The 57,671-nt window shown below is 43.5% G+C and carries 60 protein-coding genes, 1 tRNA gene and 1 other RNA gene (2 of these 62 running past the window's edge); 34 read left to right on the top strand and 28 right to left on the bottom strand.

What is annotated here, in order from left to right:
* Both ICN28_RS07090 and dacB read left to right on the top strand, forming a co-directional pair.
* On the top strand, positions 1–54 hold the final stretch of the coding sequence (locus ICN28_RS07090; RefSeq protein WP_216287377.1) for an ATP-binding protein. 1,530 nt of this gene lie to the left of the window's left edge; the window shows 54 of its 1,584 coding nt (coding positions 1,531–1,584); the start codon falls outside the window, past its left edge; the stop codon is at positions 52–54.
* A gap of 52 nt (positions 55–106) precedes the next feature.
* Positions 107–1,690 (top strand): D-alanyl-D-alanine carboxypeptidase/D-alanyl-D-alanine-endopeptidase, encoded by a 1,584-nt coding sequence (gene dacB / locus ICN28_RS07085; RefSeq protein WP_216287375.1) that lies wholly within the window; start codon positions 107–109, stop codon positions 1,688–1,690.
* A gap of 14 nt (positions 1,691–1,704) precedes the next feature.
* Here the strand turns inward: dacB and ICN28_RS07080 are convergent, their stop codons facing one another.
* From ICN28_RS07080 to ICN28_RS07040, 9 genes are all read right to left on the bottom strand, one after another.
* Positions 1,705–2,775, bottom strand: a complete 1,071-nt coding sequence (locus ICN28_RS07080) for an L-threonylcarbamoyladenylate synthase (RefSeq protein WP_216287373.1) — start codon at positions 2,773–2,775, stop codon at positions 1,705–1,707.
* Between the two features lie 8 nt (positions 2,776–2,783).
* Positions 2,784–3,962, bottom strand: coding sequence for a 5-(carboxyamino)imidazole ribonucleotide synthase (locus tag ICN28_RS07075; protein WP_216287371.1), 1,179 nt, complete (start codon positions 3,960–3,962; stop codon positions 2,784–2,786).
* A 3-nt stretch (positions 3,963–3,965) separates the two neighbouring features.
* On the bottom strand, positions 3,966–4,463 hold the full coding sequence (purE, locus tag ICN28_RS07070; protein WP_216287370.1) for a 5-(carboxyamino)imidazole ribonucleotide mutase: 498 nt from the start codon (positions 4,461–4,463) through the stop codon (positions 3,966–3,968).
* A 42-nt stretch (positions 4,464–4,505) separates the two neighbouring features.
* Entirely contained in the window at positions 4,506–5,399 is an 894-nt protein-coding gene (locus ICN28_RS07065; RefSeq protein WP_216287369.1) for a phosphoribosylaminoimidazolesuccinocarboxamide synthase, read from the bottom strand.
* Positions 5,400–5,406: 7 nt separating this feature from the next.
* Complete coding sequence (fba, locus tag ICN28_RS07060; RefSeq protein ID WP_216287368.1) at positions 5,407–6,471, bottom strand: class II fructose-bisphosphate aldolase; 1,065 nt, start codon at positions 6,469–6,471, stop codon at positions 5,407–5,409.
* 22 nt (positions 6,472–6,493) lie between these two features.
* Entirely contained in the window at positions 6,494–7,927 is a 1,434-nt protein-coding gene (gene pyk, locus ICN28_RS07055; protein ID WP_216288179.1) for a pyruvate kinase, read from the bottom strand.
* Positions 7,924–9,138: a phosphoglycerate kinase gene (locus tag ICN28_RS07050; protein ID WP_216287367.1), complete on the bottom strand. Its 1,215-nt coding sequence runs from the start codon at positions 9,136–9,138 to the stop codon at positions 7,924–7,926. Before ICN28_RS07050 ends, pyk begins: the two co-directional genes overlap by 4 nt.
* 76 nt (positions 9,139–9,214) lie before the next feature.
* Positions 9,215–9,544 (bottom strand): AzlD domain-containing protein, encoded by a 330-nt coding sequence (locus ICN28_RS07045; protein ID WP_216287366.1) that lies wholly within the window; start codon positions 9,542–9,544, stop codon positions 9,215–9,217.
* A complete protein-coding gene (locus ICN28_RS07040) occupies positions 9,541–10,260 on the bottom strand; it encodes an AzlC family ABC transporter permease (protein ID WP_216287365.1) in 720 nt (239 codons plus the stop codon). Before ICN28_RS07040 ends, ICN28_RS07045 begins: the two co-directional genes overlap by 4 nt.
* A gap of 132 nt (positions 10,261–10,392) precedes the next feature.
* On the opposite strand from ICN28_RS07040, the gene ICN28_RS07035 reads away from it, so the two are divergent.
* From ICN28_RS07035 to ICN28_RS07020, 4 genes are read left to right on the top strand one after another with little or no spacing between them, the layout of a single operon-like run.
* Complete coding sequence (locus ICN28_RS07035; protein WP_216287364.1) at positions 10,393–11,313, top strand: branched-chain amino acid transaminase; 921 nt, start codon at positions 10,393–10,395, stop codon at positions 11,311–11,313.
* Positions 11,314–11,331: 18 nt separating this feature from the next.
* Positions 11,332–11,523: a zinc-finger domain-containing protein gene (locus tag ICN28_RS07030; protein WP_216287362.1), complete on the top strand. Its 192-nt coding sequence runs from the start codon at positions 11,332–11,334 to the stop codon at positions 11,521–11,523.
* A gap of 1 nt (position 11,524) precedes the next feature.
* Entirely contained in the window at positions 11,525–12,541 is a 1,017-nt protein-coding gene (gene waaF, locus ICN28_RS07025) for a lipopolysaccharide heptosyltransferase II (RefSeq protein ID WP_216287360.1), read from the top strand.
* 6 nt (positions 12,542–12,547) lie between these two features.
* A complete protein-coding gene (locus tag ICN28_RS07020; RefSeq protein WP_216287358.1) occupies positions 12,548–12,982 on the top strand; it encodes a nuclear transport factor 2 family protein in 435 nt (144 codons plus the stop codon).
* Positions 12,983–13,009: 27 nt separating this feature from the next.
* Here ICN28_RS07020 and ICN28_RS07015 read toward each other — a convergent pair whose 3' ends face one another.
* Positions 13,010–14,587, bottom strand: a complete 1,578-nt coding sequence (locus tag ICN28_RS07015; RefSeq protein WP_216287356.1) for a M48 family metalloprotease — start codon at positions 14,585–14,587, stop codon at positions 13,010–13,012.
* Between the two features lie 98 nt (positions 14,588–14,685).
* Here ICN28_RS07015 and moaC point away from each other — a divergent pair, with 98 nt between their 5' ends.
* On the top strand, positions 14,686–15,162 hold the full coding sequence (gene moaC / locus ICN28_RS07010; protein WP_216287354.1) for a cyclic pyranopterin monophosphate synthase MoaC: 477 nt from the start codon (positions 14,686–14,688) through the stop codon (positions 15,160–15,162).
* A 15-nt stretch (positions 15,163–15,177) separates the two neighbouring features.
* On the opposite strand, the gene ICN28_RS07005 is transcribed toward moaC, so the two are convergent.
* The 7 genes from ICN28_RS07005 to recA all read right to left on the bottom strand — a co-directional run bounded on the left by ICN28_RS07005 (position 15,178) and on the right by recA (position 21,423).
* Complete coding sequence (locus ICN28_RS07005; RefSeq protein WP_216287353.1) at positions 15,178–16,008, bottom strand: hypothetical protein; 831 nt, start codon at positions 16,006–16,008, stop codon at positions 15,178–15,180.
* Between the two features lie 177 nt (positions 16,009–16,185).
* Positions 16,186–16,659 (bottom strand): pilin, encoded by a 474-nt coding sequence (locus ICN28_RS07000; protein WP_216287352.1) that lies wholly within the window; start codon positions 16,657–16,659, stop codon positions 16,186–16,188.
* A gap of 134 nt (positions 16,660–16,793) precedes the next feature.
* Positions 16,794–17,495: a TerC family protein gene (locus ICN28_RS06995; RefSeq protein ID WP_216287351.1), complete on the bottom strand. Its 702-nt coding sequence runs from the start codon at positions 17,493–17,495 to the stop codon at positions 16,794–16,796.
* 77 nt (positions 17,496–17,572) lie between these two features.
* Positions 17,573–18,466 carry a succinate--CoA ligase subunit alpha gene (sucD, locus tag ICN28_RS06990; RefSeq protein ID WP_216287350.1) on the bottom strand — a complete coding sequence of 298 codons (894 nt, stop codon included), beginning with the start codon at positions 18,464–18,466 and terminating at the stop codon, positions 17,573–17,575.
* A gap of 25 nt (positions 18,467–18,491) precedes the next feature.
* Positions 18,492–19,652, bottom strand: a complete 1,161-nt coding sequence (gene sucC / locus ICN28_RS06985; protein WP_216287349.1) for an ADP-forming succinate--CoA ligase subunit beta — start codon at positions 19,650–19,652, stop codon at positions 18,492–18,494.
* A 231-nt stretch (positions 19,653–19,883) separates the two neighbouring features.
* Entirely contained in the window at positions 19,884–20,348 is a 465-nt protein-coding gene (gene recX, locus ICN28_RS06980) for a recombination regulator RecX (RefSeq protein ID WP_216287348.1), read from the bottom strand.
* On the bottom strand, positions 20,341–21,423 hold the full coding sequence (gene recA / locus ICN28_RS06975; protein WP_216287346.1) for a recombinase RecA: 1,083 nt from the start codon (positions 21,421–21,423) through the stop codon (positions 20,341–20,343). The genes recX and recA overlap by 8 nt, the downstream gene beginning before the upstream one ends.
* Before the next feature lie 191 nt (positions 21,424–21,614).
* Between recA and ICN28_RS06970 the strand changes: the two genes are divergently transcribed.
* From ICN28_RS06970 to ICN28_RS06900, 15 genes are all read left to right on the top strand, one after another.
* Positions 21,615–22,328 (top strand): response regulator transcription factor, encoded by a 714-nt coding sequence (locus ICN28_RS06970; RefSeq protein ID WP_216287344.1) that lies wholly within the window; start codon positions 21,615–21,617, stop codon positions 22,326–22,328.
* An 8-nt stretch (positions 22,329–22,336) separates the two neighbouring features.
* Positions 22,337–23,827: a sensor histidine kinase gene (locus tag ICN28_RS06965; RefSeq protein WP_216287342.1), complete on the top strand. Its 1,491-nt coding sequence runs from the start codon at positions 22,337–22,339 to the stop codon at positions 23,825–23,827.
* On the top strand, positions 23,824–24,063 hold the full coding sequence (locus tag ICN28_RS06960) for a sodium/substrate symporter small subunit (protein WP_216287340.1): 240 nt from the start codon (positions 23,824–23,826) through the stop codon (positions 24,061–24,063). The genes ICN28_RS06965 and ICN28_RS06960 overlap by 4 nt, the downstream gene beginning before the upstream one ends.
* 98 nt (positions 24,064–24,161) lie before the next feature.
* Entirely contained in the window at positions 24,162–25,829 is a 1,668-nt protein-coding gene (locus ICN28_RS06955) for an MFS transporter (RefSeq protein ID WP_255536176.1), read from the top strand.
* Positions 25,830–26,189: 360 nt separating this feature from the next.
* Positions 26,190–27,206 carry a DUF6352 family protein gene (locus ICN28_RS06950; protein WP_216287338.1) on the top strand — a complete coding sequence of 339 codons (1,017 nt, stop codon included), beginning with the start codon at positions 26,190–26,192 and terminating at the stop codon, positions 27,204–27,206.
* A gap of 80 nt (positions 27,207–27,286) precedes the next feature.
* A tRNA-Met gene (locus ICN28_RS06945) sits at positions 27,287–27,363 on the top strand.
* Between the two features lie 96 nt (positions 27,364–27,459).
* The gene (locus tag ICN28_RS06940; RefSeq protein ID WP_216287337.1) at positions 27,460–27,885 is read left to right on the top strand and encodes a DsrE family protein; all 426 of its coding nucleotides are present in this window, start codon (positions 27,460–27,462) and stop codon (positions 27,883–27,885) included.
* A 77-nt stretch (positions 27,886–27,962) separates the two neighbouring features.
* The gene (gene miaB, locus ICN28_RS06935) at positions 27,963–29,300 is read left to right on the top strand and encodes a tRNA (N6-isopentenyl adenosine(37)-C2)-methylthiotransferase MiaB (RefSeq protein WP_216287336.1); all 1,338 of its coding nucleotides are present in this window, start codon (positions 27,963–27,965) and stop codon (positions 29,298–29,300) included.
* A complete protein-coding gene (gene ybeY, locus ICN28_RS06930; protein WP_216287335.1) occupies positions 29,297–29,764 on the top strand; it encodes an rRNA maturation RNase YbeY in 468 nt (155 codons plus the stop codon). The genes miaB and ybeY overlap by 4 nt, the downstream gene beginning before the upstream one ends.
* 30 nt (positions 29,765–29,794) lie before the next feature.
* Positions 29,795–30,646 carry an HlyC/CorC family transporter gene (locus ICN28_RS06925; RefSeq protein ID WP_216287334.1) on the top strand — a complete coding sequence of 284 codons (852 nt, stop codon included), beginning with the start codon at positions 29,795–29,797 and terminating at the stop codon, positions 30,644–30,646.
* Positions 30,647–32,116, top strand: a complete 1,470-nt coding sequence (lnt, locus tag ICN28_RS06920; RefSeq protein WP_216287333.1) for an apolipoprotein N-acyltransferase — start codon at positions 30,647–30,649, stop codon at positions 32,114–32,116.
* 36 nt (positions 32,117–32,152) lie between these two features.
* Positions 32,153–33,040: a glycine--tRNA ligase subunit alpha gene (glyQ, locus tag ICN28_RS06915; protein WP_216287332.1), complete on the top strand. Its 888-nt coding sequence runs from the start codon at positions 32,153–32,155 to the stop codon at positions 33,038–33,040.
* Positions 33,037–35,172, top strand: a complete 2,136-nt coding sequence (gene glyS, locus ICN28_RS06910; RefSeq protein WP_216287330.1) for a glycine--tRNA ligase subunit beta — start codon at positions 33,037–33,039, stop codon at positions 35,170–35,172. Before glyQ ends, glyS begins: the two co-directional genes overlap by 4 nt.
* Before the next feature lie 3 nt (positions 35,173–35,175).
* Positions 35,176–35,736: a D-glycero-beta-D-manno-heptose 1,7-bisphosphate 7-phosphatase gene (gmhB, locus tag ICN28_RS06905; protein WP_216287328.1), complete on the top strand. Its 561-nt coding sequence runs from the start codon at positions 35,176–35,178 to the stop codon at positions 35,734–35,736.
* Positions 35,733–36,473 carry a 1-acyl-sn-glycerol-3-phosphate acyltransferase gene (locus ICN28_RS06900; RefSeq protein ID WP_216287326.1) on the top strand — a complete coding sequence of 247 codons (741 nt, stop codon included), beginning with the start codon at positions 35,733–35,735 and terminating at the stop codon, positions 36,471–36,473. Before gmhB ends, ICN28_RS06900 begins: the two co-directional genes overlap by 4 nt.
* Here the strand turns inward: ICN28_RS06900 and rsmA are convergent.
* From rsmA to ICN28_RS06880, 4 genes are read right to left on the bottom strand one after another with little or no spacing between them, the layout of a single operon-like run.
* Complete coding sequence (rsmA, locus tag ICN28_RS06895; protein WP_370626480.1) at positions 36,442–37,248, bottom strand: 16S rRNA (adenine(1518)-N(6)/adenine(1519)-N(6))-dimethyltransferase RsmA; 807 nt, start codon at positions 37,246–37,248, stop codon at positions 36,442–36,444. The two genes, ICN28_RS06900 and rsmA, sit on opposite strands and share 32 nt — an antisense overlap.
* Entirely contained in the window at positions 37,223–38,194 is a 972-nt protein-coding gene (pdxA, locus tag ICN28_RS06890; protein ID WP_216287325.1) for a 4-hydroxythreonine-4-phosphate dehydrogenase PdxA, read from the bottom strand. The genes rsmA and pdxA overlap by 26 nt, the downstream gene beginning before the upstream one ends.
* A complete protein-coding gene (locus ICN28_RS06885; RefSeq protein WP_216287323.1) occupies positions 38,194–39,516 on the bottom strand; it encodes a peptidylprolyl isomerase in 1,323 nt (440 codons plus the stop codon). Before ICN28_RS06885 ends, pdxA begins: the two co-directional genes overlap by 1 nt.
* A complete protein-coding gene (locus tag ICN28_RS06880) occupies positions 39,513–41,861 on the bottom strand; it encodes an LPS-assembly protein LptD (RefSeq protein ID WP_216287321.1) in 2,349 nt (782 codons plus the stop codon). The genes ICN28_RS06885 and ICN28_RS06880 overlap by 4 nt, the downstream gene beginning before the upstream one ends.
* A 30-nt stretch (positions 41,862–41,891) precedes the next feature.
* Here ICN28_RS06880 and ICN28_RS06875 point away from each other — a divergent pair, with 30 nt between their 5' ends.
* From ICN28_RS06875 to ruvB, 10 genes are all read left to right on the top strand, one after another.
* A complete protein-coding gene (locus ICN28_RS06875) occupies positions 41,892–42,917 on the top strand; it encodes an aminoglycoside phosphotransferase family protein (protein ID WP_216287319.1) in 1,026 nt (341 codons plus the stop codon).
* 2 nt (positions 42,918–42,919) lie between these two features.
* Entirely contained in the window at positions 42,920–43,624 is a 705-nt protein-coding gene (gene murU, locus ICN28_RS06870) for an N-acetylmuramate alpha-1-phosphate uridylyltransferase MurU (RefSeq protein ID WP_216287317.1), read from the top strand.
* Positions 43,625–43,626: 2 nt separating this feature from the next.
* Positions 43,627–44,994 carry an aminopeptidase P N-terminal domain-containing protein gene (locus tag ICN28_RS06865; protein ID WP_216287315.1) on the top strand — a complete coding sequence of 456 codons (1,368 nt, stop codon included), beginning with the start codon at positions 43,627–43,629 and terminating at the stop codon, positions 44,992–44,994.
* Positions 44,991–46,118 (top strand): FAD-dependent monooxygenase, encoded by a 1,128-nt coding sequence (locus ICN28_RS06860; RefSeq protein ID WP_216287313.1) that lies wholly within the window; start codon positions 44,991–44,993, stop codon positions 46,116–46,118. Before ICN28_RS06865 ends, ICN28_RS06860 begins: the two co-directional genes overlap by 4 nt.
* Before the next feature lie 72 nt (positions 46,119–46,190).
* Positions 46,191–47,207, top strand: a complete 1,017-nt coding sequence (gene dusB, locus ICN28_RS06855) for a tRNA dihydrouridine synthase DusB (protein ID WP_216287311.1) — start codon at positions 46,191–46,193, stop codon at positions 47,205–47,207.
* A 1-nt stretch (position 47,208) separates the two neighbouring features.
* The gene (locus ICN28_RS06850; protein ID WP_216287309.1) at positions 47,209–47,451 is read left to right on the top strand and encodes a helix-turn-helix domain-containing protein; all 243 of its coding nucleotides are present in this window, start codon (positions 47,209–47,211) and stop codon (positions 47,449–47,451) included.
* A 64-nt stretch (positions 47,452–47,515) separates the two neighbouring features.
* Positions 47,516–49,099 carry a bifunctional phosphoribosylaminoimidazolecarboxamide formyltransferase/IMP cyclohydrolase gene (purH, locus tag ICN28_RS06845; protein ID WP_216287307.1) on the top strand — a complete coding sequence of 528 codons (1,584 nt, stop codon included), beginning with the start codon at positions 47,516–47,518 and terminating at the stop codon, positions 49,097–49,099.
* Positions 49,100–49,102: 3 nt separating this feature from the next.
* Positions 49,103–49,600 carry a crossover junction endodeoxyribonuclease RuvC gene (gene ruvC, locus ICN28_RS06840; RefSeq protein WP_216287305.1) on the top strand — a complete coding sequence of 166 codons (498 nt, stop codon included), beginning with the start codon at positions 49,103–49,105 and terminating at the stop codon, positions 49,598–49,600.
* Between the two features lie 18 nt (positions 49,601–49,618).
* Entirely contained in the window at positions 49,619–50,197 is a 579-nt protein-coding gene (ruvA, locus tag ICN28_RS06835) for a Holliday junction branch migration protein RuvA (protein WP_216287303.1), read from the top strand.
* 30 nt (positions 50,198–50,227) lie between these two features.
* Entirely contained in the window at positions 50,228–51,277 is a 1,050-nt protein-coding gene (gene ruvB / locus ICN28_RS06830) for a Holliday junction branch migration DNA helicase RuvB (protein ID WP_216287301.1), read from the top strand.
* Here ruvB and ICN28_RS06825 read toward each other — a convergent pair.
* Together ICN28_RS06825 and tyrS are read right to left on the bottom strand one after the other, a co-directional pair.
* Positions 51,235–51,900, bottom strand: coding sequence for a histidine phosphatase family protein (locus tag ICN28_RS06825; protein ID WP_216287299.1), 666 nt, complete (start codon positions 51,898–51,900; stop codon positions 51,235–51,237). The genes ruvB and ICN28_RS06825 overlap by 43 nt on opposite strands.
* 17 nt (positions 51,901–51,917) lie before the next feature.
* Positions 51,918–53,165, bottom strand: coding sequence for a tyrosine--tRNA ligase (gene tyrS / locus ICN28_RS06820; protein ID WP_216287297.1), 1,248 nt, complete (start codon positions 53,163–53,165; stop codon positions 51,918–51,920).
* 61 nt (positions 53,166–53,226) lie between these two features.
* Between tyrS and ICN28_RS06815 the strand changes: the two genes are divergently transcribed.
* Positions 53,227–54,366 carry an anhydro-N-acetylmuramic acid kinase gene (locus tag ICN28_RS06815; protein ID WP_216287295.1) on the top strand — a complete coding sequence of 380 codons (1,140 nt, stop codon included), beginning with the start codon at positions 53,227–53,229 and terminating at the stop codon, positions 54,364–54,366.
* Here the strand turns inward: ICN28_RS06815 and erpA are convergent, their stop codons facing one another.
* From erpA to rplM, 4 genes are all read right to left on the bottom strand, one after another.
* Positions 54,367–54,741 carry an iron-sulfur cluster insertion protein ErpA gene (gene erpA / locus ICN28_RS06810; protein ID WP_216287294.1) on the bottom strand — a complete coding sequence of 125 codons (375 nt, stop codon included), beginning with the start codon at positions 54,739–54,741 and terminating at the stop codon, positions 54,367–54,369. It lies immediately after the preceding gene.
* A 65-nt stretch (positions 54,742–54,806) separates the two neighbouring features.
* Complete coding sequence (gene argC / locus ICN28_RS06805; RefSeq protein WP_216287293.1) at positions 54,807–55,865, bottom strand: N-acetyl-gamma-glutamyl-phosphate reductase; 1,059 nt, start codon at positions 55,863–55,865, stop codon at positions 54,807–54,809.
* A gap of 79 nt (positions 55,866–55,944) precedes the next feature.
* A complete protein-coding gene (gene rpsI, locus ICN28_RS06800) occupies positions 55,945–56,337 on the bottom strand; it encodes a 30S ribosomal protein S9 (RefSeq protein ID WP_216287292.1) in 393 nt (130 codons plus the stop codon).
* A 9-nt stretch (positions 56,338–56,346) separates the two neighbouring features.
* Positions 56,347–56,775: a 50S ribosomal protein L13 gene (gene rplM, locus ICN28_RS06795; protein ID WP_216287291.1), complete on the bottom strand. Its 429-nt coding sequence runs from the start codon at positions 56,773–56,775 to the stop codon at positions 56,347–56,349.
* Positions 56,776–57,147: 372 nt separating this feature from the next.
* Between rplM and ICN28_RS06790 the strand changes: the two genes are divergently transcribed.
* On the top strand, positions 57,148–57,570 hold the full coding sequence (locus ICN28_RS06790; protein ID WP_216287290.1) for an OsmC family protein: 423 nt from the start codon (positions 57,148–57,150) through the stop codon (positions 57,568–57,570).
* A 2-nt stretch (positions 57,571–57,572) separates the two neighbouring features.
* Here the strand turns inward: ICN28_RS06790 and rnpB are convergent.
* Positions 57,573–57,671: RNase P RNA component class A (gene rnpB / locus ICN28_RS06785), an RNA gene on the bottom strand; it runs 208 nt beyond the window's last position.

The following is a 57,671-nucleotide window of genomic DNA, read 5'->3' as shown; positions in this document are numbered from 1 at the left end:
TGCATTGCTCTTACAAAGTCAAACAACATACTCCAAGACCTACTTGATAGTTAGAAGGGGCAAACACCTCTTGGCTAATACACAGTTTTAGCTATAGTATTTAGTTATGAAATTAAATGCAGTTAATACATTTTTAGCTTTATCCCTAATGTCTTGGAGTACAGCATCCTGCTGGGCTAATGCGCCATTCAATCAAGCTAACCAGCTTCCAGAGTCAGTTGCTAAAGCCATTAAAAAAAGTGGTATTCCAGGACAATCCATCTCCATCTCTGTTGACAAAATCTCTTATCAAAATCAACAAGGCCCCTTATTTACAACTCAAAAATTAATTCATTGGCAGGAAAACTCACCGATGAATCCGGCCTCTACCATGAAGTTGGTGACAAGCTTGGCTGCAATGGAAGTACTAGGGCCACAGTATCGCTGGAAAACAGACTTACTAACGAATGGAAAAATTCAGAATGGCTTACTCAAAGGTGACCTTCTTATAAGAGGCAGCGGCGATCCAAAACTGATTCCAGAAGAAATTAACAAGATGCTTCTAAATCTTCAAAGTATGGGCGTCAAAAAAATTGATGGCAACTTGAGCTTAGACCGCAGCGCTTATGAAAGCTCAGTTAAAGAAACCTCCTTTTCTGATGGAGAACCAACCAGAGCCTACAACGTTGCCCCAGATGCCCTGCTCTTTGCATTTAATAGTTTTAGCTTTCAGTTTTATCCCAATACTCAAAATGATGTCGTGGTCATCAAGCAGACACCCCGAATGGCTAATTTTAAAATTGACAACAATTTAAAAATTGTCGAAGGACCATGTTTAGATTGGCGTAAAGATATCAACATGTCTTTAACTCAATCTACAAATGGTTCTTGGGTAGCTTTGTTTGACGGAGCCTATCCCAGCGGTTGTCAAAATGCTACCTGGAATGTTGTTGCCAGTGATAGTGATAGTTTCTTCATTCAGAGTTTCATAGCAGCGTGGGAAGATATTGGTGGCACATGGGTTAAAAAGCCAATTTTAAAAACCCATGACCCTAAGAGTGAGTTCAAACCGATTGTTGCGCATCTTGGTGTTCCGCTTTATGAATCAGTCAAGGACATTAATAAATTTTCTAATAATGTAATGGCCAGACAAGTAATGTTAACCATGGCTCTTGAGAAAACAGGCAAACCCAGCAACACCAATAATTCGATGAAAATCATCAAGGAATGGTTGATAAGTCGCCAATTAAATATGCCAGAGCTAGTCATTGAAAATGGCTCTGGATTGTCTCGCATTGAAAGAATTAGTAGTCAACATTTAAACCAAATTCTACTTCTTGGCCTTAATTCTCGAAGTAAAGATTACTTTTTAGAGTCATTACCAATTGCTGGCTTTGATGGCACGATGAGACATCGTCTTTTAGATAAATTCAGAAAGTATGTGCCCAATAAAAAAGAAGTCACAGCCTTACAAAGCAATACGGCCAACTTTCCCAATAGCCTGAAGAAATACGGTGCTTTTATCAAAACCGGATCATTGGTTGATGTGCGATGCATCTCAGGCTACGTCGTTAGTCGTTCAGGCCATGTGTATGCCGTCACATCATTCATCAACGACCCTAATGCCAGAAATGGCAGGGGCATACATGATGAGGTATTAAGCTGGTTACTGGATGATGGGCCTATTCATCAAAATAATAAAGCGCATTAGGCTTGGGGTTTGATTTAGGAGCCCGAACCTACAACAGCTCTAGCCAATCTATCTCTGACGGCATCCCATTCACCATCAGCAGGAAGACTCTGGAATGCGATCAAATCATATTTAGATTGATCTAACTCGCGCAATAAGGAATAAAGTTGTCGCGCTAAATCTTGAGGATTACTTGGGATTGTTATTTCGGTTACTTTCGCATTTTGAAGGTTCGGTAAGTCATTTGAGCGATCAGCAAAATGCACCCATGCAAGCTGAAGATCAGAACCTGTTTCGTGATTAACCAGCTTTAACTTTTGCTCAAGTTCACCGAACTCGTACAACATCATCTTTGTTCTTGGTGCGTAATGCGCACTCAAGCTACCCGATACTCTTGGTGCTTTTTCATTTTGTGATAACTCAGCAGTTTTGGGCAGTTCAATATCTTGACTGAATAAGACTTTAAGAATCATGCTCTGAGTTATAGCCCCTGGTCTTAAGACCACTGGGCCATGCGTATCCCAACGACTTAAATCCACAATGGTTGACTCGATACCAACTTCGCATGGACCACCATTCAGAATAAGTAGTGACTCGCTTGAAAATTCATCGCGAACATGTTGCGCCGTTGTTGGAGAAATTTTCCCAAAACGATTCGCTGAGGGCGCAGCCAAACCTCCACCAAAAGTTTGTAGCAAGGCCTGTGCAATGGCATGATCAGGGCATCTAAGACCTACGGTATCTTGACCGCCCGTAATTTCAGAAAGTACATTTTTAGATTTTGGCAAAATCATTGTTAATGGGCCAGGCCAAAATGCTTTTGCTAACGCCAGAGTTGCTGGTGATATATCTCTCACCCAAGGCAAAAGGATCTCTTGCCAAGCATCATCTAATTTTTTATGGTGATGATTCTCAAATGCTGGGGCAGGCTTGGCAATATGAACAATTAAAGGATGCCCTGCTGGGCGACCTTTGGTTGCGAATATCTTATTAACGGCACTGACGTTGCTGGCATCTGCAGCAAGACCATAAACAGTCTCAGTCGGTATAGCCACGAGCTGCCCATTTCGTAATGCCTTGACTGCTCCCTCAATGAGATCTGGCATAGAGTCAGTTAACGCTTGATGCGTAAAATCTTGATAGCCTGATCACAAGCATGGGTCACATCTCCAGCAGTTAAGCCCACAAAATTGATATGGCCCATTTTTCGAGCAACACGCGGCTCCGCTTTGCCATAAAGGTGAAGCTTGGCGCAGGGATTGGCTAAAACCTCATTCCAACTTGGCTCCACTTGAGAGCCAGTGCTTAACCATTCATCACCTAAGATATTGAGCATGATGCTTGGCTGCACCAGCGCCGTACTTCCTAGTGGCAAACGCGCCATAGCACGGACTTGCTGTTCAAACTGACTCGTGACACAGGCATTTTGAGTGTAATGGCCGGAGTTGTGCGGTCTTGGAGCAATTTCATTAGCCACAATATCACCACTCTTTAATACAAAAAACTCAACACAAAGCACACCCACATAATCTAAGCGACGGATAATGGCTTTAGCTGCCTCAATGATTTTTGTTTCTTGATCAGGCTTTAAAGATGGTGCAGGCACCGTCGTTGTATGCAGAATGCCATTCTTATGAATATTTTGAGCAACTGGATAGGCCAGTACTTCATCATCATGACCACGCGCTACCAATGCAGAAACTTCAAAATCTAAATCCATACGCTTTTCTAAAACACATGGAACCTTGCCGAATGTATGCCAAGCGTTTTCTAACTCAGCATGCGTATGAACAGTCACTTGACCTTTACCGTCATAGCCCATGCGAGCTGTTTTTAGAATGCCTGGCAATAAAGCATCCGTTACTTGCGCCAGATCTGCATCTCGCTCGATCACCAAATGAGTTGCAGGGCCAATTCCAGCCTCTGCTTGCCATGTTGCTAAAAACTTCTTTTCTGTAATCCGATTCTGCGCAACGGATACACCGCTGCTTTTAGGTGCCACATAAACACCCAAGGCCTCTAATTGATCAAGTGCTTGAGCAGGTACATTCTCAAACTCGGTACTAGCTGCAGCACATAGCTGAGCCATTTCCTTAAGTGCTGCTTGATCGATGTAATCAGCCTGAATATGCTTCTCAGCAACTGCGCCAGCAGGGCTATTGGCGTCTGGGTCTAATACACAAACCTTGTAGCCCATTGCTTGCGCTGCATGCGTAAACATACGGCCCAATTGACCGCCACCTAGGATACCCAAATAAGAACCCGGCAAAATTGGATCTAAACGGTCCGCCATAGATTAAGAATGTCCCGGTAGATTCATTGCACGAGCCTTCTCAGTTTGTTGAGCTCTAAATGCTGTTAATTTTTGAGCGAGACCTTGATCATTCACTGCCAAATTAGCAATCACATGCAATGCAGCATTGGCCGCACCCGCTTCACCAATTGCAAAAGTTGCAACAGGAACACCTTTAGGCATTTGCACGATGGAGTAAAGAGAATCTTCACCACGTAAATACTTGGAAGCAACAGGCACACCAAAAATAGGAATGATCGTTTTAGATGCCAACATGCCTGGCAAGTGCGCCGCACCACCTGCGCCAGCAACAATTGCTTTTAATCCGCGCTCAGAGGCTGTTTCAGCGTAAGCAAACATATCATCAGGCATACGATGAGCAGAAACCACTTTAGCCTCATAAGGAACGCCAAACTCTTGAAAAATTTGGGCAGCCTGTTGCATGGTCTCCCAATCTGAATTGGATCCCATCACAATACCTACTAATGGCTTTTGGCTCATATCAATCCTTTAATACTTTTTGTAATTTTTACAATTCAGCTGTTAGGCCGTTAAAGTTTCTAATGCTTCACGGTACTTCGCAGCTGTTTTTTCAATGACATCACTTGGCAATTGAGGTGCAGGAGCTGTTTTATCCCATAGCTTACCGTTCACCAACGCAGCCTCTAACCAATCGCGCACGAACTGCTTGTCAAAAGAGGGTGGGTTAGATCCTACTTGATAAGAGCTAGCAGGCCAAAAACGTGATGAATCAGCAGTTAAAACCTCATCCATCAAAACCAAATTACCTGCCCCATCTAAGCCAAACTCAAACTTAGTATCGGCAATGATGATGCCTTTTGTAGCGGCATAGTTAGATGCCTCTTGGTACAAACGAATACTCACATCTCTAATTTTGGCTGCTAACTCGTGACCAATACGCGCCTCTACTTCAGCATACGAAATATTTTCATCATGCTCACCAACATCTGCCTTAGCAGCTGGCGTAAAAATTGGTTCTGGTAATTTTTGAGCATTTTGTAGACCAGCTGGCAACTCAATACCGCAAACCGAACCCGTTGATTGATAGTCTTTCCAACCGCTTCCAGACAAATATCCCCTTACAACGGCTTCAACCATAATTGGCTTCAAGCGTTGCGTCACAATAGCTCGACCTTTAACCTGATCCACTTCATCAGCAGATACGACCGTCTCTGGAGCAATGCCAGTTAAATGATTCGGAATCACATGAGATAACTTGTCAAACCAAAAGTTAGCCATTTGATTGAGCACGATGCCTTTACCTGGAATAGGTTCGCCCATTACCACATCAAAAGCTGACAAACGATCTGTTGTAATCATTAATAACTGATCATCACCAATGGCGTAGATATCACGAACCTTACCTTTTGAAATTAAAGGTAAGGACTTAATAGACGATTCATAAAGAGCTTGCATGGATACCTTACTTAACTAGTTGAGCCAACTGACCAGATTTGTAGCGTTCAGCCATCTTTTCCAATGGAATAGATTTAATTTTTCCGGCTTGACCTTCACAACCAAATGCAAGGTAACGAGCTTTACAAATTTCTTTGGCCGCCTCACGAGCAGGCTTCAAATAATCTCTTGGGTCAAATTTACTTGGGTTTTCAAATAAATATTTACGAATAGCAGCTGTCATTGCCAAACGAATATCCGTATCAATATTGATTTTTCTCACGCCATGTTTAATGCCCTGCTGAATCTCTTCAACAGGAACACCATAAGTCTCTTTCATGTCACCACCAAATTCGCGAATCATCGCTAATAACTCTTGTGGAACACTAGAGGATCCGTGCATAACCAAATGCGTATTCGGAATACGTTGATTGATTTCTTTGATGCGATCAATTGCCAGAATGTCGCCTGTTGGCTTTTTCGTAAACTTGTACGCGCCATGGCTGGTGCCAATCGCAATAGCTAACGCATCACACTGCGTTCTCTTAACAAAGTCTGCAGCCTGTTCAACATCCGTTAATAACTGCTCACGAGTCATCGCACCTTCTGCACCATGACCGTCTTCCTTGTCACCCATCATCGTTTCCAAAGAACCCAAAACACCAAGCTCAGCTTCTACAGTCACGCCAATTGAATGGGCAAATTTCACAACCTCTTGGGAGACAGCCACGTTGTATTCATAAGAAGCAACCGATTTGCCATCATCCATCAAGGAGCCGTCCATCATCACCGATGTAAATCCAGAACGAATAGCCGCCATACAAACAGCAGGACTTTGCCCATGATCTTGATGCATCACAACAGGAATATGCGGATAAGCCTCTACTGCTGCATCGATTAAATGGCGTAAAAATGCTTCGCCTGCATATTTTCTGGCGCCCGCTGAGGCTTGCATGATGACTGGTGCATTAAGTTCATCAGCTGCTGCCATGATCGCTTGAACTTGCTCAAGATTATTCACATTAAACGCAGGTAAGCCATACGTGTTTTCTGCTGCATGGTCTAACAATTGGCGTAAAGATACGAGTGCCATAACTATTTCCTCAAATTAAAATTTATTTCACATCTACAATTTTTAGCGTATTAGTTCCGCCAACTTGTCCCATTGGCTCGCCAACAGTCAAAACAATCTTGTCACCAGACTCAACAACGCCTAGCTTTTTAATACGTGTTTCTGCTTGTTCCAAAGCTGTATCTCGATCATTACTCGTATCCAGATGCAATGGATGAACATTCCGGTACAAGGCCATTGTTCTTTGGCTAGCCAACTTCGTTGTCATAGCAAAGATAGGCACCTGAATTTTATGACGGCTCATCCATAATGCAGTTGATCCTGAGTCAGTTAATGCTGCAATTGCTTTAACCCCCAAGTGGTACGCTGTAAACAAGGCACCAAATGCAATGGATTGATCAATTCGAGTGAACTTTTGATCGAAGAAATCCGCATCCAAATGATGAACCTCTGTTTTTTCAGCCTCTAAACAAATAGCGGCCATTTGCAAAACAGTCTCAACCGGATATTGACCCGACGCCGTCTCTGCAGACAACATCACAGCATCCGTGCCATCCAAGACCGCATTTGCCACATCACTCACCTCAGCACGCGTTGGCACTGGATTCACAATCATGGACTCCATCATTTGCGTTGCTGTAATTACCACTTTGTTGGCCTCGCGAGCCATGCGAATCATTTTCTTTTGCAAAGCTGGCACAGTCGCGTTACCTACTTCAACAGCTAAGTCACCACGCGCCACCATGATGCCATCACTAACTTCTAAAATACCTTCAAGAACGCCAGGTAAAATTGCTTCAGCACGCTCGATTTTGGCAATCAACTTGGTTTTATGTCCCAACTCTTTTGTAGCTTGATTAGCTAAGTCGCGAGCAATTTTCATGTCATCGGCATTTTTAGGAAAACTGATTGCAATGTAATCAGCGCCCAAACCTACAGCCGTCTTTAGATCTTCTTTGTCTTTTTCAGTTAAAGCTGGAGCAGTTAACCCGCCGCCCGCACGATTAATACCTTTGTTATTGGATAGCTCACCACCCAACTCAACAATCGTATGGATACAACTACCTTTAACATCTTCCACGCGAATGACTAAAAGCCCATCATTGAGCAATAACTTATCACCCACGCGAACATCATTCGGCAAATTTTTATAATCAAGGCCAACGCGATCTTGATTACCTAATACACAATCAGCATCCAGCGTAAACTTTTCACCAGCCTTGAGAATAATTTTGTTATTTTCAAATTTACCTACACGAATCTTTGGCCCTTGAAGGTCAGCCATAATCGCCACCTCGCGACCCGCCGCCTTAGAAACCTCGCGAACAAGTTGTGCTCTTGCTTGATGATCCGCGGCCGTACCGTGTGAAAAATTCAAACGCACGACATCGACGCCAGCGTCAAATAGCTGCTTTAAAATTTCAGGGCTGCTTGATGCAGGACCTAGAGTTGCAACAATTTTTGTTGCACGCATTATGGAGTTGCCCTTTCAACCAAAATAGCAAAAGCTGGCAAAGTTTTACCTTCCAAGAATTCCAAGAAAGCGCCGCCGCCAGTTGAGATGTAATCGACTTGCTTTTCAATACCGTATTTAGCAATCGCAGCCAATGTGTCACCACCACCTGCAATTGAAAATGCTGGTGAGTGCGCAATGGCAGCAGCAAGCATTTTTGTACCACCACCAAATTGATCGATTTCAAAAACACCAATTGGACCATTCCAAACAATTGTTCCAGCATGAGCAACGATGCTTGTTAACTCAGCCGAAGTCTTAGGACCCACATCTAAAATCATGTCATCTGCCTGAACATCTTGTGATGCCACTCGGTTAGCACGAGCCAAAGGAGATAACTCGTTCGCCACCACCACATCCACTGGGATAGGAACGCTGGCGCCACGCTTAGCCATCATGTCAATAATCGCTTTTGCTTCCTCAACCAAATCAGGCTCCGCCAACGAACGTCCAATTGGCAAGCCAGCGGCCAACATAAAAGTATTAGCGATACCACCACCCACAATCAACTGATCTACTTTTTCAGCGAGTGATTTCAAAATAGTTAATTTGCTAGAAACTTTAGAACCAGCAACAATCGCAACCAATGGTCGCTTCGGATCCGTTAATGCCTTGCCCAATGCATCTAACTCAGCTGCCATCAAGGGGCCCGCACAAACCACACTGGCGTACTTTGCCATGCCATGAGTTGTCGCTTCAGCGCGATGGGCTGTTCCAAATGCATCATTGACGTATACATCACAAAGCTTGGCCATTTTTTGAGCCAGCTCATCATTATTTTTTTTCTCACCAACATTCAAGCGACAGTTCTCCAAAAGAACTAAGTCACCTGGAGCAATATCAAAACCACCATCCACCCAATCCGTGATGAGAGGCACTTTTCGACCTAATAACTCCGCAATTCTGTGCGCAACAGGCGCTAACGTATCTTCTGGCTTGAACTCACCCTCGGTTGGCCTTCCTAAATGGGATGTCACCATCACAGCTGCACCCGCATCAAGCGCTAATTGAATTGCTGGAATTGAAGCTCGTATACGCGTATCTTCAGTAATATTTCCGACATCATCTTGAGGAACATTCAGGTCTGCACGGATAAAAACACGCTTACCTTTGAGTTGACCGGATTGAGCTAAGTCTGAAAGACGGTTAAATTTAAGTTGGGATGAGCCAGGCATGATAAGTTGGGTTTAGACCAAAAAACTAGAAGCTCTAATTTTACCTTTTTACGGCAGTTACACGGTATTTTTTGACCTAAAAAATCCTTAGCGTAGTAAAGGCTAACATTCCCAAAAAAATGGTCAAAATCATACTTTTAGAGATCAAAAAAGCCAGCATTCCGGTAAGCCCACCCCATAGATGGGGGCTCGTCCAGTCAAAAGCCTGTATGGAGTTCATTTCTGGACTCAAAAATACCTCTGGCACGATGATCGCCACCAAGGCGGCCGCTGGCGCATAACGCAAAGGCGCTTGCAAGCTATCCGGCAATTCAACACGACGCCCCATGATCAAGAAGAACCCTCTCGTCAAGAAAGTGACCCCCATTAACCCCACTATAACCACCCAAATTTCAAAAGAGGTCATACTTCGGACCTTTGTTTTTTAGCCATTAATTGCTTATCTGTCGCCATTCCAACTATAACTGCCGTTAAAATAGCCAAAATAAGGTTTAACTTGTAAGGCAAGCTGACAGCAATAATTGCCACAGCTGCTGCACTACCCGCTGCATATTTTGCTGATTTTGACTCAATCATTGGCATGACTATCCCGATCAAGGCCAAGGTACCAGCAAAACCTAAACCCCAACCTTCAGGAATAAAGCTAGATAAAAGAATCCCCAGGATTGATCCAGTTTGCCAAATGGTCCAATTGGTTAGAGACATGCCCAAATAAAAGGGGAGGCGGCAGGAGTCAGCGGTTACAACGGGGTAACGGGATATGAAAAATGCAAACGTAAGATCACCATTTAAATACCCGATCACAAAGCGCTGCCACAGAGATTTATCTTTGAAATGCGGCTGAATCGCTGCGCTGGCGATTACAAACCTCAGATTCACCACAATCGCAGTGAGCCAGATCGTCCAAATGGGGAAATTACCAAGAATCAACGGCAACGCCGCTAATTGAGCTGACCCAGCAAAGACCAATAGTGACATGCCGATGGATTCAGCCAAACTGATACCCGACCCTGCCATAGCCACGCCAGTCACCAATGCCCATGTCAATATTGCAAAACCCGCACGAGACATCCTTTGTGAGCCCTCAAAAAACGCTGCTTTTTGCTGCACCGACCAACTCACAATAAATTCCCTATCCAAATGGCATTGAATTTCGATTATAGGTAGAGATAAGCCCATTGGCATAGCGGTCAGAGCTTGGCTGTTTTACAATGCGGATTCAACTAATTTTTCTCAGAATTTAGGAAATACACCATGTCAATGGCAAATCGTGATGGCTTTATTTGGATGGACGGCAAGTTAGTGCCATGGCGTGATGCCAACATCCACGTTTTAACTCATACCCTCCACTATGGCATGGGTGTATTCGAAGGCATCAGAGCGTATAAAACCGATGCAGGCACTGCGATTTTCCGTTTAGAAGAACACGTTCACCGATTATTTAATTCCGCAAAAATCTTCCAAATGAAGATGAACTACACGGAAAAAGAAATTGTTGCAGCAACCCTATCCGTTGTTAAAGAGAACAAGTTAGCCTCTTGCTACATTCGCCCTATCGTATGGATTGGCTCAGAGAAACTAGGCATTTCCGCAAGAAACAACACCACACATCTCGCTGTTGCAGCATGGGAATGGGGAGCTTACTTAGGTGAAGATGGTTTAAATAAAGGTATTCGAGTTAAGGTATCTTCATTCACAAGACATCATGTGAACGTTTCACTGGTTCGTGCTAAGGCATCGGGCTACTACATCAATTCCATTCTTGCTAACCAAGAAGTAACCGCTCAAGGCTACGATGAAGCATTGCTTTTAGATACTGATGGTTATGTTTCAGAAGGTTCTGGCGAAAACGTTTTTATTGTTAAAAATGGAATCGTATACACACCTGATCTCGCATCATGCTTAGATGGCATTACACGCGATGCTATTTTCACAATCGCTAAAGATCTTGGCATTGAAGTTCGTGAAAAGCGTATCACTCGCGATGAAATGTATTGCTGTGATGAAGCCTTCTTCACGGGTACAGCAGCAGAAGTAACACCTATCAGAGAACTGGATGATCGCATTATTGGAGACGGTAAGCGTGGCCCAATCACAACAAAGATTCAACAAGTATTCTTTGATGCAGTTGCGGGCAAAAACGATAAGTATCGCCAGTGGTTAACCATCGTATAAGCTGCCCAGGAAATTGAAATGAGCGAAAAGAATATTGTTCAAGTAGATGGTCATAAAGATCTACCCTTGCACTGTCCCAATAGCCAGGCTGCCAGCTGGAATTTACATCCACGTGTTTTCTTAGATGTCACTTCCACTGGCCAAGCCAAATGCCCCTACTGCGGCACTCAATACCAACTCATACCTGGCACTGCGCCACACGGTCACTAATATGACAAAAATTCTCATCATTGCACCCAACTGGATTGGTGATGCGGTGATGACTGAGCCGCTCATTACAAAGCTCAAAGAAATTTACCCCAGCTCTTCTATTGATATCATGGCAACACCATGGGTTGCTTCTATCATGCGAGCCATTCCAGCAGTAGATGAAGTGATTATCGCCAACTTAAATCATGGCGCTATTCAATGGGCAGAACGAAAAGCGATTGCCCAACAACTGCAGCAAAAAAATTACAGCCACGCTTATATTCTTCCCAATAGTTTCAAATCAGCGCTCATTCCTTGGCTGGCAAAAATACCTCACCGCATTGGTTACCGTGGAGAGTTAAGGTGGGGGCTCATCAACCAAGCGCTTGATAATCCATCACGATCGCACCGCCCCCCTATGTCAACGCATTACTTTGCGTTATCTAAGGCACCAAGCACTTCTACGCCAGAACCAATGCTGTCACTTCCTCCTGAAGTTTTAATTGCTACGCAACAAAAACTCCAGGCACTAAAAAACCATGAACAACTCTTTGTAATTTGTCCTGGTGCGGAGTATGGCCCAGCCAAACAATGGCCCACTGAACATTTTGCAAAATTAGCAGAACAACTGGCAGTTGAGAGTGCTAACAATCTTATTCTTATTTTAGGCAGTAAAAAAGAAGCCCCTCTAGGTCAGGCTATTTCTCATTTAAGTCAGCATCCTGATCAAGTTATCAACTGGTGCGGAGAAACATCGCTGGATGAAGCGATAGCCTGCATTAGCTTAGCAGGTTCTGTGATCAGCAATGACTCAGGCCTCATGCATATCGCAGCTGCATTTAAACGCCCTCAGGTGGCTATATTTGGTTCTAGCGATCCAAGACACACGCCGCCGCTGTCATCCAAAGCCAAGGTGCACTGGCTACACCTAGAATGCAGTCCTTGCTTTAAAAGAGTCTGCCCGTTGGGGCATTCAAAATGTTTGGTAGACATTACCCCCTCAGAAGTCCTAAACTCTGTTCATCAATCCATTCAATAGAAAATCATGCCTAGTCAAGCCCGCCTGTTCCAATTACCTGATGAAGTTATTGATGCATGGCGTGAATCATTGCATCGCAATGATCTTGATGGCTCAATCGACCTATGGATGGATGAGGATTCGATTACATGCATCCTTCCAGGCGGCAAACGCTTAACGGGTCATGCAGAGCTCAGAGAGGGTTTAAAGAAAATATTGGAAGATCACTTCCTGTGGCTCGACCCGATTCAAATGATTGGTCACACGGCGATCGGAATTGCCTTCTTTGACTCAACAGAAGCTGTGCGCCTTCAATCAGATCAAGTAGAGCCTGAGTTCTTTCTCAACTTCACCTATATTTTGGTGCAAGGACCTATGGGATGGAGAATCGCCCATATTCATTCAAGCCCAGCTCAAGAAGAGCACATACAACTTCCAAGCACTATTCACGGCTTTCATTAAAAATTGAAATAAGCTTCAATTTTTAAGCTACTGATTTTGTCGATTGTTTTTTAACTCTTGGCGGTAAGAATCCTGAATCTGACGCGCACGCGCATCAATTTCTGATATTTGATAAAAGTCAGCATCGCCAGCTAGCTTAGCAAGCTTCATTTGCTCTATAGCGCCAACCCAAGCTCCTTCAGTGACATACTTTTCAGCAAGCGCAGCATGCTGAAGTGCTTTTTTACCAGATTGAGCATAGGCTTGTGCGAGTAAAGACCACCATAATGTTTCATCAGGTCGAGATCTTGATTGAGTTTTCAGCCATGCAATGGCTTGATCATATTGTCCACTCTTTAATTGAGCATTAACCGTAGTCACATTGAGTGCTCTTGATCTTGGGTAAATAGATTTCACTTGAGATAACTGCTTTAGCGCGGCCTCATGCTGCCCCCTGGCCATTAAAAGATCGATGCCCGTACTCTCAATTGCCAAACTGTATTTTTGGATAGGCGAGCCTTGAGACACTAAATTTTGCAGAATAATTCTGGTTTTCTGAAGTTGCCCCTCCGCGTCATTAAGACGACCTTGCTTCAAACTCAGTAAAGTTAAGCCATATTGCCCTTCAAGCTGCTTAGACAAATCAGGCTTTCTTGCAAGACTCTCAAAATATTGTTTGAGCTCTGGGTAATTGCTAGAGCTACTTGTCTGAGTTAAACGAGCTCTTGCTTTAAGTAAATAAAACTCTATCGATGAAAATACTTTTTTACTAGGTAGATCTCTTACACGATCTTGCATGTCAGCAATACGATCGGTAGTTAATGGATGACTTCTTACATAGCCCGGAACACCACTTTCCATAATGCTATTAGCTCTTTGCATTCTCTGGAAGAAATCAGGCATACCCTGTACATCAAAGCCCCCCGATTGCAAAATTTGAAGCCCCACACGATCCGCTTCTCTCTCGGCATCTCTTGAGTAGGATAATTGATTTTGAATCGCCAAAGCTTGACCACCCATAGCGATACCTTGAGCTGCATTAGGATTCCTACTAGCAGCAATAACAGCCAAGAAAATTGATGCCAAGGCAATCATCGAATTAGTGCCTTGTTGCCCATACATACGCGCGATATGCTTTTGGGTAACGTGTCCAATCTCATGGCCCAGCACCGACGCCAACTCAGACTCTGATTCTGCAGCGACAATTAATCCTGTATGAACCCCAATAAAACCGCCCGGCAAAGCAAATGCGTTAATCGTTCTATCACGAACACCAAATAACTCAAAATTAATGGCAAAAGTGCCGCTACCATCTAAACCGGGAACTCCATCTTTCCTGGCAGCTCGTACCAGCGCCTGGCCAATCGTATTGAGGTAATCGTAAAAAATGAGATCATTTGAAAAGTCAGGATCTCGTCGAATCTCCCGCATGATCCGCTCACCCAATTGACGCTCATCTGCTGGAGATAAAGCAATACTGGATGAATCACCCAACTCGGGCAGAACTAAAGATTGCTGAATGGGTCGATTGACCTGAGGGATACCGGCAGAATTAGGACTAGAGCGCATGGCACGATCAATGTTGTCTTGTGCAATCCGATTGTTATCAGTTTGAGCCCATAACATGGCTGGCTGAAAGATAAGAGCCAGGGAAGCCGCTATGACTTTTTTTGTTATGGAATAATTTTTCTTACTCATATCCTCAATTATGGTACAAATCACCCATGAATAAGTTAACTCATTTTGATGAAAGTGGCCAAGCCCACATGGTTGATGTTGGGCAAAAAGCCCATACACATCGTATTGCTACTGCAACTGGCAGCATTCAAATGCAAAAAAGCACATTTGACATGGTTGTTTCAGGCTCTCATAAAAAAGGGGATGTGATTGGTATCGCCAGAATAGCGGCGATTCAAGCCACGAAAAGAAGTCCTGATTTGATTCCTTTATGCCATCCTATTGCACTCACCCGTGTCGCTGTAGAGTTCCAAACGGATGAAAAAACCTCCAGCATTCAATGCACAGTCACCACAGAAACTGTCGGGCAAACTGGTGTTGAGATTGAGGCCCTCACAGGCGTCCAAGTCGGCTTACTCACCATTTATGACATGTGCAAAGCCGTAGACCGTGGCATGGTGATCAAAGAAGTGAAGTTACTTGAGAAGAGTGGTGGCAAGTCTGGCACTTGGGTTGCAGAGTAACTTGTTATCCAGTTATCAAAATCTCAACCCAATACCCAACTTATAAAAAGTTGACTTAGTTGTGCTGTCCGGCTCATAAAACCCATTATTTGGAATCGATTGCCCATAATCAAAATTGATTTTAGAAACTTCTATCTGACCAAATAAATATTTTGTAAATAAATAATTTGCTCCTAAGCCTAATTTTGAGTAACTAGAATTACCCAATGGGGCTGAAAAGTTCACCGCACCTCTTGCCTCAATCCTAGAGTTAAATGTTTTTCCATATAAAGCATCCATTGAGACCACCAAGTAATTAGTCAAGGCTACCTGCCCAACCAAACCAAGGCCGTAATATGAGTGCTGATAAGTTTCATCATAGGTATTAAGTCCTCTAAGCCAATTTCGACTGCTGACCTCAAAATATGGAGAAACTAGAGTTTGGGAGCCAATCTCAAAACCCTTCTGATATTTCAAGCCATAGTTTGTGATTCTGGCATTATCTTTAGTACGAACGGACCCATAGCCAGAGCCCCCAACCATATACTGCCCAACATAGTCAGTCTGACCTTTGTATCCAGATAGATTTAACTTCAGATACTCATGATCAAACATGTAATTTTTTACTAAGGGGACAGATATCTCTATGCCTGGCAATGCGCCTTTTTCGCTATTAGAAATTTCACCACCTTGATATTCTTTGTAATCAAGATGTTGAGATGAGAGCAACACAGTAATTTTTTCATTAACATCCCTAATTGCACTTATATCAGCAAAAGCAGCACCATTTGCTGATACCAAAATACCAAGCAATAGCGTTCTTAAAAACTTCGCAATACCTAACTGAAAGTTATTAACTATTTTCATCTTTTACCGATCTATAAGTGACTCACTCCCAAAATAAAGAGCGACTTAATTCATTCTAACAATATCAATTTAACTAAATAATAGCCTTTATTTGCTGAAACTTAAGATATGCATTGAAGAAAAATTAAAAAAGGGTATGCACTGCATACCCTTTTTGTTTTTGACTACTGCTCTAACTTACTTACAATCAGCTGGCAATAATTTTTGCGGCAAAGTTGTTGCAGGAGATTTACAGGACCAAATGCCAGCCCATGGCTGTGACTTGCCGCTACTTAAGTCTACGGCTTCAATCACATCAGAACTAGCATTATTAACAGGTATGATATTTAGGATATTTGAGCCTTCAGGGGCAACACTGGATTGATAAACAACAGTGATCGCGCCAGTCTTTTCAATCTTCACCTCTTTAACGCTATGCGTTGTTGCACTCTTGAAGGTTTCTTGAGTGGCTTCACTCATATCTGTAGCACCCTTACCAGAGTAAACCTCAGTAATAGCTAGCTTTGCTGCCGCTGCCAAACTCAAACCTTCAGCAATGCGAGTTTTAGCAATGTAGTCCTGATACTTTGGCACCGCTAGCGCAGCAAGGATGCCAATGATGGCAATCACCACCATGATTTCAATCAGGGTAAAACCGTTTTTATTTTTCAAAATTCGCTTCTTTTTTTCGATCATTTCAGTCCTCTCGTTGGTAAGGCACCATCATGTCAGATGATACCTACCAAGAGAGCTGATTAGTTTGTCAGAAACTTCTGGTTTTTGTTTTGAATCAAAACAACAGAAAATTATTTCTTCTTTTTCAATTGTCTTTTCATCACTTCACCATAGCCCATGACTGCCAAAGCAGCCACAACACCTGCTACGGTTCCATAGTTCTCAATGCCAGCACCAAGGTACTTAATTAAGCCTGGATCAGAGAAAATCATTCCGCCCGCAATCCATCCTAACAAGCCAGCACCCAAAGTCACAATCCATGGGAAACGATCAATCAAATAGAGAACGATCTGGCTACCACCCACGATTAATGGAATTGAAACTAATAAACCAAACACAATGTATCCAAATTGGTGATGAGCAGCATCGACTTGACCAGCCGCTCCTGCAATGGCGATCACGTTATCTACGCTCATCGCAATATCAGCCACGATGATAGTTTTAACAGCCGCCCACAATTTATCGGAGGCTTCCAGCTCATGGCCATCATCATCTTCTGATTGCACCATCAACTTGTAACCAATCCACAACAACAAAATACCACCTGTGAACTTCAAGAATGGGATTTGCAATAAAGTCACCGCAAATGCTACCAAGGCGATGCGCAAGATGATCGCACCCGCAGTGCCCCACATAATGCCTCTTCGTCGTTGATTAGGATGCAAGTTGCGGCAAGCCAATGCGATCACCACCGCATTATCACCACCCAATAAAATATCGATCATGATGATTTGAGCAATCACAGCCCAATCAATCGTTGCTAGAAATTCCATGTCATCCTCATTATTTTGTTTTTGATGAAACAAAAACGGGAGCTAGGCTCCCGTTATTTTTGCCCCTAAAGCGAATATTACAACAATGCTTTAAGTAATTTACCCATTTCTGAAGGGTTACGTGTCACTGTAAAGCCACACTCTTCCATCACGGCTAATTTGGCATCTGCCGTATCAGCGCCACCAGAGATCAAAGCACCTGCGTGCCCCATACGCTTGCCTGCAGGAGCTGTCACACCAGCAATAAAGCCAACAACTGGTTTTTTCATATTAGCCTTGCACCAACGAGCTGCTTCAGCCTCATCAGGACCGCCAATTTCACCGATCATGATTACCGCATCTGTATCTGGATCATCATTAAAAGCTCTCATCACATCAATATGCTTGAGACCGTTAATTGGGTCGCCACCGATACCCACTGCTGAAGATTGGCCAAGACCAATTTCTGTCAATTGAGCAACTGCTTCATACGTCAATGTTCCTGAACGGCTAACCACACCAATACGTCCTTTACGGTGAATATGACCCGGCATAATGCCGATCTTGATTTCATCAGGTGTAATCAAGCCTGGGCAGTTAGGACCTAATAACAAAGTCTTTTTGCCGCCTTTAGCTTCTTTAGCAGCCATTCTGTTACGAACTTCCAACATATCGCGAACAGGAATACCTTCTGTAATACAAATTGCTAGATCTAAGTCAGCTTCAACGGCTTCCCAAATCGCAGCAGCTGCACCAGCAGGTGGCACATAAATAACTGAAACTGTTGCACCTGTTTCAGCAGCAGCTTCTTTCACTGATGCGTAAATAGGAATATCAAAAATTCTCTCGCCTGCTTTTTTAGGGTTTACGCCAGCAACAAAACATTCTTTGCCGTTTGCGTATTCTTGACACTTTTCAGTGTGGAACTGACCTGTTTTGCCAGTGATACCTTGAGTAATAACTCGTGTGTTTTTATTAATAAGAATAGACATTTAAATTCCTTTCGTGGCCTGAGGCTTACTTAACTGCTGCAACAGCTTTAGTCGCTGCTTCAGCCATCGTGTCTGCACTAATAATCGGCAGGCCAGATTCAGCCAACATTTTCTTACCGAGATCTTCGTTAGTACCTTTCATACGCACAACCAAAGGTACACTTAAGTTCACTGCTTTACAGGCTGTAATCACACCATCAGCGATCACATCACACTTCATGATGCCGCCGAAAATGTTAACCAAAATAGCTTTAACATCTTTATTCTTCAACATGATTTTGAATGCTTCAGTTACTTTTTCTGCTGTAGCACCACCACCAACGTCCAAGAAGTTAGCTGGCTCACCACCAAACAACTTGATCGTATCCATTGTTGCCATTGCCAAACCTGCGCCATTGACCAAACAACCGATATTGCCGTCTAGTGAAATGTAGGCCAAGTCAAATTTAGAGGCTTCAACTTCAGCTGGATCCTCTTCATCCAAATCGCGGTAAGCAACGATTTCCGGATGACGGAACAATGCATTCGAGTCAAAATTGAATTTAGCATCCAAGGCTTTAATGCCGCCGTTACCTTCAAGAATCAATGGATTGATCTCAACCAATGATGCATCTGTATCCATATAAACTTTGTACAAGTTTTGTAGGACTTCTTTAGCTTGCGCTTGTGATGCTTCTGGAACTCCAATTCCTTGGGCTAATTTAGCTGCATCAGCATCCGTTAAACCGATCAATGGGTTTGCGAATACTTTGATGATTTTCTCTGGTGTTGAAGCTGCAACCTCTTCAATATCCATACCGCCTTCGCTTGACGCCATGACAACAACTGATTGCGTTGCACGGTCTGTCAAAATACCAACGTAATATTCTTTCTTGATGTCAGCGCCATCTTCAACTAATAAACGGCGAACTTTTTGACCTTCAGGACCGGTTTGGTGAGTTTTTAACTGCATACCCATAATTTGAGATGCATAAGTTTTGACTTCATCAAGACTCTTGGCTACTTTAACGCCGCCGCCTTTACCACGGCCACCAGCATGAATCTGTGCTTTGACAACCCATACTGGACCGCCTAACTTTTTAGCTGCTTCAACAGCCTCGTCAACGCTATGCGCTGGAATACCGTTTGGTACAGGTACATTGAACTGACGTAGGATTTCTTTTCCTTGATACTCATGGATCTTCATTGAGACTCCCTCTTTAATAGTCGCAAAATATTAATATTTTTAACTTACTTAACTCTGTCTTTTACGGCTTTTTACTAACTTAGCCCTCTATTATCGCTTTTTCGCTAAGTGTTAGGTCTTTTTTCGATATTTTTATCATTTATCGATATCCAAAGCCTTATAAAACAATCATTTCAAGTATTTTCACTGATCCACTCTTCAGGCACAAATCAGCTTAGGGGATGAGTTAATTTAATCATCGGAAGGCATGTAGCGCCCTGTAATAATTTTTGAAACTTGGTCCAAGGGGAACCCCTTTGAAACCAAATAACGCATTTGTTTGGCTCGATCTTTTTGATCCACGGGTGACACGCCGTCGAACTTCTTCTGCCATAAATCATGAGCGCGTTGCGCATCACTTTCTTTTAAGTCATTCTTAAGACGGCTAACGGTTTCTTGATCAACGCCGTTTTGTTTTAATTCCTCAACAATCTTAAGACTGCCGTATCGCTCTGATTTACGTCTTGCAAGACCCTCGGCAAAGCGTTGGTCGGATAACCAATTTTGTTTTTCTAGTTTGACTAATAAATCATCTAATTCCTGTTCAGAATCCGCATAAGGCAAGAGCTTCTTGCGAAGCTCTTGTTGACTATGCTCTCTTCTGGATAAGAATCTAAGAGCACGCCCCATTAAGCTTGGAGCGGGCTGCTTAGGCATCAGCTGGTTCTTTAGCAGTAATGGCGTCACCGCCCTTAACACCCAACTTCTCACGAATCCTTGCTTCAATTTCTTTTGCAATTTCCGGATTCTCTTTCAAGAACTCGCGTGCATTGTCTTTACCTTGACCCACTCGATCGCCTTTATAGCTGTACCAAGCGCCTGATTTTTCAACAATGTCACACTCAACACCTAGATCAATAATTTCACCTTGGCGAGAAATACCTTCGCCATACATGATGTCGAAAATAGCCTCTCTGAATGGCGGCGATACTTTATTCTTAACCACCTTAACGCGCGTTTCGTTACCAACAATATCGTCACCCTTTTTAATACTGCCAATACGACGAATATCTAAACGCATCGATGCATAGAACTTCAATGCATTACCGCCAGTAGTTGTTTCTGGAGATCCAAACATCACACCAATCTTCATACGAATTTGGTTAATGAAGATCACCATTGAATTAGTGCGCTTGATCGTGCCTGTTAACTTACGCAATGCCTGACTCATCAAACGAGCTTGTAAACCTGGCAATGAATCACCCATGTCACCTTCAATCTCAGCACGAGGCACCAAGGCAGCGACTGAGTCAATGACGATCAAATCAATCGAACCAGAGCGAACGAGAGCGTCAGCAATCTCCAAAGCCTGCTCACCTGTATCTGGCTGAGAAATCAATAAATTATTAACATCAACACCTAACTTGGCTGCATATTGCACATCCAAGGCATGCTCGGCATCAATAAAGGCACATGTTCCGCCTAATTTTTGCATTTCTGCCACGGCGTGAAGTGTCAAAGTTGTCTTACCTGAAGACTCAGGACCATAAATCTCAATAACTCGACCGCGAGCCAAACCACCCACACCTAAAGCGATATCTAAACCAAGGGATCCCGTTGATACCACTTGAATATCTTGGCCAATATCACTGTCGCCAAGACGCATAATGGAGCCCTTACCAAACTGCTTTTCAATCTGTGCAAGAGCTGCATTCAGGGCTTTTTGCTTTTCTGAGCTCATGCCATCGATGTCAGCAGGTGCAGATCCAGATTTCTTCTTATGGTCTTCCATAATCGTCCTTATTTAAAATTAGGTGTATTTTTATCGTATATTTTTAATTTACAGTGATTACTGTATATAAAAACAGTATTCTGTGCAAGGCATTTTTTATACCCGTCTAGAATATCGATTAGAACTCTATATTTTGCCGGTAGGAATCGGCAAATTTTTATTAACTTGCAAGTTTTTGCGGATAAGGTCGTATGAGAATACTGATAGCTGAAGACGATAGCGTACTCGCTGATGGGCTAACACGCTCACTCCGACAATCTGGTTATGCTGTGGACCACGTTAAAGACGGTCAATCTGCAGACTTGGCCCTATCCGCACAAGCCTTTGACCTATTAATTTTAGATCTAGGACTGCCAAAAATGTCCGGTATGGAAGTTTTAAAGCGTCTTCGATCCAGAAGCTCCATGCTTCCGGTACTAATTTTGACGGCTGCTGATTCGACGGAAGAGCGCGTCAAAGGTCTAGATCATGGCGCTGATGACTACATGGCCAAACCTTTTGCACTTTCTGAACTTGAAGCACGCGTCAGAGCTTTAACAAGGCGCGGTACAGGTGGAGGCCCAACTGTCGTTAAACATGGTCCACTGCAGTTTGATCAAGTGGGTCGCGTTGCCTACATTGATGAAAAAATGTTGGAGTTATCTGCTAGAGAGCTTGGTTTATTGGAAGTGCTGCTTAAGCGTGTGGGCCGCTTGGTATCAAAAGATCAATTAGTCGATCACCTTTGCGAATGGGGTGAAGAAGTCAGTAATAACGCTATTGAGGTTTACGTCCATCGTCTGCGCAAGAAAATTGAAGTAGGCGGCATCAGAATTGCAACGATCCGAGGTCTGGGCTATTGCCTAGAAAAGTTTCAAGCACCGACCGCACCCGCTACACCGGCTAGCGAAGGGCCTAGCGCTTAAGCACTCCTATGGTAGATGTTCAACCCGCCGTTGATGCGGAGCTCAAAAAACTTCTACCTCCGGAATCGTATGAACTTCGTTCTAATGAAAAGGCTCCGAGCTCCCTATTTGGCGAGATATTAGATTGGATGCTAGCGCCACTTTTGCTTTTGTGGCCCATGAGTATTGCAGTTACTTATCTTGTTGCTCAATCTATTGCGAATGCTCCTTTTGATCGAAGTTTAGAAAATAGTGTTCAAGCAATCGGACAACAAATCAAGCAAGTAGATGGTCAAATATCTCTGACCCTACCAATGGCAGCCCGAAAAATACTTCGCGCTGATGAAAACGATACGATTTATTTTCAAGTCATTGGCTACAGCGGTGAACTGATCGCTGGAGACAAAGATGTACCGCTACCAATAGAGGGTGACCCGCTTCAAATTGGTGTTGTTACTTTTAGAGATAGTCGTATTTCTGGCGATGAAGTTCGAATTGCTGCAACTCAAGTCACGCTTGATAACCATCAAACATCCAAGGTGATCCTTGTACAAGTGGCAGAAACTCTTGAAAAAAGAGCCCAGCTTGCTAATGAAATTATCAAAGGCGTGATCCTGCCACAGTTCATCATTCTTCCGATTGTGGTTGTCCTAGTATGGTTTGGTCTCACTCGAGGGTTAGCGCCACTGAATGCTCTACAGAACCGCATCAGAAACCGCAGAGTAGATGACATCAGCCCGATCGAAGAACGCGCTGCTCCTCAAGAAATCATGCCTTTGATTTCTAGCTTTAATGATGTTTTATATCAGCTAGAAGACTCCGTCCTTTCTCAAAAACGCTTCATTGCTGATGCGGCTCATCAACTAAAAACACCTCTAGCAGGACTTCGCATGCAGGCTGAATTAGCTCAACGTGAAAATAGCCCCGAAGAGCTTCAGCGCTCTCTAGAACAAATTTCAGACAGCTCCATGAGAGCCACGCGATTAGTGCAACAACTACTATCTCTAGCTAGGATGGAAAACATCACAAACACCAGCGAAAAGATTCTGATCGATTTATCGGTTGAAGCAGAACAAGCCACTAAAAATTGGCTCAATGCCGCCTGGGAAAAAAATATCGATTTAGGATATGAAACACCGGAGCAAGAATTAAAGATCTTTGGTAATCCTGTGATGCTCAAAGAACTCTTTAACAATCTCATTGATAACGCGGTTAAATACACGCCGCCTCATGGGCACATCACGGTGAATGTCAGACACTCTAACCAACCCAACATTCTAGTGATTGAAGTTAAAGATACAGGCCCAGGCATTCCTCCAGAAGAACGCCAGCGAGTTTTAGAGCGCTTCTACCGAGTGTTAGGTAGCGATGTAGAGGGTAGCGGTTTGGGGCTTGCGATCGTGAAAGAAATAGCCACGCAGCATGGCGGCAAACTAGAAATACTAGAATACTTTTACGATGACGATCGATCTAAATACGGCACTTGCATGAGGGTCTATCTTCCAGCAGGTAAACAATGAAAAATACTTGGCTTAAAAATAAGCGCCTGACCCAAGTTCTTATTTTGATCTGGTTCATCACCACCCTTTTAGTTGGGCTATCCCCTGACATTCTAAGATTCTCATTTTTTGGTTGGGAATTCACTTACTGGTGGGGGGCTCAAGGAGCCCTATTCATCTACTTGCTCATTGTTTGGGTCTACGCCCATAAAATGCATCAGTATGAAAAAAATAACAGCAAAGTCACTGATTTATAAGTATTTTCCCTTGATCGTCAGCCGTTAGTAAGCGATTAAAATAATCATGCTGGGATTAGTTTTTTATTTGAAAAATATGTTTTTACTGGAGAGCCATAATGGCTAAAAATTTAGCTGCACCAATGACTGCCGAAGAGCGTAAAGTCATTTTTGCATCTTCATTAGGTACGATTTTTGAGTGGTATGACTTTTATTTATACGGCTCTCTAGCCGCAATTATTGCCAAACAGTTTTTTGCCGGACTCGATGATGGTTCTGCTTTTATTTTTGCACTTTTAGCGTTTGCAGCTGGCTTTATAGTTCGACCTTTTGGTGCGGTTTTATTTGGTCGACTTGGTGACATGATTGGTCGCAAACACACTTTCTTAGTCACTATCTTAATCATGGGTGTAGCAACTTTTGTCGTTGGCATTTTGCCCAACTACGAAATGATTGGTATTGCAGCCCCTACTATTTTGATTGGTTTACGAATGCTACAAGGCTTAGCGCTGGGTGGCGAATATGGCGGTGCCGCTATCTATGTTGCAGAACATGCTCCAGAGGGTAGAAGAGGTGCTTACACAGCATGGATTCAGACAACTGCTTCACTTGGTTTATTTTTATCCTTGCTCGTTATTCTATTTACGCGGCAATTAACCGGCCCTTCATTTGAGGATTGGGGATGGCGGATACCTTTTCTAGTCTCGATTGTTTTGCTTGCTGTATCTGTTTACATTCGTTTATCAATGAATGAATCGCCTGCCTTCCAAAAAATGAAAGCGGAAGGTAAAACATCCAACGCACCGCTGACTGAAGCCTTTGGCCGCTGGAAGAATATGAAAATTGTTCTCTTAGCCCTCTTTGGATTAGTGGCGGGCCAAGCGGTGGTTTGGTACACAGGCCAGTTCTACGCTTTATTCTTTTTGATACAAGTCCTTAAGGTAGATGCCAAAACAGCCAATCTATTAATCGCAGGAGCGCTCGTGATTGGCACACCGTTTTTTATAGTATTTGGCGCTCTATCCGATCGAATCGGGCGAAAAATAATCATCATGTTAGGTTTGCTATTGGCGATAGTGACTTACATACCCAACACACCTCTATCTGTGTTTAACGCCTTAACTCACTATGCTAATCCGGCACTTGAAAAAGCCATGGCGATGTCACCAGCCACCATCACGGTGAATGCAGACGAATGCACCTTTCAGTTCAACCCAACTGAAACGACGAAATTCACCAGCTCTTGCGATATTGCAAAACAAGTCATGGCATCCTACTCGGCAAGCTATGAAACAATTTCCGGACCAGTTGACATGGTGGCAAGAGTCAAGATTGGTGATACAGAAATTGATGCTTATTCATTAAATAAGCTTAACCCTGCTGCTGCAGTGGCAGAGGAGACGCGATTCAAGCGAGAGGTCCGTAACGCCCTGAATGTTGCGGGCTATCCTGTTAAAGCCGATCCTGCCCAAATTAATATTCCAGCCGTATTGACCTTGTTAACTTATCTCGTGATTTTAGTCACGATGGTTTATGGACCAATTGCAGCTTATTTGGTTGAGTTATTCCCCACCCGTATCCGCTACACATCAATGTCGCTGCCTTACCATATTGGTAATGGCTGGTTTGGTGGATTATTGCCAACGATCTCATTTGCACTAGTGGCCCAAAATGGCAATATTTACTACGGCCTTTGGTATCCGATCATCATCGCTGGGATGACCTTGGTCATTGGCACATTATTTATTCATGAAACCAAAGACGTGAATATCTATGCCAGTGACTAAACGTATAGATAGTAAGGTATCGCAATCAACATACTGATAATCGTTCCGTAAATCCAAGTACCCTTCATTAAAGCAGCCAAGGTGATAACCTTTGCTTTTTTGACAAGGTAAAAATACGTAATAAATAAAGCTAAAAAGTTGCTGATACTAAAAATTATTAAATAGTCCATGTTTGTTCCCATCTAAGTTATAGAGATGATAGCGTGAACCAAGAAGCATAAGAAAATAAGCTTCAAAATAGTCAAGTCGAAGCTTCGCGAGGGCCTGATAATGATCTCGTATTAACCATGTCAATTAAGCGGGCAATCTAAGACTTTTTATTTTCATTGCACAATGCTGAAATAACTCTTAAAGAAATTTATGCGCACATACTGGCCCAACAGCAATTACCAACATTTATCGATTAATGCGGATCGTCAACTTATCGTTACCGATGACTTTTTACGTTCCTATCTCAATAGACCTGAGTTGGCACTAATACCGGAATCTTGCGCCCAAGAGCAGCGAGTGCATCAAATGTTGCTAGATAATCCGCGCGCAGCCATTGAGAATGCAGAAATCAAAAAAATGGCGGACCAAGACATCCAGGTTAATTATGAGATCTGGTTAAGATTTCGCGATAAGCTAGTCCAAGCAAAATCCATTGAGAGCTTTTACTTGAGTTTATTTCAAGGTGGCGGAGTAGATGTGCCACCTTTATTTGTGGATCAACTCACGCAAATACTTTGCCAGCATCTATTAGGCGAAGAACCATCTGCATTTGACGCAAGAGCGGCTGAATTACTATTTAGAACTCAAAAAATAACAATTACCGATGATGGTCACATCATGTCTGCCGACCAAGAAACGGTTGAAAAATATGCTGAAACAGGTGGCTTTGGCAGCATTGGTGAACTATTGAAACAAAATGCCGTACCTCTTAGAACCATCGATCTTGATGTGTTGACCACAGATAATTCAAGCGAATACTGGGAGCAAAATGAAAGTCGTAACTTTGTTCTACAGTTGAACTTTGATCAAGATGGGATGGCGGCACTTTCTAGACTTCTTGAAAAGTGGATTGCTCATTTCCATGGCATTAAAGTCAAGATCACCCCTCAAGGGCAAATTACGGATTCCAAGTGGTCTTGGCACATTGGTCTTGATGTGACCGCCACAGAAATTTTGAATGCGCTCTATAAGGGACATGCTGTCGACAACTCGAAATTGGCACAGGTTCTATGCTTATTCAAACTTGAGTTCATTGATCAAGGTCGCATGATGAAAGAGGTTGCTGGTAAACCTATCTATCTTGCTATGGCCCATGATTCGGATAAGTGCCTGAAATTTAAACCTCAGAACTTGTTGATTAATTTGCCATTGGCAGAGGTGTCATAACCCACCCGTAATAGACGGAAACCCCAAATCCAGTCTAAATCTAGGTGGAAAAATGAAAATAAGCTATACTTCCCGTCTTTGGCGAATTAGCTCAGCCGGTTAGAGCGACGGAATCATAATCCGCAGGTCCGGGGTTCGAATCCCTGATTCGCCACCAAATACCCAATAGCCCACCTCTGTGGGCTATTTTCTTTTCTAAGACCGGGGTGTATCCTCGTCACACCCAAATAGCAATAATTTAAAGAGGATCAACATGTCATCATTTATCAGAACAACACTTGCAGTGATCTTTCTAGGCTTTTCATCACTCTCAATGGCTGAAGATAAGATTGTTTACCACATCGACGATGCCTCAGTTCAAGCCACGAAAGGCTTAAGAAACATCCGCAACCATTTAGATATTGCACCTGAAACTAAAATCATTGTGGTGACACATGCTAATGGCATTGATTTCTTAATGGATGGCGCAAAAGACGCTAAAAACCCAAATATTGATTACGCTCCCTTAGTTGGAGCATTAAAAGCGCGCGGAGTTCGATTTGAAATCTGTGAAATCACACTTAAAAATCGCAGCTTGAAAAAAGATCAATTTATTATGGATGCTGATTTCACGCCATCTGGTGTGGCCCGAGTCGGTCAACTGCAGTCAAGAGAGCGCTTCGCTTACATCAAACCTTAATTGATCCAAGCCTAAAAAGCACGAAGAACCGCTCCTTGAGCGGTTTTTTACTTTAAAGCACGTAAAATAGCGTTTATATGAAAAAAGTCTATATCCGCACCTTCGGCTGCCAAATGAATGAGTACGACTCCGACAAAATGGCCGATGTACTCAATGCCAAACAGGGGCTTGTTAAAACAGATACGCCTGAAGATGCCGACATCATTCTTTTGAATACTTGCTCTATTCGAGAAAAGGCTCAAGATAAAGTTTTTTCAGATCTAGGTCGCCTTCGAGAATTAAAAGCAAATAAACCAGATTTATTAATTGGTGTGGGTGGTTGCGTTGCCAGCCAAGAAGGCAAGCACATTGTGACGAGAGCGCCCTACGTTGATATTGTTTTTGGGCCACAAACACTCCACCGCCTGCCTGAACTCATAAACGAACGGAGAAAAACGGGCATCCCTCAAGTCGATATCAGCTTTCCAGAAATTGAAAAATTTGACAACCTACCTCCCGCCAAAGTTGAAGGTGGTGCTGCCTATGTGTCCATCATGGAGGGATGCTCTAAGTACTGCACTTACTGTGTTGTTCCCTATACCAGGGGTGAGGAAGTATCTCGCCCCTTTGATGATGTTCTAACGGAAGTAGCGGGTCTTGCTCAACAAGGCGTCCAAGAAATACATCTGCTTGGACAAAACGTGAATGCTTATCGTGGCACTATGAGCAACTCAAGTGAGATTGCTGACTTTGCCATGCTGCTTGAATATGTGGCTGAAATCCCTGGAGTTGAACGAATCCGTTTTACCACCAGCCATCCTAAAGAATTTACTCAAAGACTGATTGATGCGTACGCCAAAATACCTCAGTTAGTCGATCATCTTCATCTGCCTGTGCAACACGGATCTGATCGTGTTTTGGCAGGCATGAAGCGAGGTTATACGATTCTTGAATACAAGAGCCTCATCAGAAAGCTAAAGCTTGTCAGACCCAACATCACTTTATCCAGTGACTTTATTGTGGGCTTTCCGGGTGAAACGGATGAAGACTTTAATCAATTAATGAAATTGGTTGAAGAGCTTAAATTTGATAACAGTTATTGCTTTGTTTATAGCGAGCGCCCTGGTACGCCGGCCGCCAATCTTCCAGATGACACACCGCTTGAAGTGAAAAATAAACGCTTAAAACAATTGGTTGCCAAAATTGATGAGCACGTCTTAGAAATCAATCAAAAGATGGTTGGTAAAACCGAGCGAGTCATGATGGAAAGTATGGCGCGAGACGGGCAACATCTCCAGGGAAGAACTGAAAATGGTCGCGTTGTACTGATTGCGATTGAAAGCGACCATGCGAAGCGTTTAATCGGAAAATTGACTGCGGTGACGTACACCGAAGCTCTACCTCATTCTCTTCGTGGAGAATTGGTGCTGCAATGATTACAAAAACAAAGCGTTTGAATTTAGATGTTCAGTTTGGTACTGCCAAACTTCAAGAGAAGTGGGAAGAAGTCATTACCACGTTGAAAGCAAAAAAATGGGTGAAGGCGGCATTACAAAATGATGCTTCGATCACCTTGAGGTTTGTGGGTCAGGCAGAAGGTAAAAAGCTCAACTCGACCTATCGACACAAAGATTACGCCACCAATGTTCTAACCTTCCCTTATGACTTGGCGCCAGAATCCAATGAAGTGATTGCTGACATTGTGATCTGTTTGCCTGTTGTAGAAAAAGAAGCCAAAGAACAAAAAAAGGTCGTCGAACAGCACCTCATCCATCTCATTGTGCACGGCACACTCCATGCCCAAGGCTTTGATCATGAAGATGAAGTAGAAGCTGAGGCCATGGAAGAGCTAGAAGTAGCGATTTTAAAAAAATTAAAGCAGGGCAACCCCTACATTTAATTTAACAAAAATGCGTTATTCTTACCCTATATGACAATAGAACCTGAGCCCCAAACCCTATTAGAACGTTTAGCTAATCTGCTAACGCCAACCCCAGCCACTCCATCCGAGAGAAGGGTTGAGCTTTTAGAGACACTCAAAGAAGCCCAAGCAGATGGCTTAATTGATGCTGATGCCCTATCCATGATTGAAGGTGTTTTTCAGGTAGGCGAGTTAGCCGCCAGAGACATCCTCATTCCGCGAGCTCAGATTGATTGGATCGATATCAACAGCACGATTGAAGACACCATCGCCGAAGTGATCCGCGCAGCTCATTCACGCTTCCCGGTTTACGAAAATAACAGAGATAACGTGATTGGCATTTTGCTTGCCAAAGATTTACTCAGACACTCTCAAGAGGAAGATTTCCAGCTAAGAGATTGGTTAAGACCCGCGGTTTTCATTCCAGAATCGAAGCGCTTAAGCGTCCTTTTAAGAGATTTCCGCGATCATCGCAATCACATTGCTATTGTGGTGGATGAGTACGGCGGTGTCGCCGGTCTTGTAACCATTGAAGATGTCTTAGAGCAGATTGTTGGTGATATCGAAGATGAACATGACACCGACGACATCGAAGACAACATCATCAGCTTAGAAGATGGCAAGTTTAGAATTCGTGGTATTACCGAGTTAGATCAAGTGAATGAAGTTCTCAAAACTTCTTTCGAAGACGAGGACAACGACACGCTCGCTGGGTTCATACTTAAAAAATTAGGTCGCGTTCCTCATAAAGGCGAATCGCTCAATATTGACAATACGCATTTTGAAGTTCAGCGGGCTGATGCGCGTCAAGTTCACGTTCTTCTAGCCAGCCCCATTTCGCCCACAACTGCTGAAAAATAATTGATCAAAGCACTTCTATTTTTCCTTGTAGGTAGTGCATGCTCTTGGATAGTAGAGCTGCCCTATGGAGGATGGCTGATCGTTCCAACCTTAGCTTTCTTGCTTCACCATATCTTCCAAGATAAATATTTATTTAAAAATGGTTGGCTATTTGGACTAGGTTATTTCTCCAATGCCTTATGGTGGATCTTCATCAGCCTGCACGACGTTGGCGGCATGGTGGCGCCTTTAGCGGTCTTTGCTGTAGTTGCTTTATCAGCATACTTGGCTCTATTCCCTGCCTTAGCGCTCAAATTATCGTCTTATATCCAACAACCTCTTTGGAGAGTTCTGAGTATTGCTAGCTTATGGACTATTTTTGAATGGTTAAGAGGGCAACTATTCACAGGATTTCCTTGGGCCGGTATTGCAGAAACTCAAGTAGATGGACCTTTTTTCGCATGGGCTCCAATTGCAGGGGGTTTAGCTTGCACATGGGCTGTACTGGTTACTGCCAGCTTTATCACTCAAAGTAAAAAAACTATTTCCGCAAAATTTATTGTTGTTATTTCTTTTATTTCATTTAGCCAGATTCTAGGGCTCATACCTTTTACCAAACCCATCGGCGAGCCCATTGAAGTAACTCTTATTCAGGGCAACTTTCCCCAAACCTTAAAGTTCAACCCTCAACATTTACAAACGCAAATTGATTTTTATAAGCAAGTGATTGAGGAACAAAAAAGTACCTTGGTCATTGCACCCGAGACGGCTCTTCCAGTTCCTCATGAATTTATTCCGGAATCATTTTTTACAGATTTGCATAAAAACAATTCCAAGAAGAATATTCTTTTAGGCATTGTGGGTAAAAGCTCTTCAGGACAGTACTCCAATTCAGCATTAGGGCTTCAAGCCAATAAAGAACACTACAAATACGACAAAAGCCATTTAGTGCCTTTTGGTGAATTTATCCCTTGGGGGTTTCATTGGTTTGTGGATGCGATGCAAATGCCTCTTGGTAATTTTCATCGAGGACCAAAAAATCAAGCGCCGTTTGTGATTGAGCATGGCACAGAGTTCATTTCTGCCGGCATCATGATCTGTTATGAAGACGTCTTTGGCGATGAAATAGCAGCCAGACAAAGGGATGCTTCCAGCAAACATCATTTATGGATTAACCTCACCAACTTGGCTTGGTTTGGTGATAGTCAAGCTTCGGAGCAACAATTAAGACTGGCTCAGCTACGCTCGATGGAAACCAGAATCCCCACCCTAAGAGCCACCAACACAGGAATTACGGCGATCATCAATCATGAAGGACAGATCGTTACGCAACTGCCTGAATTTCAGCAAACCATCCTTAAAAATCATGTCCAGGCTTACTCTGGGATAACCCCTTATGTGGAGTGGGGCAACATGCCTATTTTGCTACTTTCGATGGGAATCTTAGTTCTTAGCTGGCATCAAACTAAAAAGTGGTCTAAATCCTCTTAAGAAAGGTAAAATCGTGGGGTTCAGGAAACCTATCATATGCTTACCTTTCAGCAAGTCATTCTTACACTTCAAAACTATTGGGACCAACAAGGTTGCGCCCTACTTCAGCCTGTTGACTTAGAAGTTGGGGCCGGTACATCCCATACCGCCACATTTTTAAGATCTCTCGGGCCAGAGCCTTGGAAGGCTGCTTATGTGCAGCCCTCAAGACGCCCCAAAGATGGTCGTTATGGCGAAAACCCGAATCGCTTACAGCATTACTACCAGTATCAGGTAGTTTTAAAACCCGCCCCTGAAAATATTCTTGATTTGTATTTGGGAAGTCTTGAAGCATTAGGTCTTGATTTAAAGCAAAACGATATTCGCTTTGTGGAAGACGACTGGGAAAACCCAACTCTTGGAGCATGGGGGCTTGGTTGGGAAGTTTGGCTCAATGGTATGGAAGTAACCCAATTCACCTACTTCCAACAAGTGGGCGGTATTGATTGCAAACCTATTTTGGGGGAGATCACCTACGGCCTTGAGCGCTTAGCCATGTACCTTCAAAAAGTTGAAAACGTTTACGACTTGGTTTGGACTGATGGTGTCAGCTATGGTGATGTTTACCATCAAAATGAAGTCGAGCAGTCTACCTACAACTTCGAATACTCCAATGCAGACTTGTTATTCCAGCAATTCAATAACTACGAAAGTGAAGCCAAGCGCTTGATGGAGATTCCTTTAGCGCTTCCGGCCTATGAAATGGTTTTAAAAGCAGCGCACACATTCAATCTTTTAGATGCGCGTGGCGCCATCTCCGTCACTGAGCGTGCCGCTTATATTGGTCGTATCCGTAACCTCTCTCGCAGCGTAGCGCAGGCTTATTACGAGTCTCGTGAAAAACTAGGATTCCCCATGTGTCAAAAAGATGGGGGTAAAAAATGAACCAAGCTCCATTATTGCTAGAACTTTTAACTGAAGAGCTACCTCCTAAAGCATTAAAAAAATTAGGGCAAAGTTTTTCAGAAGGCATCACTCAATCACTAAAAAGCCAAGGGCTCTTAAGCGACGCGAGCGTTACAACAAGCTTTGCAACCCCTCGACGTTTGGCAGTTCATATTTCGGAGGTGCTGGTTAAGGCACCTGATCGGCGCGCTCAAGAGAAATTGTTGCCCGTATCTATTGCGCTTGACAGCGCAGGTCAAGCAACCGCTCCCCTATTAAAAAAGCTGGCCTCTCTAGGCTACCCAGACACACCTATTAGTGCACTTGAAAGACAGGGAACTGATAAAGCAGAAACCTTCTATCTGACAGTTGATGTTCCTGGCGTTGAATTATCAAAAGGTTTGCAAACCGCTATTGAGTTGACTATTAGCAAGCTGCCAATTCCTAAAGTTATGCGTTACCAAATCGCACCAGGCACTGAACAAGTTCAAGATGTTGAATTTGTAAGACCTGCACACGGCTTATTGGCACTTCATGGCTCGAATCTTATAGCTGTTAAAGCCCTTGGGTTAGATTCTGGAAATACAACACAAGGTCATCGCTTCCTATCTAGTGGCTCCATCAAAATTGAGCATGCTGATCAGTATCTTGAAACCTTGAGAAACTCTGGAAAGGTGCTTGCTAGCTTTGATGAGCGCCTACAAACCATGCGCGCCGCACTAACCAATGCCTCTCAAGGCAAACAAGTCTTAATGCCAGAGTCATTGCTTGAAGAAGTTTGCTCGCTAGTTGAGTGGCCAGTGGTTTACACCTGTCAATTTGAAGAAGAGTATTTAACTGTTCCTCAAGAATGTCTCATTCTGACTATGCAAACCAATCAAAAGTACTTTGCGATGACAGATGCCAACGGCAAGTTATCTCATCAATTCTTGATTGTTTCTAACATCGAAACAAAAACGCCAGAAGCAATCATTTCAGGTAATGAACGAGTTGTTAGACCGCGCTTAGCTGATGCCAAGTTCTTTTACGAACAAGATCGTAAAAAATCATTAATTGATAGAACTGCCTTATTGTCTAAAGTTGTTTACCACAACAAACTTGGTACTCAACTTGAGCGAACAGAGCGCGTTACTAAGATTGCCAGTTTGATTGCGCACCAACTAAAAACCAGTCAGCCCAACGTCGACATCTCTTTAGCAGAGCGAGCTGCCAAGCTTGCTAAAGCAGACTTGCTAACCGATATGGTGGGTGAATTCCCTGAGTTACAAGGGGTGATGGGGCGCTACTACGCCCTCAATGACAAAGAACATCCGGATGTTGCAGCCGCTTGCATGGAGCACTATGCTCCCCGTTTTGCTGGTGATGCACTACCGCAAACAGATACAGGAACGATTCTAGCTTTAGCTGATAAATTAGAAACTTTAGTCGGCATATGGGGTATTGGTTTAGCGCCAACGGGTGAAAAGGATCCCTTTGCACTTCGTCGTCACGCATTAGGTATTTGCCGCATCTTGCTTGAAAAGAAATTACCTCTCAACATTCGTCAATTGATCCAAGGTGCGCTCGATCAATTTGATCAAGCTGAAGTTAAAGAAAATGCCAAGTTAGATCTGATTCATCAATTCATCTTGGATCGACTAAGAGCTTATCTAAAAGATCAAAGTTTGGATGGCAAAGCCTATTCCACGAACGAAGTGGAATCAGTTGTGAGCCAAGATCCTCAAGTTTTTGATGATGTTTTAGAGAGGCTTGAAGCAGTTCGTCGCTTTAGCAGCCTAGATGCTGCACCTGTTCTAGCTGCTGCTAATAAACGTATTGGCAACATTCTCAAAAAAGTTGATTTTGAAATCCCTAAAGCCGTGGATCAGAAACTACTCGCCGTTGAGGCTGAAGTATCACTGGCCAAAGCATTGGATGCGATTTTGCCTTCGGTTACCCAAGCGTTTGAGCAAGGTCACTTTACAGATGCCCTTCAAGCATTTGCAACACTTAGGGACGATATCGATCGATTCTTTAATGATGTGATGGTAATGGATCCCGATGCAGCTTTAAGAAACAATCGCTTAGCCTTATTGTCCAATCTCCATAGTCTTATGAATCGTGTGGCAGATATTGGCAAACTAGCTTCTTAAAAAATGGCTTCTAAAACACCGCACTCTAAACTTGTCATTCTAGATAGAGATGGCGTTATCAATGAAGATAGCGATCTTTATATTAAGTCGCCAGATGAGTGGATTCCGATACCAGGTAGCTTAGAGGCCATTGCAAAACTCAATCAAGCCGGCTATCACATTGCCGTTGCCACCAACCAATCTGGCGTTGGAAGAGGTCTTTATGACATGGATATGCTCAACGCTATTCATGAAAAATTTCATCGCCTACTCGCCAAAGTAGGCGGCCATGTGGATGCGATTTTTTTCTGCCCACATACCGATGTAGACAAGTGCCATTGCAGAAAACCACTACCAGGCATGATTCAACAAATTTCCGAAAGGTATGGCATACCAATCAAAGGGGTGCCAATTGTTGGTGATAGCGTTCGCGACTTGGTTGCCGGCGTTGCTGTTGGCGCAGAGCCGCATCTTGTACTTACTGGCAAAGGTGAAAAGGCTAGAGCTAGTGGCGAGTTACCACCTTATACAGCTATCCATCAAAACTTAATGGCTTTTGCTAATCATTTTATTCAGCGCACATGATTCAAATTAGATCTGTTACCTTATTACTAAGCATGCTGATATTAACGCCTATTTGGGCAAGCATTTGCTTTATCACCTTCCCATTTATCAGCGCTGCAAAACGGTATGAATTAGCCAAGGTTTGGAATATCACCATCACTTATCTTGCCAAGAAAATTTGTGGCATTGACTATGAAGTGCGTGGGATGGAAAACGTAGAAGCGATGTTAGACAAGCCAGTTATACTGCTTTCCAAGCATCAGTCGGCCTGGGAAACCATTGCTCTTCTGGCAATCATGCCAAAACAAATCTGCTTTGTTTTTAAGCGTGAATTACTTTGGATTCCATTTTTTGGCTGGGCCTTAGGCATGCTAAGAATGATCCACATTAATCGTTCTAAAGGGGCGGCGGCTTCACACTCAATCACCTCCCAAGGCAAGAAATATCTTGCGCAAGGTCTTTGGATTATCATTTTTCCAGAAGGTACACGTACACCGGTTGGTAGCTCACCACAGTATCTCAAAGGTGGCGCTCGCCTTGCAAGCGCTACCAATGCATGGGTGATTCCAATTGCCCACAATGCCGGACATTTATGGCCAAAAAATAGTTTTCTGAAATACCCAGGAAAAATTATTGTCTCAATTGGGCCGGCTATCAGCTCAACGGACAAATCTGCAGGGCAAGTCCATCAGGCAACAGAAGAATGGATTGAAGCTGAAATGCGCGTTATTGATGCGCCAGCTTACGCGCCCAAGTAATATAGTCTTCAACTGAAATATCTTGGGCTCTTAAAGCCAAGATTTCATCCGATAGATTGAGACGTTCCTTAACGCTTGATAGATTATTTCGAAGCACCTTGCGACGCTGAGCAAACGCCATCGAAACCAGCGATGCCAAAGACTCGTACTCAATAGTGGTTAACTTCAAATCCACTCGTGGAATCATCTTTACAACGGCAGAATCGACTTTAGGTGGCGGATCAAAAGCCTCAGGCGGAACATCTAAAACATTTTCCAAGTGATACCTTGACTGCAACATCACCGATAATCGACTGTATTCTGAATCACCATGTTGAGCCACCATGCGCTCAATCACCTCTGCTTGCAGCATAAACACTTGCTCATCAACAAAGTCAGCAGCGTCCATGAGATGAAATAAAAGAGGAGAGGATATGTTGTAGGGCAAGTTACCAACAATCTTCACCCTTGATGAGGTGCTACTTTGTTGTATTTTTTCTCGAGCTGCTTTTGCCCAAGCTAGAAAATCAAATTTAAGTGCATCAGCCTCATAAACCGTTAGGTTTTTATTGGATTCAGAGTTCCAACGCTTAACCAAATCTCGGTCTAACTCTACAACTGACATCTCATTTAAAGAAGAGAGCAAAGGTCTTGTCATCGCCCCTAAACCTGGGCCAATTTCAATCACAGCGTCTTGGGGATCAGGTTCTATCGCTCGAATAATGGCATGAATGATGCCACTATCAACTAAAAAGTGCTGTCCAAATCGTTTACGAGCTTGATGTGCCACGTTTATTCCTTGCCATATTGCGAGCTAACTCGAGTGCCGCGATCATGCTAGAAGAGTCAGCCAACCCTTTACCAGCAATACTGAGAGCAGTACCATGATCCACAGAGGTTCTAATAATCGGCAACCCAAGGGTCACATTCACACCGTCACCAAATGTGGCAAATTTAAATGGCGCCAAACCTTGATCATGTGACATTGCCAAAATAACATCTGCATTTTTTAAATTGGATGGGCTAAAAATAGTGTCACCGGGCAATGGTCCAATCACGTTGAATCCATTAGCACGAAGTTGCTCCAGAGCAGGAATAATCGTATCGATCTCCTCTCGCCCCATATGACCAGACTCTCCAGCATGCGGGTTCAGCCCTGTCACATAAATACAGGGCTTAGCAATGTTAAATTTTTCTTTTAAATCACGATCGATGATTTGAATGGTTTTTTGGATCAAACCAATCGACAAATGGGATGCCACATCTTTAAGCGGCATATGGGTCGTCACCAAGGCCACTCTTAATTCTTCCGGCAAAAGATCGGACTTGAAAATAGGTTTACCGCACAACATCATCACGACTAATGATGTATGACATCTTTGGGCCAAGTACTCCGTATGCCCCGTAAATGTCATCCCAGATTCAGCAATAATGCTTTTTTGGACAGGTGCAGTCACCATGGCATCGTAAATACCAGAAACGCAGCCATCTATTGCATGATCTAAGGTCGCAATAACATAGCGCGCATTTTTACAATTAAGCTGCCCAGGGGAAATTGGTTCCGATAAAGCTTGATGCTCAATGATTAGTCGATCATCGCTTGTGGTCAGCAATGACTGATCACCAATTAAATGGATCGTGACATCATCATATTGATCTAAAAACTCTGACGCTGCTTTAACGCTGATCTCAGGGCCAATCCCTGCAGGCTCACCTGTTGTTAAAGCAATATGAATCATCATCAATCAAGATTTCTTATTTCAACAGTAGCACCATCACGAATTTGGCGAATCCAGTCTTCATAGGCTTGATCTAGCTTTCTTTCACGAATCGCTGCGCGAGCATAATCTCTTTGCTTATCTGCAGATAACTTCGCATCACGACGCTCAATGACCTGAATAAGATGCCATCCAAACTCAGTTCTAACCGGAGCACTAACCTCACCAATATTCAAGCGATTCATCGCTTGCTCAAACTCAGGAACTAACTCTCCTGGAGACATCCAACCCAACATGCCTCCATTAGCAGCACTGCCATCTTCAGAGTATTTTTTTGCCAACTGAGAAAAGTCTGCTTCCTTAACTTTAATTTGCTCTTTAAAACTATTGAGACGTCTTTGAGCTTCTTGTTCTGTCTGATTTGATCGATGTTTTAAAAGAATGTGCTTAGCTTGAGTTTGAGTCACAGAAATTTCAGCATCAGATGAAGCTGATAAACCTTTACGGTCCATCACTTTAATAATATGAAAACCTGCACCACTCTGAATCAACCTTGAAACCATTTGATTAGATGCAACACCGGTTGAAGCGTCTACTAATAGCTGAGGCAAGCGATCCAATGTACGATACCCCAAATCTTCTGATCGAACTCCGGAACCTGCTATTGCAATACGCTTACTAAAGCCTAAGAAATCCTTTTCTGCTATAGCTTGCTTAAGGATGGACTCAGCTTTCTCGCGAGCGCTCGCAATATCTGACTCAGAAGCATTACTTGCAACAGCAACTAACAGTTGAGCCAAATAAACCTCACCATTTGCTCCTTGAGAATTTTTACCTCGATTTTTTTCAGCAATATAGTTATCAATTTCAGCTTCACTCACACGAACTCGAGCGTCCACTTCTCTTTCGCGCAATCTTGCAGCAACAACTTCTTTGCGCAAATCCTCTTTATACTTATTAAAAGAAACACCCTCTTTTTCTAACTTGATCTTGAATTCAGCAATAGTCAACTTATTCTGACCCGCAACAGAATTTAAAATTCGATCCAACTCTGGATCCAAAACTTTAATACCCTGCTCTTTTGCAAGATTCTGCTGAATTTGTTCAGAAATTAACCTTTCTAAAACTTGCTTTCTTAACTCAGCACTTGAAGGTAATTGACGATTAGCTGTTTTGAACTGTTTTTCAATAGCTGCTAAACGTCGCTCCAATTCAACCTTTGTAATCAAGCTGGTATCAACAACTGCAACCACCTGATCAATTGGCTGGCTTGCTTTTTGTCCATGCGCAGCGCCAAAGACAAAGGTCAATCCAAGGGAAAAAAATATAAATTTAGCTAGCTTCATTCGTAACTTTCAAATGGTGATATTGGTGCAGGATTAGGGCTGACTGGCTCATATCCTGGAATATTAAAACGAATTAAATCAATGGAGTTATTTCCAAAACCTGAAAAGCCCTTGAAATCAATTTGCATATAAATTTCAGAGGTGGTTAAGACAGATGTATTTTGATAGCGGCGATGGACTAATCGCATGACCCAGCAATCTGCATCGTATTCCAGACCCGCCACACGATTTAATACTTGATTGGAAATTAAATCGTAGTTATACCTGGCAATACCATACCACTCTCGAGTAATGGGCCACTGGCCGGAAGCCTCATATTGATCCGTTGTAGCACGGTTATAGATGTCTACGGATCTCTTATAACTTAGATTTAATAACTTTCTAACTTCTGGACGATAACTGGCTGTCACACTCTGCTGAACCAATTTACTGATTTGCTCGTTATATTGAACTAAACCATCCAAGTTAAAGTTGCCCACCAATCTTGTCGACAGACCCGCTAGTAAATCAGATCTTTTTGTTTGAGCTTGCGGCTGACCTGTCAGGGTGACTTGCTGACCGTCCATATCAACACGCTGGGCCACGATACCTCTTAAGCGCTCAACGCCGGTATCTGCATCCAATATTCTTGAGGTAACACCAAACGTCACCTTATTGTTATCGGCAATACGGTCATTACCAGCAAATGAATTTTCACTAAATATTTGGGAGATACCAAAACCAGCATCACCCGTATCAAACAACGGCAAGTCAGATTGATACTTATAAGGCGTGTTAACGTAAAAAGCTCTTGGCTCAAGAGTCATAAGAATATTTCGGTTAAAAATATTATTTAACTCAAGCGCATCTCGCTCTAATACCAAACCAGAATCCAAGCTAAATGTTGGCAACGTCACATTGCGATTTAAGTCTGCTTGCCCTGGAAATGGATCGACCGTGTATTGCGTTGATCTAAGAGTTACCTTCGGCGTCACATAGTAACCAGGCGTCATAAATGGCTTAGCCACCGAGGTAACTGCATAAGCACGGTTACCCGCACTAAATGTTCTATCTACACTAGATAGCCCTTTATAGGTAAACCTAGTCGCATCAGATTCAAAAGAAAAATTGAGGCCACTCCAGTTGTTCCGTACAAATTTGGCATTAACCTGTGGCTCACGATCATAAGGCAGAACTACCTGATTAGCTGGATCAGGCTGAAGCGTTTGATATTTTTGAACGCGCGTCAAAATACTCCAACCCGCATTGGTATAACGTGTACCAACCTCTTGGTTAAACTGGCGGTTAATGACCCCATCCAAACTCTTACCCAAGTCATCAACATACAGATTATCTGACACTTTACTAAAATCGGTATAACCGACCAAGCCTCGCGCCAGGTTTTGAGTGTGTTTAACACTCAATGCCCAACGATTTTTTCCGTAGGCAGAATCATCAAGCGTTTCAGCCTTCACCACGCCAGCGTAATTTCTGTCTAAATAACGGAACTCTGTGCCTAACTGCTCTCCACGACCCTCAATGTATCTTGGAAATAAAGTCATATCGCGATTGGGTGCAATATTGACGTAATAAGGCACTGTGATATCCCAACCCTTAACACCGCCTCGACTGACCGTACCGTAGGTTGGCGATAAAAATCCGGAGCGGCGCCCAGAACCTACTGGCAAAGCAAATACAGGCGTATACAAAACAGGTACATTAAAGAAGTGCAGAACAGCGTTAGTACCCACCGCAGATTTTGTATCCTGCTCAACATCCATTCTGCTTGCTGACAAATACCAATCAAGATTATCTGGACGACAAGTACTGTAAGTTAACTTCTCAAGCTCAAATTCATTATCTTCTTTGAAGTCTACGCGATCCGCCGTGCCGTAGCCACCAATGCCTCTCAGCTCGTAATCTGGATCTTCCATCCAACCTTGTTGCGCATCCACTCTTAATTTAGCTCTAGTGCCTTTGAAGTAAGTGGTATCTTTCAATAAGGTCGCATTGCCTTCAACATCAACGATGTCGGTATCGGGGTCATAAGTAATCACATCGCCCTTGATCACTGTTCGTCCTCGACGAATAACGGCATCACCCTCAAGTTGCATTTGTCGATCCATAACGCCATCCAACTTCTTTGACGACGTAAAGGTTGGCGATAAATCATCAGGAACTACTGGACGAACTAATAGCTGATCTTCTAATCGGAGCTTAAGCGGTTCATCTGGAGATAACTTCTGCTCTTCTGAGTAAGCTATATTCGGTAGTGTCAAAGACGCAAAAGTAACCGCTAGCAGATGTCTGAGTAGCGGCATTTTTAGATCGAGATTTGGTCTCGAGGTAATAAAAGTTTTAGGCATATTACTTAAGTGCTTTTATTATACGAAGCCATGAAGACTGATACCCGCTTATCTGAATTAAATACTTGGCTAGCCAGCCTGGCTTCCAAGTGGTCGATTGACCTCAATTCCATCAAACCCGCATCCAGCGACGCCAGTTTTAGGCGTTACTTTAGGGTTTTAGGTGATAAATCTGCTCAAAATAGCAGTTTTATCATCATGGATGCCCCTCCAGTCAGCGAGGATACAAGGCCATTTATTCAAATTGCCAAGCTTTTAGGGGATGCAGGGGCTCAGGTTCCAACTGTTTTAGAAGCGGATGTCGCTCAAGGCTTCCTACTTTTATCCGATTTAGGCAATGAAACTTACTTATCGGCCCTTACCCCTTCAACGGCGCCCAAACTATACAGGGATGCTTCAGAAGCCTTAATTAAGATACAGCTCATACCCAATCAAGGACAGCTACCCGAATACGACCAAGCACTATTAACTAGAGAGTTGGACCTTTTTCCTGATTGGTATTTGAATAAACACCTTCAAATTGAGCTAAATGAGGTCGAAAAGCAGGATTTATCCAAGGTTTTTAGGCTCATTTTGGAAAATAACCTGGCTCAACCCCAAGTTTTGGTTCACAGGGATTACCACAGCAGAAATTTAATGGTGACACCTCACCATAATCCAGGCATCTTAGATTTTCAGGATGCGGTATTTGGCCCCATCACCTATGACCTAGCCTCCCTATTTAGGGATGCCTATATTGAGTGGGAAGAGCCGGAACAAATGGATTGGGTCATTCGTTACTGGGAAATGGCTCGCAAGGCAGGCTTACCTGTACAGAATGAATTTGGTGACTTCTATCGTGACTTTGAATGGATGGGCCTACAGCGCCACCTTAAAGTTTTGGGTATTTTTGCGCGTCTTTACCATCGCGATGGCAAAGATGGCTACCTCAAAGATATGCCTCTTGTTTTTAAATACACCCGCAAAGTAGCAGAACGCTACATCAGCCTTAAACCTTTAGTTCGCTTATTGGATAAAGTAGAAGGTATTCAACGCCCTGATGGTTTAACCTTTTAAAAATGAGTTCTCAGATTCAAATTCCTTGTATGGTCCTAGCTGCTGGTCGCGGGGAAAGGATGCGACCACTCACAGACCACACACCTAAACCATTATTGACCGTTAAAAATAAAACTCTATTAGATTGGCATCTGGAGAATCTATCTCGCCATGGCGCCCATCAAGTCGCAATTAATCATGCCTGGCTTGGAGAAAAAATTGTTCAGCACATTAAGAACTCCTCTTATCCAGATCTGGAAATTTCCCTATCTAACGAACAAGTTGCCTTAGAGACTGCTGGGGGATTAAAGCAGGGTATGTCACTTATGACGATTCAAGATTATTTCTTTGTCATTAATGGAGATGTTTTCTGCCCAGACTTTCCCTTTTCAACGATTCAAGATACCGTTGAACATCTAAGACAAAGCAAAGCAGTAGTACTTGCACACCTCTTCCTCATAAAAAATCCTGAACACAACCTCAGCGGAGATTTTTCTCTTAAAGGCGGCCTCATCACGGAAAAAAGTGACACGTTACCAAGTTACACATTTTCCGGTGCAGGGCTCTACCACCAAGATTTACTTAAAGGTATTAAGATAGGTGAAATAGCAAAATTAGCCCCCATCTTAAGAACCGCCATGTCTCATAACCAAGTGACAGGTGAATTATTAAACGTCAATTGGGTGGATGTAGGAACACCGGAAAGATTAGCGGAACTAAATAAATAAAAATGATTCATACACCAGAATTTCCAAAACAAATTTATGCATCAAGACGTCTTCGTCTAGCCCAATCTGTTCGTGAAAAAAGTGGCAGTGGTGTGGTGATCATTGGAACTGCTTCAGAAAAATACCGCAACAGGGATAGTGACTTCCCCTATCGATTTGATTCAGATTTTCACTACTTAACCGGCTTTACTGAACCTGGCGCAACGCTGGTCATGGTTGTAACCAAGAGTACCTGTGAAACCATTTTATTCTGTCGACCCAAAGATTTAGATCGTGAAATTTGGGACGGATGGAGACTCGGGCCAGAAGCGGCGCCCAACCATCTTGGTATCGATCAGGCTTATGCCAATACAGAAATAGATAACAAGCTACCAGAATTATTAAGCAATCAAGATGCCATCTTTGCGCGCTTAAATAACAGTCAGGAGCAGGGCCAACAATTGCGTCAATGGTTAGAGAAGGTCCAATCTCATGTCAGAGCCGGCATGACAACCCCAGAGGCGCTATTTGATATTGAGACTATCGTTCATGAAATGCGCCTCTTCAAAGACGACTATGAAATCAACCTCATGCGTGAATCTGGGAAGATCGCTGCCAGAGGTCATATCAAAGCTATGCAAACATCTCAGCCTGGTTTACGTGAGTACCATCTAGAAGCTGAATTACTTCATACATTCCGAAGCCTAGGCGCTGAAAGCGTCGCCTATAACAGCATTGTTGCTGGTGGAGCAAACGCTTGTGTTCTTCATCATCGAGCTGGTGATGCCTTATTAAATGATGGGGACTTATGTTTAATTGATGCTGGCTGTGAGCTGCATGGTTACGCATCAGATATCACGAGAACATTCCCAATCAATGGGCAATTTAGCTCTGCACAAAAAGCCGTGTATGAAATTGTTCTCGCAGCACAAGAAGCTGCTATTTCTGTCACAAAACCAGGCTATGACTTTCAAGCACCTCATGACGCCGCATTAAAAGTCATCACGCAAGGCCTCTTAGACTTGGGGCTGTTGGATAAAAAAGTGGTGGGCGGCGTTGATAACGCTATCGAGACCAAAGCATTTCAACGTTTTTATATGCACCGAACAAGTCACTGGCTAGGCATGGATGTTCATGATGTAGGTCAGTATCGTGAAACACCTAGCGCATTAACGCCCAAACCTTGGCGAAACCTTAAAGAAAATATGGTTCTCACCATTGAACCTGGTATCTACATTAGAAAATCAGATGATATTGATCCAAAGTTCTGGGATATTGGTATAAGAATTGAAGATGATGCCCTTGTCACATCAGGTGAATGCGAATTAATGAGTCGCGATGTTCCAGTTCAAGTATCAGAAATTGAATATTTGATGAAACACTCATCATGAAAAGAATAGCCATTATTGGCGGAGGCCCTGTAGGTTTAGCCTGTGCGTCATGGATCTTAGAAAAAATACCCGGTGCCTGTATCGATCTATATGACAGGCTACCGGAGTCAAATGATGCCATCACCCAGGGCGATAGCCGCGGCATCGCCGTATCTCAAGGCAGCCACCTCTTACTTAATAAAATTGGGGCTTGGCCGAATAACTCACCTGCCATCCATAAAATACATGTCTCTCATCGGGGTCATTTTGGAAGAGCCATTGTCCGTCGCGAAGAGTTACAACAAGACGCACTCGGTCACATTGTTCGATATGCTGATATTCACTTAGCGATTCGCCAAGCACTTCAAAAAATCTCTAAAAATTCTTCTAACTTTACGTGGCATTTTGAGCAAAAAATTGATGAGCTAGATAAACAACATTTAGCAGATGTGGTCATTCATGCTGAAGGCGGACTTTTTAAGCAGCAAGAGTGGCAGGAAATTTATAGAGATTATGAGCAGGCTGCAATTGTGGGCTGGGTGAAGACAGATCGTATCCATCAACACCTTGCCTGGGAGCGCTTCACCGAAGAAGGTCCTCTAGCCTTACTTCCAAGCCATAAAGGGCATGAATATCTCAATCTAGTTTGGTGTGGTAACCCTGAAGCCACGCAAAATAGATTGGCACTGTTCAACGAAAATCCTGCGGCAATTCTAGCTGAGTTACAAAAATCTTTTGGCACACGCGCTGGACGCTTCATTGAAACCGGCGAACTAAGATCCTACGAGTTAGGTCTTAATGCGCGCAAAGAGATTGTCCAAGGTCATGAAGTATGGATTGGTAATGCTGCTCAAACTATGCACCCCGTTGCTGGTCAGGGCTTGAATTTGGGATTAAGAGATGCGCACACTCTAGCCGAGTCAATCACCTCTTACACCAATGTTCATGAAGCATTGAGCGAATATCAAGCATTAAGAAAAACCGATAGAAACACAACAATTACAACTACTGACTTTTTGGCTCGAATTTTTACCTCTCGCCTAAAGCCAGTGATTTGCGCGCGAGGCTTTGCTTTATCCAGCCTTCAAATCTTAGCCCCAGTGAAACAAAGCCTCACTCGCCAAATGATGTTTGGCCAAAGATAGGCCGCCCCTCCCAATCATCGTCTGCCTAAAATTTAGGCAACAGTAAGCCTCTCATGTTAAAGTGGCGCCCTGATGAAATTAGGTCCTCACACCCTCCCAAACAACCTTTTTGTAGCCCCCATGGCTGGGGTAACTGACCGTCCATTCCGTCAGCTCTGCAAGCAATTAGGTGCTGGATATGCTGTGTCAGAAATGATTGCCTCCAATGCCATGCTGTGGAATAGCGCTAAGACGCTTAGAAGAGCGAATCACGATGGCGAAGTTGAGCCCATCTCCGTTCAAATAGCAGGGGCAGATCCTCTTGTCATGGCAGAAGCCGCTGCCCTAAATATTGATCGTGGCGCTCAAATTATTGACATCAATATGGGCTGCCCTGCCAAAAAGGTTTGCAACGTGGCATCTGGCTCGGCACTTCTCAAAGACGAAGTGCTGGTTGGCAAGATTTTGCAAACGATTGTTACTCAAGTTAAGAAAAATCACCCAGAAGTACCTGTCACTTTAAAAATTAGAACTGGCTGGGATAGAAATAATAAAAACGCTATCAAAATTGCTCAAATTGCTGTTGATAGCGGCATTGAAATGCTAACCATACACGGTCGCACCAAAGCAGATTTGTATCATGGTGAAGCTGAATACGAAACAATTGCAGCGGTTAAAGATGCAGTTTCAATACCTATTGTTGCTAACGGTGATATTAACTCTCCAGCAAAAGCTAAAAAGGTACTTGAATTAACTGGTGCTGATGCTCTGATGATTGGTCGCGCTGCTCAAGGCAGACCTTGGATATTTAGAGAGATTCATCACTTCTTACAAACTGGTGAATACCTTCCGGCACCCATGATCAGTGAAATTCAGGGGATCATGAATCATCATCTGCTAGATCACTATGAATTCTATGGTGAGTATGCTGGCGTGCGCAGTGCCCGCAAACATATTGCTTGGTACTGCAAAGGCCTCAAAGGATCTCACGCCTTCCGTCACCACATGAATACAATAGACGATTGCCAAGAGCAATTACGTGCCGTGAATCATTTTTTTGATTCACTAAAAGAAGATTCAGAACAATTAATTTACTTAGAAGCTGCGTAATATGAACGCCCCCCAACAACACCCCGTCAGCCAAACTATTGAAAAGCACCTAAAACGTTATTTAGACGATTTAGGTGAAACAGCACCGAGCAATGTTTACCAAATGGTTTTGACTGTTATGGAAAAACCCGTATTAGAGCTCATCATGAAACATGCTGAGCAAAACCAGTCTCTTGCAGCAACGTATTTAGGCATTAACAGAAACACCCTTAGAAAGAAATTATTGGAGCATGGACTCCTTTAAAACCAAAGATTGCAGCATTAAGTATTTTTCACCCTTTTATTCATTATCTTTATAGACCACTACTATGATCCGTACCGCACTCTTATCAGTTTCAGACAAATCTGGCATCGTGCCATTTGCAAAATCTCTTCACGACTGTGGCGTTAAGCTCATCTCTACAGGTGGCACCGCGAAGCTCCTTGCCGATAACGGTTTACCCGTTGTAGAAGTCGCTGAACTAACGGGCTTTCCGGAAATGCTAGATGGTCGTGTGAAGACATTGCACCCCATGGTTCATGGCGGTCTTTTAGCTCGCCGCGATTTTCCAGAGCACATGGCAGCGCTTAAACAGCATGGCATAGGTGCCATTGATATGTTGGTCATTAATTTGTACCCCTTCCAAAAAACCGTAGCTCAAAAAGAGTGTTCTTTTGAAGATGCGATTGAGAATATTGATATCGGCGGCCCGGCCATGCTTCGCGCTGCAGCAAAGAACCATAAAGATGTGACCGTTTTAATTTCACCGACAGATTACGATCATGTTCTAAAAGAAATGAAAGACAACAAAAATGAAGTTTCTTTCGAAACTAACTTTATGTTGGCTAAAAAAGTTTACGCTCACACTGCGCAATACGATGGCTCAATCGCTAACTACTTATCAAGCCTAGGTGATGATCTTAGCCATACAACACGAAGCGAATACCCACAAACATTGCATCTTGCTTTTAATAAAGTTCAAGATATGCGTTACGGTGAAAACCCTCACCAAGCAGCTGCTTTTTACAAGGACACGCAAGTTATTCCTGGTGCTTTAGCTAATTACCGCCAACTTCAAGGCAAAGAATTGTCTTATAACAATATTGCCGATGCTGATGCAGCATGGGAATGCGTTAAGAGTTTTGGTAATACAGTGACCAGTGGTCAACCAGCTTGCGTCATCATCAAACATGCCAACCCTTGTGGTGTTGCTGTTGCCAGCACGCCTCTAGAAGCCTACCAAAAAGCTTTTAAAACAGACTCCACCTCTGCGTTCGGCGGCATCATCGCATTTAATCGCCCTTGCGATGGACCAATGGCTGAAGTTGTTTCTAAACAGTTTGTAGAAGTTTTAATCGCCCCAGCATTCACACCAGAAGCTTTGGCTATCTTTGCAGCCAAGCAAAATGTCCGCGTACTTGAGATCGAATTAGCAGAAACCATTAACCCTCAAGATATCAAACGTGTGGGTGGCGGTCTTTTAGTTCAAACACCTGATATTAAAAATGTAGGGGCAAATGAATTGCGCGTTGTCACTAAACGTCAACCAACTGCAAAAGAAATGGATGACCTCATGTTTGCATGGAGAGTTGCCAAGTATGTTAAATCGAACGCTATTGTGTTCTGTGGTGATGGTATGACACTCGGCGTTGGCGCAGGCCAAATGAGCCGCATTGACTCCGCCAGAATCGCGAGCATTAAAGCTCAGAACGCTGGCTTAACTCTGCAAAACTCTGCTGTGGCCAGTGATGCTTTCTTCCCATTCCGCGACGGTCTTGATGTGGTCGTCGATGCAGGTGCAACCTGCGTAATTCAACCGGGCGGTAGCATGCGTGATGACGAAGTGGTTGCCGCTGCCGATGAGCGCGGCGTCGCTATGGTCTACACAGGCACACGTCATTTCCGTCATTAATTTATGCGCATACTAGGCATTGACCCAGCACTTCGAGTCACCGGTTTTGGTGTTATTGATATCAAGGGTCAACGCCTAGAATATGTAGCCTCTGGAACGATTGAAACAGGTGGCACAGAAATACCTGTGCCACAACGGTTAGCCATTCTTTACTCAGGCATTCGAGAGGTGGTTGAGACTTATCAACCTACGGCATCAGCCATGGAACAAGTTTTTCTGAATGTGAATCCAGGATCCACTCTGTTATTAGGGCAAGCTCGCGGTGCAGCGATTGCAGCACTGGTTGCCAACCAACTCCCGATGGTCGAATTTAGTGCGCTAGAAGTCAAGAAGGCAATTGTTGGCACCGGACGAGCAAGCAAAAGCCAAGTTCAAGAAATGGTGAAACGTTTATTGCGACTCAATAAAGTCGCTGGGACTGATGCATCCGATGCGCTAGCAGTGGCCATTTGTGCAGCCCATCATCGTGAACTTGAACAACGTTTACAACAATTAGGTTAATCAGCTTAAGATATCGATATGATCGGAAGAATACAAGGCACTTTAGTAGCCAATAACCCACCCAGACTATTAGTCGACTGCCATGGCGTAGGCTATGAAGTGGATGTCCCAATGAGCACGCTCTATCAAATGCCAGGGCTTGGTCAAACGGTGACGCTTTTAACGCATTTTGTTGTTCGTGAAGATGCTCAGCAATTATTTGGATTTGCTACAGAACAAGAAAGAGAGTCGTTTAAAGCTCTCATTAAGATTAGTGGCGTAGGAGCAAGAACTGCTTTGTCATTACTATCTGGCATGAGTGTTCAAGAGCTATCTCAAGCTGTCACTCTTCAAGAATCCGCCCGACTAACAAAAGTACCAGGTATTGGCAAAAAAACAGCTGAGCGTCTTTTACTTGAGTTAAAAGGCAAGCTGGGTGCAGATATTGGCTTGAGTCAACCGAATACAGCACCTGATAGTCAGGTTGAAATCATGCAAGCCTTAACGGCTCTTGGTTACTCGGACAAAGAAGCCCAAGCAGCACTTAAACATGTGACTGCAGGCTCTTCTGTATCGGATGGCATCCGAATGGCTCTTAAAGCGCTCTCTAAAGCTTAAAGAATTAGCCAATCGTTATAAACTCTAGTCATGGCCATTAAAACAGACGACATTTCACCCTCATCCAATCCCAGCGAAGAACGATTGGTTGTTAGCACTGCCAGCAGTGATGACAATGTCTTAGAGCGAGCTTTGCGTCCTAAGCAATTAGATGAGTATGTTGGTCAAAAGAAAGCGCGCGGCCAATTAGAGATTTTCATCTCCGCAGCCAAACAGCGCCAGGAAGCTTTAGATCACGTTCTGCTATTTGGTCCACCTGGCTTAGGCAAAACAACTTTAGCGCACATCATTGCCAAAGAGATGGGCGTTAACTTACGCCAAACAAGCGGCCCTGTGATTGATCGCCCAGGCGATCTCGCTGCCTTATTAACTAATTTAGAAACAAACGATGTTCTCTTTATTGATGAGATTCATCGACTATCCCCTGTTGTAGAAGAAATTCTTTATCCTGCTCTTGAGGATTATGCGATTGACATCATGATTGGTGATGGTCCTGCTGCTCGAAGTGTGAAATTAGACTTGAAACCCTTCACGCTGATTGGGGCAACAACTCGAGCAGGCATGCTCACCAACCCTCTGAGGGACCGTTTTGGGATTGTGGCTCGATTAGAGTTTTATACAACTGAAGAGCTATCTTTGATTGTGAAACGCTCAGCCAATCTCTTAAATGCTGCTCTAGATGATGGTGGCGCTCATGAAATAGCCAAGCGCTCTCGCGGCACCCCACGTATTGCCAACCGTCTTCTAAGACGCGTTCGCGACTTTGCCGAAGTTAAAGGTAACGGCCAAATTACTCAAGATATTGCTGATGCCGCTTTATCGATGCTCGATGTCGATGCTGTTGGCTTTGATCTAATGGATCGAAAATTACTGGAAGCAATCATTCATAAATTTGATGGCGGTCCTGTAGGTATCGACAATCTTGCTTCTGCGATTAGCGAAGAGCGAGAAACTATTGAAGATGTGATTGAACCCTATTTAATTCAGCAGGGTTTCTTGCAACGCACCCCAAGAGGAAGAATAGCGACCGCTTTAGCTTATACCCACTTAGGGCTACCGTCGACTTCATCCAAAGAGTAGTTATTCTCTTCATCGGCAACTTGCAGATGCGCAACGTTGCCCCACTCCAGCAATTCAAGCTGTCCATTTTGGTATGAGAGCGTATTTAGACTAGCGTTAAGTATTTCAAAATCACGAGCCACATCCAAAGACCTTTTAGTTGCAGCCCGATTAAGACAATCCAATACGCCACCGTGTGCAACCATCGCAATGTGTTGATCCGGATAACGTTCAGCCCACATCATGGTTGACTGTAAAACTCGATCATAAAATTGTTGCAAGCTCTCACCAGACTCCGGAACAAAATCTATTTCACGATTTTTCCAAGCGGCATGGTTACGAGGGTGCTTCTCAATAATTTCATCATGACTTAAACCTTGCATGATGCCGTAATGACGCTCTCTCAATCCAGCATCTAACAACAGTTCCATTTGATGATAAGCAGCTACTGCTTTGGCTGTATCCATTGCACGACTTAAATCACTTGAAATAACTGCGGCAAGGGGTCGATCCGATAAATATTGTCCCAGCTGTTTGGCTTGCCAGTGCCCTCGGTCATTCAAACCAATATCAATATGTCCTTGTAATCTTTTTTCACGGTTCCACATGGTCTCACCATGTCGAATCAAATAAATAATGGTCATGATAGTTACCGTCTTTTTTAAGAGAGGGTGACCTTGGCAAAACGACGCTTACCCACCTGAATCACATAAGTACCCGGATTGAGCTTTAGCGACTTATCACTCACCGCTTCACCATCAATCTTGACGCCGCCCTGCTCTAAATTGCGCATAGCCTCAGATGTGCTTGGAACCAAATTCGCTTGCTTTAAGAGCTGGCCAATGCCCAATGGCGCCCCCGTAAGGGATACCTCAGGAATATCATCAGGAACTCCACCTTTAGCGCGATGATTAAAATCTTCTAAGGCTTTTTCGGCTGCAACTCCACTATGGAATCTAGCCACAATCTCTTGACCTAAAGCTACCTTAAAGTCGCGAGGGTTACGTCCAGCCAACACCTCATCTTTCATTTTGGCAATATCTGATAAAGGCTTAAATGACAAAAGCGTGAAATAACTCCACATTAAGTCATCAGAAATACTCATCAACTTACCAAACATATCACTTGGCGCTTCACTGATACCGATGTAATTATTTTTAGACTTACTCATCTTATCAACGCCATCAGTTCCAACCAATAATGGCATTGTCAAAATACATTGCGCTTCTTGGCCATACTCTTTTTGCAACTCTCGACCAACCAACAAATTAAATTTTTGGTCGGTTCCACCCAACTCTAAATCACTCTTTAAAGCGACGGAGTCATAGCCTTGCATCAAAGGATATAAAAACTCATGAACTGAAATTGGAATACCGCCGCGATAGCGCTTCGTAAAATCATCACGTTCTAACATGCGAGCTACCGTGTATTTGGCAGCTAACTGAATCATGCCTCGAGCACCTAATGGATCACACCATTCACTGTTGTAACGCACTTCCGTTTTACTGGGATCAAGAACTAGGCTTGCTTGCTGATAGTAAGTTTGAGCATTAACAGCAATTTCTTCTTTTGTTAAAGGTGGTCTCGTCGCGTTTCTGCCAGATGGATCACCAATCATGCTGGTGAAGTCTCCGATCAAGAAAATAACTGTATGGCCTAAATCTTGTAGCTGACGCATCTTATTTAGAACAACCGTATGACCCAAATGAATATCTGGTGCAGTTGGATCTAAGCCTAACTTAATCCGTAAAGGTGTTTTTGTTGCTTCACTGCGTGCCAACTTCGTTAGCCACTCGGATTCCACTAATAACTCTTCACAACCCCTTTTGGTCACGGCAAGCGCCTCCAAAACACGGTCTGTGATTGGATATTTAGCTTGTTCTGTTTTATTCTCTTTATCTAAAGACATAATCTATCGGTTACGTTAATTTTATTAATCGTATTGTCGCATCACTTAAGAGATCACCCCTATGAACAATTACTACATTGGAATTATGTCTGGCACCAGCCTTGATGGAATCGATGCTGTTTTGGCAGATATTTCTGATGATGGAAAACTCAAGGTTCTTAGCCATATAGATCTCCCTATGGATGCTTCATTGCGCCAAACTTATTTCCAACTTCAAAAATCTTCTGAAAATGAGCTTCATTTAGAAGCTTTGGCTGCCAATCAGTTGGCGATTCATTACGGTCTCTCTGTTGAAAAAATATTAAAAATTAATGGGTTAAAGCCAACAGATATCCAAGCCATAGGAGCGCATGGTCAAACCATTCGACATCAACCTGGTCTACACGATGGTATTGGCTATACCCTACAGTCCTTGAATCCCGCCCTCTTAGCTGAAAAGGCATCAATTAACGTCATCGCTAACTTCAGAGCGAGAGATATTGCAGCAGGTGGTCAAGGCGCCCCCTTAGTACCGGCATTTCACTGGTCTCAATTTGCTCAAAACCAAGCAACTGCCGTGCTTAATATTGGTGGAATTTCAAATTTAAGCCTTCTCCCAGGGCTCACAAACCCTCCAAATCAAGAATTGGTGTCAGGATTCGACTGCGGACCTGGAAATGCCCTCATGGACCATTGGGCGCTTTTGCACCTTCATCAACCATTTGATGAAGGTGGGAGTTGGGCCAAACAAGGTCAAGTCATTGAAAAGCTGCTTTTAAGCTTATTAAGCGATCCTTTTTTCAAAAAGGCGCCCCCAAAAAGTACCGGTAGAGATTTATTCAATGCAGACTGGCTTCACCATCATTTAGAAATCACGAATACCCACAAAAGTGCCCCTGAAAATATTCAAGCCACTTTACTGGCATTAACTGCTCAAAGTATTGCTGAGTCACTCCAACAATACGCCCCGCTTACGAAAAATTTAGTGGTTTGTGGCGGCGGTTCAAAAAACAAGCATTTGATTCAGGCGATTCAAAATCTCTGTCCATTCCTAGAGAGCCCGATTGAGACAACAGAAAAATTCCACATTGATCCACAGGCGGTTGAAGCAGCCGCTTTTGCTTGGCTAGCGTGGTCTCACCAAGTAAAACGGCCAGCAAATATGCCGGCCGTTACTGGTGCTAGAGGTTTGCGCATCTTAGGCGCGCACTATCCTGCTTAATTAAGCAGAGAAAGAAGAACCACAGCCACAAGTTGTTGTTGCATTTGGGTTCTTGATCACAAACTGAGAACCATTGATATCTTCTTTGTAATCAATCTCGGCACCCACTAAATACTGGAAGCTCATTGAGTCAATTAACAAAGTAACGTTATCTTTGGTTACCAATGTGTCGTCTTCATTCACAGCTTCATCAAATGTAAAGCCGTACTGAAAACCTGAGCAACCACCACCTTGCACAAAAACGCGCAATTTCAAATCTGGGTTACCTTCTTCTGCAATCAAATCTGCAACTTTAGCCACAGCGCTATCTGTAAAAATAAGCGGCATTGGTGGTTCTAAATTTTCTGTTGCTTGTACTGTTTGTGTCGCTGTCATAACGGACTCCTTTTTGTTACATGTATCTATTGTAGGCTTCAAAACCAATATTTGCTGTAGGGGCTTTATGGCATCAGAGCAATGTGCGTCAAACCCATATTTTCCGGCAAACCAAACATGAGGTTCAAACACTGTACACCTTGACCAGAAGCACCTTTAACCAAGTTATCTTCCACCACAAGAATCACCAATGTATCACCTCCTTGCGGGCGATATACAGCGATGCGTAGAGCGTTACTACCCCTCACAGATCTTGTCTCAGGTGTGCTGCCGGCTGGCATCACGTCAACAAAGGGTTCGCCCTCGTAAAACTTCTCAAATAATGCTTGGTAATCAACATCTTGGCCATCTGGAAGAATTCGCGCATAAAGCGTTGAATGAATCCCCCTGATCATGGGCGTTAGGTGAGGCACAAAAGTTAATCCCACCTCTTGACCACCCGCTATGGCAGACAAGCCTTGGCGTATCTCAGGATGATGTCTATGACCTTTAACACCATAAGCCTTAAAGTTATCACTAGCCTCCGCCATCAATGTACCAACTTCGGCCTTTCGACCAGCGCCGGATACACCTGACTTTGAATCGGAAATCAAATAACTCAAATCAATTAATTTTTTACCACCGGTTGATTTTGGAGAAATCAAAGGGGCAAAACCCAATTGAACTGAAGTCGGATAACAACCTGCTAAGCCAACCACCCTGGCTTTTTTAATTGCCTCGCGATTAATTTCAGCCAAGCCATAAACAGCCTCTGCCAAAATATCGGGGCATGAGTGAGGCATGCCGTACCACTTCTCAAACTCAGCCGTATCTTTTAAACGGAAGTCAGCGGCCAAATCTAATATTTTGACTCCTGCTGCCAATAACTCTTTGGCTTGAGCCATAGCAACACCATGAGGTGTCGCGAAGAACACAGCGTCACACTCTGATAGTTTGGCCTCTTCTGGCGTTGTGAAACAAAGGTCTACCCTGCCACGCAAAGATGGAAACATCTCAGCAACAGGCATACCTGCCTCTTTACGCGAAGTAATAGCTGTTAACTCGACTTCAGGATGTTGAGATAACAAACGCAACAACTCAACGCCTGTGTAACCCGTTCCACCAACAATGCCAACTTTGATCATTTAATGTCCTCCAATATCGCTATTGTAGAAAAGAAAAAGCCGCGCAGTGCGCGGCTTTTCGTAGAACAGCAAAAAAAAATTAACGCTTGCTGAACTGTTTGCGACGACGCGCGCCATGCAAACCAACTTTTTTACGCTCAACTTCACGAGCATCACGAGTCACGAAACCTGCTTTAGATAAAGCTGGCTTCAATGCAGCGTCATAGTCGATCAAAGCACGTGTCACACCGTGACGAACCGCACCAGCTTGACCAGTCTCACCGCCACCAGAAACGTTTACCTTGATATCAAACGTTGCAGCATGGTTAGTCAACTCTAAAGGTTGACGAACAATCATACGTGACGTTTCACGAGCAAAGTAATCAGCAATTGGCTTGCCGTTAACAATAATTTCACCTTTACCAGCCTTGATGAATACGCGAGCTACTGAGCTTTTACGACGGCCAGTACCATAGTTCCAGTTTCCAATCATGTCGGCTCCTTAGATCTCAAGAACACTTGGCTGTTGAGCCGAATGTGGGTGGTCAGCATCTGCATAAACTTTCAATTTCTTGATCATTGCATAGCCAAGGGGGCCTTTAGGCAACATGCCCTTAACAGCCTTCTCGAGAGCACGACCAGGGAAACGAGCTTGCATCTTGTCGAAGTTAGTTTCGTAGATGCCGCCAGGATAGCCACTGTGCGTGTAGTATTTTTTATTCAAGCCTTTAGTGCCAGTAACGCGCAACTTAGCTGCATTGATGATGACAATGTAGTCACCTGTATCAACGTGGGGGGTGAATTCTGGCTTGTGCTTGCCGCGTAGACGGTGTGCCACTTCACTGGCGACACGACCGAGGACTTTGTCCGTAGCGTCAATCACGAACCACTCACGCTTCACCTCATGCGGTTTTGCTGAGAAAGTTTTCATGATTACCTTAAATTGTTAAGCCCTAAAAAACAGCTTTTAAACTCTTCCTTTGGCTCCGCTTATGATTGCAGGCTCGCAGTGTAAATTTAAAGTCTGGTACAGCATTCCCCATGGGCAAACTGGGAAGCCTTAGATTGTAGCAAAAAAAAGCCCAGGAAAGTACTTCCTGGGCTGAAATCCACCTTTTTGGAGGGTGGAGGAGACAACTGGATAATTAGATAAAATTGGGAAAGTTATCTAACTCATAATAAAAATTATAGCGAAAAATCTCGATTTTTCAAAAAAGTTGTTGTTTTTATTAGATATTTTATTTTTGTCCTAGGCAAAGCCTTATCATGAGGAATGCTCAATTAGTGAATTTAAGAGGGAAAAATGCAAGCAACAATCAAATGGCTCGGTAAAGACGGCATGGCCTTTAGTGCGGAAACTGGCAGCGGGCACCTAGTAAACATGGACGGGGCCCCTGAAGCCGGCGGTAAAAATTTGGCGCCACGCCCTATGGAAATGATGCTTGTGGGTGCTGGCGGCTGCACATGCTTTGACGTGGTAATGATTTTAAAACGCTCTAGACAAGATATTCACGACTGTCAGGTTGAGCTGCAGGCTGAGCGAGCATCTGAAGACCCAAAGATCTTTACCAAGATCCACATGGTGTTCAAAGTTAGCGGTAAAAACTTAGATCGCAGCAGAGTTGAAAAAGCTGTTGAGCTATCTCACGACAAATATTGCTCCGCCACCATCATGCTCGGCAAAACTGCTGAAATCACTCACAGCATTGAAATTATAGAAATTTAAAAGTGCAGAGCCGGCTATTAAGCCGGATTCTGTCGCCCACACTTACGCATGGGGGCAACCATTCATCTAGTTTCACCGTTACCAGTGAAATCAAGCTCCCT

This window comes from Polynucleobacter sp. 30F-ANTBAC (genome assembly GCF_018882385.1).
In the GTDB taxonomy this organism is placed as follows: Bacteria; Pseudomonadota; Gammaproteobacteria; order Burkholderiales; family Burkholderiaceae; genus Polynucleobacter.
Note: the sequence above shows the minus strand (reverse complement) of the source record. Positions and strands in the feature narration are given on the sequence as shown.

Excerpts from the sequence above, each read along its gene's own strand:
- ruvC (WP_216287305.1), top strand. The coding sequence starts at position 49,103 with ATGCGCATACTAGGCATTGACCCAGCACTTCGAGTCACCGGTTTTGGT.
- ybeY (WP_216287335.1), top strand. The coding sequence starts at position 29,297 with ATGATTACAAAAACAAAGCGTTTGAATTTAGATGTTCAGTTTGGTACT.
- ICN28_RS06960 (WP_216287340.1), top strand. The coding sequence starts at position 23,824 with ATGAAAAATACTTGGCTTAAAAATAAGCGCCTGACCCAAGTTCTTATT.
- ICN28_RS07050 (WP_216287367.1), bottom strand. The coding sequence starts at position 9,138 with ATGCCTGGCTCATCCCAACTTAAATTTAACCGTCTTTCAGACTTAGCT.
- ICN28_RS06965 (WP_216287342.1), top strand. The coding sequence starts at position 22,337 with ATGGTAGATGTTCAACCCGCCGTTGATGCGGAGCTCAAAAAACTTCTA.
- recA (WP_216287346.1), bottom strand. The coding sequence starts at position 21,423 with ATGGAAGACCATAAGAAGAAATCTGGATCTGCACCTGCTGACATCGAT.
- ICN28_RS07030 (WP_216287362.1), top strand. The coding sequence starts at position 11,332 with ATGAGCGAAAAGAATATTGTTCAAGTAGATGGTCATAAAGATCTACCC.
- glyQ (WP_216287332.1), top strand. The coding sequence starts at position 32,153 with ATGCTTACCTTTCAGCAAGTCATTCTTACACTTCAAAACTATTGGGAC.
- miaB (WP_216287336.1), top strand. The coding sequence starts at position 27,963 with ATGAAAAAAGTCTATATCCGCACCTTCGGCTGCCAAATGAATGAGTAC.
- ICN28_RS06815 (WP_216287295.1), top strand. The coding sequence starts at position 53,227 with ATGAACAATTACTACATTGGAATTATGTCTGGCACCAGCCTTGATGGA.
- recX (WP_216287348.1), bottom strand. The coding sequence starts at position 20,348 with ATGCCTAAGCAGCCCGCTCCAAGCTTAATGGGGCGTGCTCTTAGATTC.
- ICN28_RS06885 (WP_216287323.1), bottom strand. The coding sequence starts at position 39,516 with ATGAAGCTAGCTAAATTTATATTTTTTTCCCTTGGATTGACCTTTGTC.
- ICN28_RS06860 (WP_216287313.1), top strand. The coding sequence starts at position 44,991 with ATGAAAAGAATAGCCATTATTGGCGGAGGCCCTGTAGGTTTAGCCTGT.
- ICN28_RS06790 (WP_216287290.1), top strand. The coding sequence starts at position 57,148 with ATGCAAGCAACAATCAAATGGCTCGGTAAAGACGGCATGGCCTTTAGT.
- ICN28_RS06850 (WP_216287309.1), top strand. The coding sequence starts at position 47,209 with ATGAACGCCCCCCAACAACACCCCGTCAGCCAAACTATTGAAAAGCAC.
- ICN28_RS07065 (WP_216287369.1), bottom strand. The coding sequence starts at position 5,399 with ATGCAAGCTCTTTATGAATCGTCTATTAAGTCCTTACCTTTAATTTCA.
- ICN28_RS06925 (WP_216287334.1), top strand. The coding sequence starts at position 29,795 with ATGACAATAGAACCTGAGCCCCAAACCCTATTAGAACGTTTAGCTAAT.
- sucD (WP_216287350.1), bottom strand. The coding sequence starts at position 18,466 with ATGTCTATTCTTATTAATAAAAACACACGAGTTATTACTCAAGGTATC.
- murU (WP_216287317.1), top strand. The coding sequence starts at position 42,920 with ATGAGTTCTCAGATTCAAATTCCTTGTATGGTCCTAGCTGCTGGTCGC.
- fba (WP_216287368.1), bottom strand. The coding sequence starts at position 6,471 with ATGGCACTCGTATCTTTACGCCAATTGTTAGACCATGCAGCAGAAAAC.
- ICN28_RS06955 (WP_255536176.1), top strand. The coding sequence starts at position 24,162 with ATGGCTAAAAATTTAGCTGCACCAATGACTGCCGAAGAGCGTAAAGTC.
- ICN28_RS06825 (WP_216287299.1), bottom strand. The coding sequence starts at position 51,900 with ATGACCATTATTTATTTGATTCGACATGGTGAGACCATGTGGAACCGT.
- purE (WP_216287370.1), bottom strand. The coding sequence starts at position 4,463 with ATGAGCCAAAAGCCATTAGTAGGTATTGTGATGGGATCCAATTCAGAT.
- ICN28_RS06900 (WP_216287326.1), top strand. The coding sequence starts at position 35,733 with ATGATTCAAATTAGATCTGTTACCTTATTACTAAGCATGCTGATATTA.
- moaC (WP_216287354.1), top strand. The coding sequence starts at position 14,686 with ATGAATAAGTTAACTCATTTTGATGAAAGTGGCCAAGCCCACATGGTT.
- tyrS (WP_216287297.1), bottom strand. The coding sequence starts at position 53,165 with ATGTCTTTAGATAAAGAGAATAAAACAGAACAAGCTAAATATCCAATC.
- ICN28_RS07005 (WP_216287353.1), bottom strand. The coding sequence starts at position 16,008 with ATGAAAATAGTTAATAACTTTCAGTTAGGTATTGCGAAGTTTTTAAGA.
- ICN28_RS07035 (WP_216287364.1), top strand. The coding sequence starts at position 10,393 with ATGTCAATGGCAAATCGTGATGGCTTTATTTGGATGGACGGCAAGTTA.
- ICN28_RS06875 (WP_216287319.1), top strand. The coding sequence starts at position 41,892 with ATGAAGACTGATACCCGCTTATCTGAATTAAATACTTGGCTAGCCAGC.
- ICN28_RS07015 (WP_216287356.1), bottom strand. The coding sequence starts at position 14,587 with ATGTTATGGGCTCAAACTGATAACAATCGGATTGCACAAGACAACATT.
- waaF (WP_216287360.1), top strand. The coding sequence starts at position 11,525 with ATGACAAAAATTCTCATCATTGCACCCAACTGGATTGGTGATGCGGTG.
- rpsI (WP_216287292.1), bottom strand. The coding sequence starts at position 56,337 with ATGATTGGAAACTGGAACTATGGTACTGGCCGTCGTAAAAGCTCAGTA.
- ICN28_RS06865 (WP_216287315.1), top strand. The coding sequence starts at position 43,627 with ATGATTCATACACCAGAATTTCCAAAACAAATTTATGCATCAAGACGT.
- ICN28_RS06995 (WP_216287351.1), bottom strand. The coding sequence starts at position 17,495 with ATGGAATTTCTAGCAACGATTGATTGGGCTGTGATTGCTCAAATCATC.
- ICN28_RS07080 (WP_216287373.1), bottom strand. The coding sequence starts at position 2,775 with ATGCCAGATCTCATTGAGGGAGCAGTCAAGGCATTACGAAATGGGCAG.
- ICN28_RS07020 (WP_216287358.1), top strand. The coding sequence starts at position 12,548 with ATGCCTAGTCAAGCCCGCCTGTTCCAATTACCTGATGAAGTTATTGAT.
- ICN28_RS06950 (WP_216287338.1), top strand. The coding sequence starts at position 26,190 with ATGCGCACATACTGGCCCAACAGCAATTACCAACATTTATCGATTAAT.
- argC (WP_216287293.1), bottom strand. The coding sequence starts at position 55,865 with ATGATCAAAGTTGGCATTGTTGGTGGAACGGGTTACACAGGCGTTGAG.
- glyS (WP_216287330.1), top strand. The coding sequence starts at position 33,037 with ATGAACCAAGCTCCATTATTGCTAGAACTTTTAACTGAAGAGCTACCT.
- dacB (WP_216287375.1), top strand. The coding sequence starts at position 107 with ATGAAATTAAATGCAGTTAATACATTTTTAGCTTTATCCCTAATGTCT.
- ICN28_RS07045 (WP_216287366.1), bottom strand. The coding sequence starts at position 9,544 with ATGACCTCTTTTGAAATTTGGGTGGTTATAGTGGGGTTAATGGGGGTC.
- ICN28_RS06970 (WP_216287344.1), top strand. The coding sequence starts at position 21,615 with ATGAGAATACTGATAGCTGAAGACGATAGCGTACTCGCTGATGGGCTA.
- ruvB (WP_216287301.1), top strand. The coding sequence starts at position 50,228 with ATGGCCATTAAAACAGACGACATTTCACCCTCATCCAATCCCAGCGAA.
- erpA (WP_216287294.1), bottom strand. The coding sequence starts at position 54,741 with ATGACAGCGACACAAACAGTACAAGCAACAGAAAATTTAGAACCACCA.
- rplM (WP_216287291.1), bottom strand. The coding sequence starts at position 56,775 with ATGAAAACTTTCTCAGCAAAACCGCATGAGGTGAAGCGTGAGTGGTTC.
- ICN28_RS06880 (WP_216287321.1), bottom strand. The coding sequence starts at position 41,861 with ATGCCTAAAACTTTTATTACCTCGAGACCAAATCTCGATCTAAAAATG.
- ICN28_RS07075 (WP_216287371.1), bottom strand. The coding sequence starts at position 3,962 with ATGGCGGACCGTTTAGATCCAATTTTGCCGGGTTCTTATTTGGGTATC.
- dusB (WP_216287311.1), top strand. The coding sequence starts at position 46,191 with ATGAAATTAGGTCCTCACACCCTCCCAAACAACCTTTTTGTAGCCCCC.
- ruvA (WP_216287303.1), top strand. The coding sequence starts at position 49,619 with ATGATCGGAAGAATACAAGGCACTTTAGTAGCCAATAACCCACCCAGA.
- purH (WP_216287307.1), top strand. The coding sequence starts at position 47,516 with ATGATCCGTACCGCACTCTTATCAGTTTCAGACAAATCTGGCATCGTG.
- sucC (WP_216287349.1), bottom strand. The coding sequence starts at position 19,652 with ATGAAGATCCATGAGTATCAAGGAAAAGAAATCCTACGTCAGTTCAAT.
- pdxA (WP_216287325.1), bottom strand. The coding sequence starts at position 38,194 with ATGATGATTCATATTGCTTTAACAACAGGTGAGCCTGCAGGGATTGGC.
- gmhB (WP_216287328.1), top strand. The coding sequence starts at position 35,176 with ATGGCTTCTAAAACACCGCACTCTAAACTTGTCATTCTAGATAGAGAT.
- ICN28_RS06940 (WP_216287337.1), top strand. The coding sequence starts at position 27,460 with ATGTCATCATTTATCAGAACAACACTTGCAGTGATCTTTCTAGGCTTT.